This is a genomic window from Streptomyces sp. NPDC005962, assembly GCF_040629205.1.
GTDB lineage: Bacteria > Actinomycetota > Actinomycetes > Streptomycetales > Streptomycetaceae > Streptomyces.
On sequence record NZ_JBEXVE010000002.1, the window covers coordinates 689,078 to 732,417 of the forward strand.

A 43,340-nucleotide genomic window follows, 5' to 3' on the forward strand; every position below is an offset into this window, starting at 1 on the left:
GCCACCAGCCATCTCATCGACCAGGGCTGGTCACGCCCGGCCTGCGTCACCGGCCCGGCCTCCGCCGACACCGCCCGGGCCCGGCTGCGCGGCTACCGCGCGGCCATCCGGGAGCACAGCGGCCTGCCGGAGATCGTCGCGCACGCCGACTTCCGGCAGGAGGGCGCGACGCTCGCCGCCCGGGAGCTGCTGGACCAGCCCGATCCGCCCGACGCGTTCTTCGTCGCCAACGCCCCGATGGCCCTCGGCACTCTGGCCGCGCTCGCCGAACGGAACCTGCGCGTCGGCTCCGACGTCGGCTTCGTCTCGTTCGACGACGCCCCCTGGGCCCCGTACATGACCCCGCCCATCTCGGTGGTCGCCCAGCCCGCCCACCCCCTGGGCGAACGCGCGGCCCGGCTCCTGCTGGAGTCGCTCCAGGCCCCCGCCGAACGGCGCCCCCGCCGCATCACCTTGTCCCCCACCCTCATAGTCCGCGCCAGCTCCCTCCGGCCGCCGCAGGGCTGAGCCGGGCCCGTCAAGGTCCGAACGCCGCCGCCCCGGGTATGCCGTCCCCGCGAACGGACTAGGGGATTCCGCAGTTTGGTATGGACCAGGGCGAGCAGACGGGTCCGGGAGTACGGGCCATGAAGGGCCCATCACACCAAGGAGGTGTCCGTATGGCCATACGGACGACACCCAGCCGGTTCGCCGGGGCCACCGTTGCCGCCGTTACGGGGATGCTGTGCGGCCCGTGGGCGCAGACCGCCTCGGCCGCCGCGCCCGACGCGTTATCCGGCGGGCGGCACTGCGTGGTCGACGCGCGCAGTGGGCAGCAGAGCTGTTTCGGCACGTTCACCGAGGCGGTGGGGAGCGCCACCGGCGGCCGGATCGCCGACGCTCCCGCCACGCCGCAGGCGGCTGCCGCCTCGAAGGCATTCCGGGCCGAGGCGGCCGAGGCCGATGTCGGGGCGCAGGGGGACGTCATCCAGGGGACGTTCTTCGACGAGAAGGGGTTCACGGGGGCCTCGCTCACCGTCACCGGGCCCGGGCTGTGCGAGAAGGACGGCTGGGTCGACTGGCAATTCGACCTCGGTGACGACTGGAAGAACCGCATTTCCTCGGTGCAGCCGTGGGGCAACTGCGCCGTCTGGCTCTATCCGGAGCCGGGCCTCGGCGGCGACCGTGACGGGCCGTTCGACGAGAACACCGACGACGTGGGTCAGGCGATGAACGACCGCGCCCAGTCGATCGGCTTCAGCTGAGCCCCACTTCAGCCGCGGTCCGCACGGATCGCGGAACCCCCACAAGAAAGCACCCGACATGAGTCGTATCCGCACATCCCGGACCCGTAGCGCCGTCTTACTGGCGGCACTGGCCACCGTGGGCGGCATGGCCCTCGCCGCCCCCGCGCAGGCCGAGGAGACCCCCACCAGCCGCGAACTGCTCGACAAGTGCGACAACGGCACCGACTCCTGCGTCTTCCACCCCGAGGGCGCGCCCACGGACAGCGTGGGGGAGTCGCACCAGGTCGGCGACAGCGCCTACAACTGCACTCAGGACCTCCAGCGTTCCAGCATCGCCTGGGCCGACACGACCGGTGAGACCAACAGCCTCGGGGTCTCGCTCAGTGCCGAGTACGGCTTCTCGGAGGTCTTCAAGGTGAGCGTCGAGACGTCGTACGGACACACCTGGGAGAGCTCCCACACCGAGACCGACACCACCAACGTGGACGTCCGCCCCGGTGAGGTGGGCTGGGTCACCCGCGCGCCCCAGACGCAACGGGTGAAGGGCACGTATGAACTGCACTTCGAGGACAAGTTCTAAGGCCACTACATCTGGTACGTGCCGTTCGACGCGACCGGCCCCAAGCCGGACGCGCCCAGTACCAAGACCCAGCACACCCGTGCCATGACGGACCAGGAGAAGGCCGAGCACTGCGGCTAGGCGGTGCTCCCCGGGCTCGTGGCCACCCCCGGGCCCGGGGTCAGGTCCGGTTCGCCGGTGCGCTGGGCGGGCAGCGGCACCTGGCCCGGCTGGGGCTGGTGGAGGACGACGGTACGCATCGGCAGCGGGATCTCGATGCCCTCGGCCTGGTAGCGCCGGTGCAGCCGCTTCATGAACTCGTGCTTGATCAGATACTGGTCGCTGAACTCCAGCGCCCCCAGGAACACCGAGAAGTCGATGCCGGACTCGCCGAAAGTGTGGAAGCGGACACTCGGCTCGAAATCGACCACGCCGCCCAAGACATCGGCCATCACCTTCGCGCCGACCTCGGCCGTCACCTGCTCCACATGTTCGAGGTCGCTGCGGTAGGCGACCCGCACCTGCACCATCACCGACATCTCCTGCCCCGGCTGGTGGTAGTTGGTGGTGATGGTGCCGGCCAGCTTGGCATTGGGGATGATCACGAGGTTGTCAGACAGCTGACGGATCGTGGTGTTACGCCAGTTGATGTCCACGACGTACCCCTCCTCCCCGCTGCTGAGCCGGATGTAATGGCCGGGCTGCACCGTCTTGGACGCCAGGATGTGCACGCCCGCGAACAGGTTGGCCAGGGTGTCCTGCAGGGCCAGCGCGACCGCCAGACCGCCCACGCCGAGCGCGGTGAGCAGCGGCGCGATCGAGATGCCCAGCGTCTGCAGCAGGATCAGCACGCCCATCATCAGCACCGCGATGCGGGTGATGTTGACGAAGATGGTGGCCGTGCCCGCCACTCCGGACCGGGACAGCGCCAGCGTCTGCACCAGACCGGCGACCACCCGCGCCGCCGTGACCGTGGTGGCCAGGATCAGCGCCGCGATCACCACCTGGTTGACGGTGTGACCGAGGGTACGGGTCAGCGGCAGCGCAGCGGCCGCGGACGACACGCCGACGGACATGGCCGCCCAGGGGGCCAGGGTGCGCAGGGTGGCGACGATGACGTCGTCCCCGCTCCACCGCGTCCTGCGCGCCCGCTCGCCCAGCCAGCGCAGGGCCATCCGGGCCAGCAGACCGGCCGCCGCGGCGCCGACCAGCGCGGCGGCGACGACGATGACGTCGTGCAGCGTGAGTGCCCGGTTCACCGTTCGCCTCCCGGCGTACCGGCGGCCGCCGCCCTCGGGGCGGCGGGCCGCGTCGTCGCCAACCCGGAGTCCTGTCTGCTGCTCACCTGGTCACCTTGTTCGTGCGGAGGATGTGCTGATGATGTCGGGGTACGTACACACGACCTCGACGTGACCTGCCATCTTGCCGCATCCCGTCAACCCGCTGATGACCGCCCGGCCATGACCGTGGACCCGGAATTGGCCTGTCGTCACAGCATGGCCCACGTCGACAACATGGGCACCGTGAGGACTATGGATGACATGGATCTCATTCCGCACGGCCCCACCGACGACGACCCCAACCCGCTGAACCGGCTCTCCCTCGACCGGCTGCGGCTCCGGACCAGTATGAAGTGGCGCACCTACCCGGACGACGTGCTGCCGCTGTGGGTGGCCGAGATGGACGTCCCGCTCGCCGAGCCGGTGGTGCGGGCGGTCACGGACGCGATGGCCCTCGGCGACACCGGCTATCCGGCCGGTACGGCGTACGCCGAGGCGCTGGCGGGCTTCGCCCGGGAGCGCTGGGGCTGGGACGGACTCGCCGTGGAGCGCACGGCGATCGTGCCCGATGTGATGCTGGGCGTCGTCGAGGCGCTCAAGCTGATCAGCGGTCCGGGGGACGCGGTGGTGGTCAACTGTCCGGTCTATCCGCCCTTCTACCCCTTCGTGGAGCACCTGGACCGCCGGATCGTGGAGGCGCCGCTCGGCGCGGACCTGCGGCTCGACCTCGTCGCGCTGGAGGACGCCTTCCGGCGCGCCACCGCGGGCGGCCGACGCGCCGCCTACCTGCTGTGCAGCCCGCACAATCCGACCGGAACCGTGCACACCGCCGAGGAACTGGCCGCCGTCGCCGCCCTCGCCGGCCGCCATGGCGTACGGGTCGTGGCCGACGAGATCCACGCTCCCCTGGTGGCCCCGGGGACCGTCTTCACCCCGTATCTGAGCGTGCCCGGCGGGGAGAAGGGGCTGTCGCTGATGTCGGCCACCAAGGGGTGGAACCTCGCCGGGCTCAAGGCCGCGCTGCTCATCGCCGGAACCGCGGCCGCCGAGGACCTGGCGCGCCTCCCCGAAGAGGTCGGCCACGGCCCCAGCCACATCGGCGTCATCGCCCACACCGCCGCGCTGCGCGAGGGCGTGGACTGGCTGGACGCCCTCCTCAAGGGGCTCGACGACAACCGGCGGCTGCTCGCCGACCTGCTGGCCCGGCAGTTGCCCGGGGTGCGCTACCGGCCGGGCCCGGCGACCTTCCTCGCCTGGCTCGACTGCCGCGCCCTGGACCTGGGGGACGACCCCGCCGCCGTCTTCCTCGACCGCGGCCGGGTGGCCCTCAACTCCGGCCTGCCCTTCGGCACGGGCGGGGCGGGCCATGTCCGGCTGAACCTGGGCACCTCGCCGCAGCTGATCGCCGAGGCGGTACGGCGGATGTCGGTTGCCCTCACCTGACGCACGCTCTCACCTGAACGCACGCCCGGACCGCTCCACCCCGGCGGCGAGCAGCAGCCGGGGTGGAGCGGTCCGGTTCGGGCCGTCAGTACTGTCAGCCGGTCGGGTCGGTGATCCACCAGGCCGCGGCGCTCCCCGGCAGCGTCCCGGGCGGGCAGGAGGCGCTGGCCAGAATGGGCGCCCCGGTGACCGGAGCCGGGACCGGGTGGCCGCTGAAGTTGATCGCGCACACCAGTCCGTCGCCGCGCATGAACGCCAGCACCTCGGGCGGCGACTCCAGCCACACCAGCGGGCCCTCGCCCATCTGCGGAAGGCTGCGCCGCAGATACAGCCCCTCGCGGTACAGGTGCCAGAACGAATTGGTGTCGGCCAGGGCCCGGTCGGTGGCGTGTTCGGCGAACCACTCGGGCTGCGGCAGCCAGGGCTGGGCCACGGCCTCGCCGGTGGTGAAGCCGAACGGCGAGGCGTGGCCCGACCACGGCAGCGGCACCCGGCAGCCGTCGCGGATGTGCTGACGGCTGCCGGTGCGGCGGAAGATGGGGTCGGTCAGCACCTCGTCCGGCAGGTCGACCACCTCGGGCAGCCCCAGCTCCTCGCCCTGGTAGACGTACGCGGCGCCGGGCAGGGCGAGCATCAGCAGGGCGGCGGCCCGGGCCCGGGCCGGACCCAGGCACGACACCTCGCCGGTCGCCGGTTCGCCCGCGTACCGGGTGACGGTGCGGACCTGGTCGTGGTTGTTGAGGACCCAGGTGACGGTGGAGCCGGTGTCGACGATGTCCCGCATCGCCTCGCTGATCACCTTGCGGAAGACGTCCGGGTTCCAGGGGGCGGTGAGCAGATGGAAGAAGAAGGCCTGGTGGAGTTCGTCGGAACGGACGTACTTGGCCTGCTCCAGCGGCGTGGAGACGGAGACCTCGCCGACCAGCAGCCGGTCGTTGCCGTCGCGGGCCGCGTACTCGTCGCAGATGGCGCGCCAGCGGCGCCACTCCTCGTGGATCTCCGGCTGGTTCCAGGCGAGGGGGTTGACGGAGTCGCGGGTGCGTTCGTCGATGGTGGGGTCGTCGGAGTCGGGCAGGTCGGGGTGTTTGAACAGGCCCGCCGCCACATCGATGCGGAACCCGTCGACGCCCCGGTCGAGCCAGAAGCGCAGCACGTCGTGGAAGTGCTCGCCGACCGACGGCTCGCGCCAGTTGAGGTCGGGCTGTTCGGGGGTGAAGAGGTGGAGGTACCACTGACCGGGGGTGCCGTCCGGTTCGGTGACCCGGCTCCAGGCGGGGCCGCCGAACATGGCGTGCCAGTTGTTGGGCGGCAGTTCGCCGTCCGCTCCCCGGCCGTCGGCGAAGTGGAAGCGGGCCCGGGACGGTCCGCCGGGCCCCTCGGCCAGGGCGGCCCGGAACCAGGCGTGTTCGCTGGAGCAGTGGTTGGGGACGATGTCCATGAGGACCTTCAGCCCGAGCCGGTGGGCGTCGTGGACCAGCCGGTCGAACTCGTCCAGATCACCGAAGATCGGGTCGACGCCGAGGTAGTCGGCCACGTCGTACCCGTGGTCGTGCTGCGGCGACGGGTAGAACGGGCTGAGCCAGATCCCGTCCACGCCCAGCTTCTTGAGGTACGGCAGCCCCAGCCGGGCCCCGGCGAGGTCGCCGATGCCGTCCCCGGTGCTGTCGAGGAAGCTGCGGAGGTAGATCTGGTAGATCACCGCGTCACGCCACCAGGCGTTCGGTGAGCCCTCCGCGCGGTGCGTGGAGGGGCGGGGCGCCATGGTGGCGGTGGTGAGGCCCGATGCCTCGTCACTGGCCGGTATCGAGGTCGTCCGGCGCTCATCCGGGGCTGTCATGCGTCCATCCCATTACTGGTTCGTGCTGCTCTTGCTGGTGCGATTGCCGACCGGGGAAGCCGGTCGGGCAGGGGCGGTCCGGAGCCGTGCGGCAGACTGTCGCGGTCGGCAGCGGGGTGTTCGGCAGCGGGGTGTGCGCGCGATCGCCGGTGAAATGCGGCGCGGTTGGCGCTGGTAGGCCCCGGGCCGGGTCTCAGACGCCGCGTGCGGCGGGGGTTTTACCGGGGGCCTCACGGTGGGCGGCCGGGCGGCGCGGGGCCGCGGCCGGGTGCGGCGCGTCGGCGGCCGGGGCGGGGGCGGCGTACGGCTCCCCGGCGGGCATGCGGTGCCTCTGACTGCTCACGGACAGGCCCTCTCGTGCGGCACATCACCGTTGATGTATCGATAAAGCACAGTGGCATAAGATGGGGGTGAGCGGCAAGCGATCACGAGAAGCCGGAACAAACCGGGGAGAGCGGATGGCGACGCTGAAGGATGTGGCCCGCACGGCGGGGGTCTCGGTGATGAGCGTCTCCAACGTCCTCAACGACACCGGCCGTTTCTCCGCCACCATGCGCGAACGCGTGCTCCAGGCCGCCGAGGAGGTCGGTTACGCGGGCCCCGACCCGGCCGCCGCCTCGCTCCGGCGCGGACGTACCGGCACCGTCGGGGTGGTGCTGCCCCTCCCGCTGGAGACGGCCTTCGCCGATCCGGCCGCCACGGCCTTCCTGGAGGGCGTGGCCCGCGAGTTCCAGCGGCGCCGCACCACCATGACCCTGCTCGCCCTGCCGCCCGCCGTGGGACCGCTGGCCCGGCATGCCACCGCCCCCGTCCAGCAGGTGGCCGACGCGCCGCTCGCCGCGCTGGAGAAGGCCGTGATCGACGCCGCGCTCCTGTACAGCGTGGAGGAGGACCACCCCGGCCTGGACATCCTGGTCAAGCGCGAACTGCCGGTGCTGGCCGTGGACTCGCCCGGCCATGACACCGGCCGTGAGCGCTTCGGCGACGCCTGGGCGGGCTTCGTCACCGTCGACGACTTCGGCGGCGCCAGGTGTGCCGCCCGCCATCTGGTCGGCCTCGGTCACCGGCGGGCCGCGATCCTGGTCGACCGGCTCGCCGTTCAGCCCCGGCTCGGCCCGGCCACCTGGCCCCAGGCGCTCGCCACCACCAGCGCGATCCTGCGCCGCCGGCTGCTGGGCTACCGCGACGCCTGGGCCGAGGCGGGGCTGCCGTTCACGGACCTCACCGTCATCGAATGCGGCCGGAACGACATCGCGGCGATCCGCACGGCCGTTCACACCCTGCTCACCGCGCCGGGCCCGCGCCCCACCGCGCTGCTCGCCGTCTCCGACACCCTCGCGCTCGGCGCGTGCGCGGCCGCTCGGGACCACGGTCTCACCGTGCCCGGTGACCTGGCCGTCATCGGCTACGACGACATTCCGGCGGCCGCCACCGCCGCCGTCCCCCTCACCACGGTCCATCAGCCCACCGTGGAGAAGGGCGAATCGGCGGCCCGGCGGCTCCTCGATCACACCGACCATCACATCGAGCACCGCTCCGACGACCGCTCCGACCACGGTCGCCCCACCGTGCCGACAGCCGGTGCGGCGCCGCCGGAACTCCCCACCCGCCTCGTCATCCGCGCCAGCACACCGGCCTGACGCGCCGGACGTAGTCGCCGAGCGCCCACCGGGGGACCCACCCCCGCTCCCGGGCCCTGGTGGTGTCGAGGACGACGGTGTGCGCGAGCTGGTCCACCGCGTAGCGGGTCAGCACCGGCCGGGCGTCCGGCCGGTGGCGCGCGGCGGTCTCCAGCGCCCGGGCCGCCGCCATGGCGAGCGGGCGCGGCAGATGGCCGACGCGGACCCGCCTGCCGTGCGCGCGCAGCACCTCGCGGACCGCCCGGTCGCGGCGGTAGGGCGCGGCGTCGGCGATGTTGTACGCGCCCGGCGGCCAGCCCTCGGCGGCGGCCACACAGGCGTCGGCGAGGTTTTCGACGGCGGTGAGGCTGAGCGTCACATCCGGCCCCGGCAGCAGCAGAAGCCCGCCGCGGACCCGGCCCAGCAGCCGTGGCACCAGATACGGGTCGCCCGTCCCGTACACGGCCCGCGGCCGCAGCACGACCGCACCGGCCTCCAGCGCCAGCCGCTCACCCGCCGCCTTCGTCCGGCCGTACGCGTTGAGCTGGCCGGAGACGGGATGGTCCTCGGCCACCAGGCGGCGGCCGGGCCGCGGATCGTACACACTGGCGCTGCTCACCCACACCACCGGCCGCCCGCCCGCCGCCCGCAACAGCCGGGCCGCGCCCTCGACGTTGACGGCACGCATCTCGTCCTCGGCGGCCGACCCCGCCGCCGGGTCGCCGACGGCCGCCGCGCAGTGCACCACCAGGTCGGCGCCGGTGAGATCGGGCGTCTCGCGTGCGGCGTCCCACCGGATATGCCGCCCCACCGGCCCGCCGCGCCGCCCCACGCACAGCACCTCGGCACCTGACGCCGCGACCGCCCGGGCGACGTACGCACCGCAGAAGCCGCTCGCCCCGGTGACGGCCACCCGCCGCCCGGTCAGCCCGGCCTGGCCGGTCACGGGCGCTCCCGCGCGCGGACGGTCAGCGCCCGCCAGCCGGGGAGCGCGGCGTGGCGCTCCGCCCGGGCGCGGACCACGGCCGGACGGTACGGGGACAGCGCGGCGAGGGTGTCCCGGAGCTGGGCCCGGGCCAGCCGCGCGCCCGGGCAGGCGTGCGGGCCCGCGCCGAAGACGAGCTGGGAGACGGCCGGTTTGACCGGGCACCGGGCGTCGGGGCCCGTGCGGTGGGCCCGTACGGCGTGGCGCGCGACCAGGACGATCCGGTCGCCGCGCCGGATCGTCACCCCCGCCACGGTGGCATCGGCGGCGGCGACCCGCGGCAGAACGGGCGACGGGGCCACCACGCGCAGGAGTTCGGCCACCAGCGCCGGGCGCAGACGATCGTCCGCGGCCTCTTCCCACAGCCCGGCGTCGGCACACCAGGCCGCCGCACGGGGGAGGGCGGCGACCGTGGTGGTGACGGCTGCGGTGGCCAGCATCGCGCGCAGCGCACCGTCGTCCCGCCCGTCGGCGGCCAGCAGGGCCTGAAGACGGCGCGCCGCCGCCGTCGCGCCGCCCGCGCCCCCGGGGCGGCGCGGGCCCGGCAGATGGTCCCGTACGGCCGCCGCCGCGGCGTCGGACGCGGCCGACGCCACCGCCCGCGGATCGGCGTCGACGTCCAGCAGGGCGCACACCGTGGCCCCCGCCACTTCGCGCGCCACCGCCACCAGGTCCACCGTGCCGCCGGGCTCCGCGAGGGGGCCCAGCCGCCGGGTGAGGACGGCGCGCCACACCGGTCGCAGCCGCTCCACACCGGCCGCACCGAGGCCGTCGGCGAGCCCCCGCCGGGTCGCACGGTGGCCGCCGCCCTCCTGATCGAACAGCAGCCCGCTCGCCTGGGGCCCGGACAGTGCGCCCCACGCCTGGGGCCCGGACAGCGCGGCCCGCGCCGCGCCACCGGTCGAGCCCTCGGCGTCGCGGTCCAGCGGGACCCGGGTGAGCACCTGGCGGCAGGCGTCGGCGTCGTGCACCAAAACCGTGGACCCGAGGCGCACGGCCGGGCGGGCGCGGGTGGCGGCGAGCAGGGCGAGGAGCACCGGGTGCGCCGCCTGGTAGACGCGGCGGTCCCGGCGGCGGGCCCGCCGGTACGCCCGGTCCGGCGGTGTCATGACGGGGTGTCCGCCCCGCGGGCGCCCCGTGCGCCGTCCGCCCGGCGGTGGGGCCGGAGGCGGCGTACGGAAGCGGGCGCGGCCGGGCCGTCCAGCTGGGCCGCCGCCCGCCGGGCCGCCTCCGCGCGGTCCGGTTTGCGGGAGCGGCCGGTGAGCGGGATGTCGGTGAGCAGCACCGCGTCGGGGCGGGCGGAGCCCATCCGTTCCAGCGGCCCGGCCAGCAGGGCGCGCACCCGGCGCGGGTCGGCCCCGGGGCTCGGCTGGACGAGCGCGACGAGCCGTTCGTCCCCGTCGCCCTCGGGTACGCCGACGAGGAGGGCCAGTTCGACCCCGGAGACGTGCAGCGACGGCTCGTACAGCCCCGGGTAGATGTTCTCGGCGCCGCGCAGCACCATGGTCTTCAGCCGCCCCTCCAGCACGATCCGGCCGCCCTCCCACCGGGCCCGGTCGCCGGTCCGCACCCACGGGTCGGGCGCCTCGCCCAGATAGCGGTGGCGGGCGGCGGGCCCGGCCAGCAGCAGTTCGCCGTGGCCCGGCGCCATGCCGTCCAGCCGGGCCCGGACGCCCGGCAGCGGCGCCCCGGCCAGATCGCCGGTCCCGCCGAAGGCCGCCTTCTCGGCCGCCTCGACGGCGGCGGCCGGGAAGAGTTCGGTGAGCGCGTACACCCCCCACGCCTCGTCCGCCCCCGCCCGCTTGACCCGGGCCAGCAGCTCGGCGCCGGCCGGTGCCGAGCCGGTCCAGACCCGGCCGGTGAAGCGGGCCGAGGCGGCGAGCGCGGCCCGCAGCTGGGGTGGCGTCAGATAGGTGGCCTGCGGGGCGAGCCGCCCGAGCTGCCGGGCGAGGACGCGCGGCGCGCGGGCGGGCAGTGCGACGGGGGCGCCCCGCGCCAGCGACGGCAGCAGTACGAAGAACGTGCCACCGAGCACGGGCGCGTCCGGCCGGGGTTCGACCAAGTCCGCCACCGACCGCATCCCGGCGGCGAGTCCGGCCCGGGAGTGCACTACTGCGCGCGGCCGGGACGTCGTACCGGAGGTGAAGACGATGACGGCATCCGACGAGGCGTCGTCACCCGCGACGGGCAGCGCCACCCGCGACGCGGACAGGTCCAGCGACGGCGCGCAGCCCGGCAGCCGCCGCCCCAGCGTGGCCACCGGCCCGAGCGTGGCGAGGTCGGGCAGCGCGAGCCGGGCCCGCCGGGCCAGCGGACGGGCCCACCCGGCCACGGCCTGGGCGGCGGCATCGGCGAGGACGAGGGCGGGCCGGGCCAGCGCGAGCCGGGCGCTGAGCACATCGGGGCCGACGGACGGGTCCAGGACGGCGGCCCGCAGCCCCAGCCGGTGCGCGGCGAGCATCACGGCGAGCGCGCGCGGCCCGGGGCGTATCGCGACGCCGAGGGTGTCCCCGGCGGCCAGGCCACGGGCCCGCAGCCCGGCCGCGTACGCCTCGGCGAGGTCGGCCACCTCCCCGCGGGTCGCGTGCACCCGGGGCGCGCCCGCGCGGGTGCAGCCCAGGACGGCCGGGCGGTGCGGATGGGCCCGCAGGGTGTGTGCGAGACGGTCCAGCATCAGCGCGGGTCCTCCCCGTGGCGGCCGCTGCCCTTGTCGAGGTACCAGCGGGCGGTTCCGATGACGCCGTAGGCGCGCAGCCGTCGTGTGGAGTTCTCCACGATCATCCCTTCGCAGCGGGCGATGGCGGTGGTGTGGCGGCGCACCCGGTTGAGGAACGCCCGGTCGGTGGGGGAGGGGCGCCGTGGCATGCCACCGGCGTCGAGGTACAGCCCGGCGGTGATGGCCATGTTGTTGCCCGCGTGCATCCGGTACGGCGCGAGATAGCCGCGCCGCCTGCGGTGGGCGGGCCGCAGCCGCCCGAAGAGGGCCGCGAGGGACACCAGGAGGCGGAAGGCGGCGCGGCCGAGCGGCCCGTGCTCGTCGCGGCGCGCGGTGATCCGGCCGCAGGCCATGCCCCGTCCGGCGGTGCCCAGCGCGGCCCGCGCGGCGGCCGTCCAGCCGGGGCGGGGCAGACAGTCGGCATCGGTACGGGCGACGATCCCGGCCCCCTGCCCGATCGCGTACCGGAACCCGGTGTCCACGGCGCAGCCCACCCCCTTCTCCGGCTCCGTCAGCAGCAGGACGGGAAAGGCGGCGCGCCGCGCGAAGCGGCGGACGAGGTCCCCGGTGGCGTCGGTGGAGGCGTTGTCGACGACGAGCAGGGTGAAGTCGCGGTCGTGCTGTGCGGCGAGCGCGTCGAGCGTGGCGCCGATCCTGGCCGCCTCCTGATGGGCCGGAACCACGACCCACAGCCGGGTCATGACACCTCCCACACGAGCGTCATGATGCTGACGCCGCCCCCGAGGCCGACGAACAGCACCCGGTCGCCCGGCGTCAGCCGCCCGTGCACCCGGTCCAGCTGCACCCCGAGCGAAGCGCTGGCCACATTGCCCAACTCGCCCACCGTCACGACGAGTTTGTCCCGTGGCACACCGGTTGCCTCGATGAACCGCTCCAGATACGGCACCGTCACCTGATGGACGAGCACCCGCGCGAAGTCCCGCCACTCCAGGCCGGTCCGGTGCCGCACCCGGTCCAGCGCCGAGATCCCCACCTTCTCGAAGACGGTCCGCAGATGTGCGCCGTCACCGCGGAAGTACGTCTGCTCCTCGTCGCGCGGATGCCGGGAGCCGCCGCCGAAGATGCCACCTGCGGCCCAGTGTTCGGAGTGGGTCAGGGTGTCGACGTCGAGGATGCCACCGCGGTCCACCGGCTCGACCACCACCGCCGCACCCGCGTCGCCGAAGGTGTAGCCGGCGAAGGCGTCGCGGAACGCCGTGAGGCTCGCGGGGGCACGGCGCACGGCGCGGCTCGGGGTCTCGCCGGTGACCACCAGCGCCCGGGTGGCGCGCCCGGCGAGGATCATCGCGCGTGCCAGGTCGATGCCGTTGACGAAGCTGTTGCAGGCGTTGGTGACGTCCAGTGCGTGGGCCCGGGAGCCGAGTGCGGCCTGCACCACGTGGGCGGTGGCGGGTTCGGCCATGTCGCGGGTCGCGGAGGCGAAGAGCAGCAGGTCGATGTCGAGCGGATCGAGCCCGGCGGCGTCCAGGGCCCGCCGGGCGGCGCCGATCGCGAGCGTCGAGGCGTACTCCCCGTCCGCGGCGATCCGCCGCGAACCGATCCCCGTCGCCCGCTCGAACACCCCTCGCGGCAGCGGAAGTCCGCCGCGCGCCACCTCGTCGCGCAGCTCCTCCGAGGACAGCCGCCGCCGTGGCAGCCAGGAGCCGACGGAGGTGATCCCCACCCGAGGGGGAGGCGCGGGCATGGCCGGTGAACTGGGCATGCGGTCAGCATCATCGGCGTGATCGGGGTGCGACATGAGTACGCGTACTCAAAGTTGATTCGCGATGATCCCCACAGAATCCCGTACAACCATCCTGGGCCTCCACATGTCACCTAGACGACGCAAACAGCGCCCTAGGGTTACAAGGGGGAAATATGAAGATTTCGCGCTATGTTGCCGCGACCGCGGTCCTGGCTTCCGCCGTCGCGGGCTCCGTGGTCCTGGCCCCGTCCGCCTCGGCGGCGACCAAGGCCGCGTACAACGGGGCCTGCGGCAGCGGGTACAAGGTGGTGAACTCGGCGCCGATCGGCACCCAGGGCACCGTCTTCCTGACGTACAACTCCAGCAAGGGCAAGAACTGTGTGGTCACCGTCCGCAACTCGGCCGGGGCGGCGAAGAACATGTTCGCCTACCTCTACGTGAACGGCTCGGACGACGTGCAGCTCGACGAAGGCCTGTACAAGTCCTACGCGGGCCCGATCTACGACACCGGGCGCGGGAAGTGCGTCGACTGGGCCGGGGGCATCGACAACCAGTCGACCTACACCTACGGGTCGAACTGCGCGTCCCTCAAGGAGCACCGGGTGACCAAGGGCTGGTAATCCGCACAGCCCTGCTCACCGCGTCACCCGACGCATCACCGAACGGGTCGCCGCCGCTGCCGGTCAGCGGCGGCGGCGCCGTGTCACGAACACCCCGGCGGCCGTCAGTACCGCGGCGGCCGAGCCACCCGCGACCAGCGGCATCGCGGTGCTGCCGCTGCCGCCTGACTTATCGGCGCGCCCGGACTTATCGGCGCGGCCTGACTCATCGGCGCGGTCGGCGGTGCCGTCGGCGGGCACCGGCGTGCCGCTGTTCTTCGCCCCGGCGGAGAGTACGACATCCGAGCAGGAGTAATACGTGTCCGCGGTACTGGAGTTGCGCCAGATCGTATACAGGAGCTGACGGCCGCTGCGGTCCGACGGCAGCTTCGCCTTGAGATGGTACGCACCGTCCGTCAGCGCCGGGTCCTTGATCTTCGCGAACGGCTTGGCGTCGAGATCGGACCACTTCAGCGGCTGCTTCGGATCGTAGCCCCGCTTGGTGAGATACAACTCGAAGGTGCCGGTGTGCGGAATGGTGGAGCTGTAGTCGAGCGTGAGGTCCGCTCCCGGGGCGAGCCGCGTCGAGGGCCAGTCCGCACGCGGCAGATCCAGCCCCCGGTATCCGTCGAGGCCCGCGCTGCACAGCTTTCCGTCCGGAATCCGCTCCCGGTCCCTGCCATTGACATCGGCGATGCGCAGGTTGTCCCACTGCTCGAACGCCGCGCCCCCGGCCGCCTTCGCCGCCTCGCAGGCCGCCGACCGCGCCTCCCGCCCGCCCTCCGGCGAGCAGGCCACCGTCCGGCTGACCGGGTTCACCGGCGCCCCGTGGGCCAGTGCGGGCCCGGCGCCCACCGCGATGAGCAGCAGCGAGGCGGTTCCGGTGAGGGCGGCCGAGGCGGCGGTGCGATGCGCGGTCATGCCGGGGAGTACGAGGGGGAGGGGCGGTGTGTTCAACGGCTTCGTTCAACCGGTCCGTTCAACGAGTGGGTTCAACGCGTGCGTTCAACGGGCCGCCGACGGCGCGTTACGGCCGCAGCGTGCGCGCGAACAGCGCCAGCAGCTCCTGCCAGTGCCGGTCCTCCGCGGCGGCGTCGTACATGGCGGTGTCGATCTGGGTGAACCCGTGGTGGGCGCCCTCGTACACCTCGCTGCGGTAGCGCACCCCGGCCGCGTCCAGCGCCCGCTCCAGCACGGCGATCTGGTCCGCCGGGATCGACGGGTCCTGGTCGGCGTGGCCGAAGTACAGCTCCGCCGAGATCCGGTCGGCGAGCCGGTGCGGGCTGTCCGGGGCGTCCGTGACCAGGTGGCCGCCGTGGAAGCTGGCCGCGGCCGCGACCCGCTCGGGGTGGGCCGCCGCGGTGCGCACCGCCAGCACGCCGCCCATGCAGTAGCCGACGCTGCCCACGGGCCCGTCCGTGACCAGCGGAGAGTCGGCCAGCCAGGCGAGGTAGGCGCCCGCGTCGCGCATCGCCAGCTCGGGCGTGTGCGCCTTCATCAGCGGGCCGAGGTGGTCGAAGATGTCCGACCGCTGCGAGGGGTCGATGAACTCCGGCAGCTCCACCACCGGCGCCCGCCCCGCGCGGTACAGGACGTTGGGCACCAGCACCGTGTAGCCGCTCCCGGCGAGGCGCTTCGCCGCCTCCTCGACCGTGGCACGCGGCCCGAAGGCGTCCGGGTACAGCAGGACGCCGGGATGCGGATTCCCGTCCTCGGGATGGGCCAGGTAGGCGTCGGCAATCCCGTCGGGGGTGGGGATGTCCAGGGAGGCGCCGTGCGCGGAAGCCATTGCCGCACCTTTCTCTCGCGTCGTGGGGGCGGCCCCACCGTACCGCTGCGCCCCCGGCGGCCCGTGGACCGGCTCATGCGGCTCATGTGGCCGGAGAGTGACGACCCCGAAGGGAATTGACCGAAGAGTCCGACCAGGCGGTATGTCGATGATGCAATAGCGGTGGACGTCCGGCCCCGGAGCGGACCGGGCCTCACGATGCCGCGTCGAGCGGCACATCGCACGTCAGAGGTGGAGGAACGTCATGCACCCGGTCACCGGCTCCCGCACCGTCGGCCCCGCCGCCGGTCGGCCCGCCAGCCGACTGTCTGCCGACAGGGCCCGGGCGCTGCCCCGGATGCCCGCCGCCCGCCCGCCCGTACGCTCGCGGGCCGACCCCGAGGCCATCGCCCTGCTGCACCGGACCGCCCGGGTCCTCATCGACGAACTGCCCCGGCTGACCGATGAGGTCGTCGCCCTGATGCGGGAGCGGGAACCGGTCTACAGCTCCGCCGCCATCGATCCGCAGGAACTGTGGCGGGACGTCAACGACTCGCTGTCCAACAACGTCCGCTCCCTGCTGTACCCCAAGGAGACACGGGAGCCCGCCCGCTCCGTCTCCTGGCGGATCGGCGCCGACCGCGCGGCCCAGGGCCTTCCGCTGGACGCGCTGCTGCACGGCTTCCGCATCGGGTGCACCGTCGTCTGGGACGAGCTGGTGGAAACGGCCTCGCGCGAGGACCCGGTCGGCGCCCACGGGCTGGTGCATGTGGCGTCCGACATCTGGCACTTCGTCGACGAGCACTGCACGCTCGTCTCCGAGGCGTACCACGAGGTCGGACGGCAGCTCGCCTGGCACCGCGAGAACCGGTTCCGGATCATCGTCGAGGCGCTGCTGGACGGCACCGCCCGGGTGAGCGACTTCCCCGAGGCGGAGGAGGTGCTGGGCCTGCCCGAGCAGGGGCGTTACGCGGTCGTCGCGCTGGACCACACCGGCTCCGGCCCCGGCGCACCGCGCCCGCCGGAGATCCACGGCGGCGGCCGTACGGTGTGGCACACGGGGGAGTCCACCGCCCACGCGATCGTCCTCCTCGGGGACGTCCATCCCCGGCAGGTGGCGCGGGGCCTCACCGTCCCGCAGGGCGCCCGGGCCGGGGTCAGCCCCGCCGTCACCGGCCTGGCCTCCGTGAACGCGGCCCGCCTGCTCGCCGATACGGCGCTGCGCGCATGCCCCGCCACCGGCCGGGCGGTGCTGCTGGAGGAGCACTACCCGGAGGCCCTGGTGGTGTCCGCCCCGGACCTGGCCACCGCGCTCGCCGCCCGCATGCTCGGCCCCGTCCTGGCGCTCGAACCCGCCGACCGGGACGTCCTGCTGACGACCCTGACGGCGTGGCTGGACGCCGACGGATCGGCGCGCGAGGCGGGGCGGGCGCTGTTCTGCCACCGCAACACGGTGCTCAACCGGCTGCGCCGCTACGAGCAGCTGACCGGGCGTACGCTGCACCGCCCGCGCGACGTCGTCGAGTTGTCGCTCGCCCTCGCGGCGCACGGGCTGCTGTCGCTCTGATCCCGCCCCGGCCGGGTCCCGCTCCGGCCGGGGCCGTGCGGCTGCGGTATGGACCTTTGCGGTCCACGGACCGAGAGCGGCCCCGCACGGGCCGGGAAGGGTGTGGCCCTGCACAACACCCGTCAGTGGATCATGTGCTCCTGCCACGCGGTCCCCTGACGGGCTGTACGGCGGTCCCGGTGAGCTGCTGTCGTGGCGGTTCCGTCCCACCCGCGCCGGACGGATTCGCCACGAGGAGCACGACATGTCCGATCACGCATGGGTGCAGACCACACATCCGCACCCGGTGCGCACCGCCGAAGTCATGCCACCGCGGCCGCCGGAGGCGACGGGCCCGCGCCCCGACCCGGGCACCGTCCCGAGCCCCGGGTTCCGTCCGGACCACCGCGGGGAGCGCCGGGCGCGTCGCTCGCCATGGCGGCGGCCGTGGCCGTGGACGGCGCGGGCCGCCTGCGCCGCGCTGGCCTGCCATCTGGCCGCCGTGGTCGTCAACTGCACCGCCGGTGGAGGGATCGACATCGGAGCGGGCGGCGGTTTCACGGTGGGTTCCCTGCTGGTGGGCGCCGACGCGGTGGTCCTGGTGACCGTCCTCGTCCGAGCCGAGCGGCGGGCCCCCGCCGAGGACACCCGGGAGAGAGAGCGATGAGCGGCGACTTCGAGCCGAGAACCCTGTCGTTCGTGCTGTTCGCCTGCTTCATCGCCGTATCCTTCCTGCTCTGCATCCTGGCGGCCACCGACAGCGACGACCCATCCGAGTTCTACATCGGCACCGGTTCGCTCGGCCCGATGCAGAACGGCCTGGCCATCGCGGGCGACTACATCTCGGCCGCCACCGTCCTCAGCACCACCGGCACCATCGCCATCGCCGGATTCGACGGCGTCCTCATCACCATGTCCACCGTGGTCTCGATCCTGCTGTTCATGCTGGTGATGGCCGGACCCCTGTGCGGACGCGGCCGGTACACCCTGGGCGATGTGCTGGCCGAGCGGCTGAGCGAACGCCCGGCCCGTATCGGCACCGCCGTGCTGGTGCTGGCGGTCACCATGCCGCTGCTCACCGTCCAGCTCAACGGCGCGGGCGACATGATGTCCCTGCTGATCGGCATCCCCGGCAGCGCCTCGGTCACCGGCTGCACCCTCTTCATCGGCTCCCTCATGGTCTGCTACGCCGCCCTCGGCGGGATGAAGGGCACCGGTTTCATCCAGATCCTCAAGACCGTCATCCTGCTGGGCGCGTTCATCCTGCTCGCCGTGCTCGTCGTCAAGCGCTTCGACTGGAACCCGGCGAGCCTCTTCGGCGCGGCGGCCGACAAGAGCGGCTACGGCGACGCCTTCTGGGAGTCCGGCCGCCAGTTCGGCGATTCGGTCACCGGCAAGCTGGAGGTCATCAGCATCCAGCTCACCCTGGCCGTGGGCGCGGCCTGTCTGCCGCACATCACGATGCGGCTCCACCCGATCCGCGGCGCGCGGGCCGCCCGCTCCGCCACGACCTGGGCCGTCGGCGCGGTCGCCGTGCTGGGCGGGCTGATCGTGATCGTCGGCGCCGGTGCCACGGCCATCGTCGGCACCCCGGCGCTGCGCGCCGCCGACCCCACCGGCACCAACTCCCTGCTGCTGCTCACCCGCGCGCTCGACCCGGAGGCCGAGTCGGCCCACCGCAGCCTGCTGTTCACCCTCGTCGCCTGCGCGGTCGTCATCACCACGCTCGCGGCCGTGGCGGGGCTCACCCTCGCCGCCGCGGCCTCCCTCGCCCACGATGTGCTGGCCAAGGTCTTGCTGCCGGAGCGGCTCTCCCCGGTCCGTGAACTGGCCGCGGCCCGCGCGGCGATCGTGGGCGTCGGCGTGGTGGCCGTCGCCCTGGCCATGGTGACCCAGCACTGGAACCGGCAGATCCTGATCTCCTTCACCTTCACCGCCGCGGCCTCCGCGCTCCTGCCGGTCCTGCTGTACGGGACGCTGTGGCGCGGCTTCACGGTGACCGGAATGCGCTGGGCGATGTACGGCGGCCTCGGCCTCACCCTCCTCACGATCGTCTTCTCCCCGGCGGTCTCGGGCGGCGCCCTCGCGGTCTTCCCCGACCGCGACTTCCACTGGTTCCCGCTGCGCAACCCGGGCCTGATCACCATCCCGGCGGGCTTCCTGCTGGGCTGGGCCGGTTCCCGCCTCGGAGGGCGGCCGAGCCCCGAACCCCCCTCGCCACCTGAGGAGCAGGGCGAGGATGCGAAAATTTCGCGCCATGGACGAACTGATAGATCTGCTACCGGCCGGGTGCGTACGGCTCGACGCGAGGGCGGCGGACTGGCGTGAGGCGATCGCGGTCGCCGGCGGGCTCATGGTGGACGCGGGCTTCACCACCGCCGAGTACACCGCGGAGATGATCGCGGGCGTGGAGGAGAACGGGCCGTACATCGTCGTCGCCCCCGGTGTGGCGTTCGCCCACGCGCGGCCCTCTCCCGCCGTCCGCGCGACCGGCATGTCCTGGGTGCGGCTGGCCGAGCCCGTCGCGTTCGGACACGAGACCAACGATCCGGTCACCCTGGTCGTGGCCCTCGCCGCCACGGACTCCGGCGCGCACACCGCCGCCATGGCGAGCCTGGCCCGGCTGCTCGGCGACCCCGCCGCCGCGGCCGCCCTCGCCGCGGCGCCCACCCCCGAGGCGCTGCGCACCGTGCTGAGCGGCGACGAGCACAGCCCAGCCGCCGCGAAGCCCCGGGCGGACGCGTCCTCACAGCACAAGATCCTCACGGTGTGCGGCAACGGCGTGGGCACGAGCCTGTTCCTCAAGAACACCCTGGAGCAGGTCCTGGACCGCTGGGGGTGGTCGGCTTACGTCACCGTGGAGGCCACCGACACCATCTCCGCGAAGGGCAAGGCCTCCGAGGCCGTGGCCCTGCTCACCTCCCGGGAGATCGCCAGGACCCTGGGCGATGTGGGACGGCCGGTGAAGGTGGTTCAGGACTTCACGAGCACCGCGGAGATCGACGCGGTACTCCGGGACACGTACGACGTCTGACGACGGGAACAGTGGAATTATCATGGGCTGGCTCGTAACTCCCGCGAAGTTTCTCGTGAACGAGATCCTGAGCGAACCCGCGTATCTGATCGGCATCATCACCGCCATCGGACTCATCGCGATGAAGAAATCCGCCGGGCAGATCATCGGCGGCGCCATCAAGGCGACCCTCGGCTTCCTGCTCATCGGGGCGGGCGCGGGGCTGGTCACCAGCTCCCTCGCCCCGCTGGGCACGATGATCCAGGGCGTCACCGGCGCGCACGGCGTCATCCCGACGAACGAGGCCATCGTCGGCATCGCCCAGGCGCAGTTCGGCTCGCGTGTCGCCTGGCTGATGATCCTGGGCTTCGTGGTCAGCCTGCTGCTGGCCCGGTTCACCCCGCTGCGCTATGTGTTCCTCACCGGACACCACATGCTGTTCATGGCCACGCTGCTGACCGTGGTGCTGGCGGGCGCCGGTCAGTCCACCGTCGTCGTGGTGGCGGTCGGCGGTGTGCTGCTCGGCATCATGCTGGTGGCCATGCCCGCGTTCGCCCACCCCTGGACCAAGCGGGTCACGGGCAGCGACACCGTCGCCATCGGCCACTTCGGCACGGCCGGTTACGTGGTGGCGGGCGCGGCCGGAAGGGTGGTCGGCAAGCGCAGCCGCAGCACCGAGGAGATGAAGCTCCCCGAGGGCTTGCGCTTTCTGCGCGACTCGATGGTGGCCACGGCCCTGTCGATGCTGTTCATCTACGTCGTGATGGCCGTGCTCTTCCTGATCAAGGTGGGACAGCACACGGCCTTCAAGGCGTTCGCCACCGGCACCGGGGCTGGAGCTGGTTCCGCGGCCACCGACACCGGCAACTATGTGATGCAGTCGGTGATGCAGGGCCTGCAGTTCGGCATCGCGGTCGCGGTCATCCTCTTCGGTGTACGCACGATCCTCGGCGAACTCGTGCCCGCCTTCCAGGGCATCGCGAACAAGGTCGTGCCGGGCGCACTGCCCGCGCTGGACGCGCCGATCGTCTTCCCCTACGCGCAGAACGCCGTGCTCATCGGCTTCCTTTCCAGCTTCACCGGCGGCCTGGTCAGCCTGGCGCTGCTCACCTGGGTGTTCAACCCGGCGTTCGGTCTCGCGCTGGTCCTGCCGGGCCTGGTGCCGCACTTCTTCACCGGTGGCGCGGCGGGCGTCTACGGCAACGCCACCGGCGGGCGGCGCGGCGCCGCCGTCGGCGCGTTCCTCAACGGTGTGCTCATCACCTTCCTGCCCGCCCTGCTGCTCAAGGTGCTCGGCGCGTTCGGGAAGCAGAACACCACCTTCGGCGACGCCGACTTCGGCTGGTTCGGCGCGCTCATCGGCAACGCGGGCAAGGCCGGTGGCGGGGTGGGCATCGCCCTCATCCTGCTCATCGGCCTGGCGGTCCTGGGCGCCGCCGTCCTGGTGCAGAAGCGCGTCGTCGAAACGGGCTGGGACCCGGGCGCCGCCCGCGACGCCTTCCTGCCCAGGGATACGGCGGCCGCCACGGCCGGGGAGGCGGCGCCGCCCGGCGGGCCGGACGCCCCGGGCGGGACCGCGTCGTACCCGAAGATCGCCCCGCCCGCGGGTGCCCCCGCACCCCCGCCACCGCCCCGGTGACACACGGGGCTACCCGCCGACGTACTCCCGCAGATGCGTGGCCGTCAGCGACGTACCGGAGGCCACGAGGTCGGCGGGGGTCCCGGTGAACACCACCCGGCCACCGTCGTGGCCCGCCCCCGGGCCCAGGTCGACGATCCAGTCCGCGTGAGCCATCACCGCCTGGTGGTGCTCGATGACGACGACCGTATTGCCGTCGTCCACCAGCCGGTCGAGCAGCCCGAGCAACTGGTCCACATCGGCCAGATGCAGCCCGGTCGTCGGCTCGTCCAGCACATACGTCGTGCCGTGCTTCGCCATGTGGATGGCGAGCTTGAGCCGCTGCCGCTCACCGCCGGACAGGGTGGTGAGCGGCTGGCCGAGCCCGATATAGCCCAGGCCCACCGCCATCAGCCGGTCGAGGATCACCCGCGACTGCCCGGTGGTGAAGAACTCCCGGGCCTCGGCCACCGGCATGGCGAGCACCTCGCCGATGTCGCGGCCACGCAGCCGGTACGCCAGCACCTCGGCCTTGAACCGCCTGCCCTCGCACTCCTCGCACACCGACGCCACCTCGGCCATCATCGCCAGATCCGTGTAGATCAGGCCGATGCCCTTGCACCGGGGGCACGCGCCCTCCGAGTTGGCGCTGAACAGCCCCGGCTTGACCCGGTTGGCCTTCGCGAACGCCGACCGGATCGGGTCCAGCAGCCCCGTATAGGTGGCCGGGTTGCTGCGGCGTGAGCCACGGATCGCCGACTGATCGGCGACGATCACCCCGTCCCGTCCGCCGAGCGAGCCATGGATCAGGGAACTCTTGCCGGACCCGGCGACCCCGGTGACGACGGTGAGCACCCCGAGCGGGATGTCGACATCGACGTCCCGCAGATTGTGCAGCCGGGCGCCAGTGATCGGCAGACGGCCCCTGGGCTCCCGTACCTTGTCGCGCGGGCTCACCCGGTGGCCGAGGTAGTCGCCCGTCAGGGTTCCGGAGGTGCGCAGCCCGGCCAGATCGCCCGCGTAGGCGATCCGTCCGCCCGCCGCACCGGCACCGGGGCCCAGATCCACCACATGGTCGGCGATCCGGATCGTCTCCGGCTTGTGCTCCACCACCAGCACCGTGTTGCCCTTGTCGCGCAGCTGGAGCAGCAGGGTGTTCATGCGCCGGATGTCATGCGGATGCAAGCCCACGGTGGGCTCGTCGAAGACGTACGTCACATCCGTCAGACTCGAACCGAGGTGGCGCACCATCCGCACCCGCTGCGCCTCGCCACCGGAGAGCGTGCCCGACTCCCGGTCCAGGCTCAGATACCCCAGGCCGATCTCCACCAGCGAGTCCAGCGTGTCGCGGAGGGTTTCCAGGACCGGCCCGACCGCCTCGTGCCGGATGCCCCGGACGAACGCGGCCAGATCGCTGATCTGCATCGCCGAGCACTCCGCGAGGGTGCGGCCGTCGACAGTGCAGGACCGGGCGGCCTCGTTCAGCCGGGAGCCGTCACAGCCGGGGCAGCGGGCGAGCGCGACCGCCCGGTCCGCGAACGCGCGCACCTGGGGCTGCATCGCCTCCCGGTCCTTGGCCAGGTACAGCCGCCTGACCTTGGTGACCAGCCCCTCGTAGGTCAGGTTGTTCTTGCCCACCTTGACCTTGGTCACGGGCTTGTGCAGGAAGTCCTGCCACTGCTCGGGGCTGTAGTCCCGCAGCGGGGCATCGGGGTCGAAAAGGCCGGAGCGCGCAAAAAGCTGCCAGTACCACGTGTCCACCCCGAATCCGGGGACGGTGATCGCCCCCTGGTTCAACGACCGTTCCCGGTCGACCAGTTGGCCGACGTCGATGTCCGATACCCGGCCCAGCCCCTCGCACCGCGGACACATGCCCTCGGCCGTGTTGAAGCTGAACGCGAGAGGCGGGCCGACATACGGGGTGCTGACCCGGCTGAACAGAATCCGCAGCAGGGTGTGGGCGTCGGTGGCAGTACCCACGGTGGAACGGGAGTTGGCGCCCATCCGCTCCTGGTCGACGATGATGGCCGCGCTGAGGTTGCGCAGTGCGTCGACGTCCGGACGGCCGAGCGTCGGCATGAAGTTCTGGACGAATGCCGTGTAGGTCTCGTTGATCAGCCGCTGTGACTCCGCGGCGACGGTGTCGAAGACGAGCGAGGACTTGCCGGAGCCGGAGACTCCGGTGAAAACGGTGAGCCGCCGCTTGGGTATATCGAGGGAAACGTCCCGCAGATTGTTCTCCCTGGCCCCGCGGACCTGAATCACATCGTGGCCGTCCGCGGCATGGTGGTGTCGTACATGGTCCCTGTCACTGACATCCATGCCTTCAAGTGTTTCATTGAAGTGCCGCGTAGAGACTTTTCGTCATCGCACGCGAGGTTGTCAGGAAGCGAGGGCGGAAAACCCTCAACTCGCCGTGAGCGCCATCCGGATAGGGTCACCCCATGAGCCGTCCCCCGAGCAGTCCCGAGGCACCGCTGCGCCCCATCGATCTGGCACGCTCGGCCGGAGTCTCCACGCAGCAGATCCGCAACTACGTCGACGCGGGCGTCCTGCCCCCGGCGTCCCGCACCCCGGCCGGATACCGCAGGCTCGACACCCGCCACCGCCGCGCGCTGGTCACGTACGACGCGCTCGTCCCGGGGTACGGAGCGCACACCGCCCGGGCGGTCATGCGGGCGGTCCACACCGGGGACGTACCGCTGGCGCTCAGCCTCGTGGACGCCGCCCACGCGGCCCTGCACGAGCAGCGGCTGTCCCTGCGGGCCGCGGGCGAGGCGCTCGAAGCGGTCGCCCGGCAGACCCCCGAGACCCTGGACGTACCGCTGGGGGCCTTGCGCATCGGCGAAGTGGCCGCGTACCTGGGCGTGCGCACCTCCGCGCTCAGGGTGTGGGAGTCCGCCGGGCTGCTGGTCCCCAGGCGCGAGCGCGGCACCGGCTACCGCACCTACGGCCCGGCCGAGGTCCGGGACGCCCGGATGATCCATATGCTGCGGCAGGACCGCTACCCCCTGGACCGGATTCGGCCCGTCCTGGAGGAACTGCGCGGTACGGGCAGCAGCGCCGCCCTGCGCGAGGTCATCGCCGAACGCCGGGAGGGGCTGACCCGGCGCACCACGGCCATGCTCGAAGGCGCCGGTCGGCTGCACGGATATCTCACCGGCCATCGGTGTGCCGAGGAGCGATGAGTTTGCCGCGCGACGCCGGTCGGTACAGGTAAACATTCCCACCCGCAGGAGGCACTGATGGCCAGCGACGGATTCACCACATGCCTGTGGTTCGACGGCCGGGCCGAGGAGGCGGCGCAGCACTACGTCTCGATCTTCAAGGACGGCAAGCTCGGCCGGACCCTCCGCTACACCGAGTCCGGTCCCGGCACCCCCGGCTCGGTGCTGACCGTGGACTTCGAGGTCAACGGCCAGAAGTTCGTCGGGCTCAACGGCGGGCCGGAGTTCACCTTCAACGAGGCCATCTCCTTCCAGATCCACTGCGCGGACCAGGAGGAGGTCGACTACTACTGGAACCGGCTTCTGGAGGGCGGTGGCCAGGAGGTCCAGTGCGGCTGGCTGAAGGACAAGTTCGGGGTGTCCTGGCAGGTCGTCCCCGAGGTTCTCATGAAGATGATCGCCGACTCCGACCCGGCGAAGGCGAAGCGCGCCATGGACGCCATGATGACGATGGTCAAGCTTGACATCGCCGCACTTCGGAAGGCATACGCGGGGGAGTAGACGGCCGCCGGTCCCACCCGCCCCTTCCCGCGTCCGGGGGAGGGGCGGGCGCTCCCGCGGTGCCGCTACGGGTGTGCCAGGTCCCCCGGATCGGTGTTGGCCCCGCACAGCAGCACCGCCACCTTCTCGCCGCGCCCGGGCTCGTACGCCCCCGACCGCACCGCCGCCATCGCCGTCGCCGCGGCGTGCTCCACCGCGATCCGGCGGTCGTCCCACAGGGCCTGCCGTGCCGAGACGATCTCCTCGTCGGATACGAGCACCGACCGCACCCCGTCCTTGCGCACCCACTCCAGCGCCATCGGCGACGCACGCCGCGCCCCCAGCGAATCCGCCGCGACCGAGTCCACCGGGACGTCGACCACCGCCCCCGCCTCCAGCGCCGCGTTCAGCGCGCGCGCTCCGCGCGGTTCCACGGCCACCACCTTGACGCCGTGCGCCAGCGCGGACACCGCGACCCCGGTGAACAGCCCGCCGCCCCCGACCGACACCACGACGGTGTCCAGGTCAGGGCAGGACCGCAGAATCTCCTCCATCACGGTGCCCGCACCGGCCGCGATCAGCGGATGGTCATAGGCGTGCGACTCCAGCGCACCGGTCTCGGCGGCGTGCTTGCGGGAGGCGTCCAGCGCGTCGGCGTACTCCCGGCCGACCTGGCGCACCTCCGCCCCGAGCGCGCGCAACCTGCCGACCTTGACCGCGGGCGCCGTCTCGGGCACGAACACCGTGGCGGTCACGGAGTGCCGGGCCGCCGCCCAGGCGCAGGCCAGCCCGGCGTTGCCGCCGGAGGCGATGACGACACCCGCGTCCGGCACGGTGCCCGCCTCGATGTGGCTGCCGATGAAGTTGAACGCCCCGCGCGCCTTGAAGGAGCCGGTGTGCTGCAGGAATTCCAGGGCCAGCCAGCCCTCGGCCCCGCCGAAGGCCCCCTCGTCCACCGGGGCGAGCGCGACGGGCCGGATGTGCCCCGTGGCTCGCCGCGCCGCGGCCTGTACGTCGTGATGAGTCACCATGCGAAACACTGTAACAACCACTGTTACGCTCTGCCCGGTGAGAGATCTGCCCCGTGAGAGATCACGGGAGAGATCTGCCCCGTGAGAGAGGGACCTGTGAGACAGAAGAAGCGGACCGCGGCCGACCCGCCCGCCCTGGACACCATCGCGGTGGCGGCTCTGTCGGTCATCGATGAGGAGGGCCCCGAGGCGCTGAGCTTCCGCGCGGTGGCGCAGCGGCTCGACGTCTCGCACGCCACGGTCTTCCGCCGCTGCGGCGACTTCGACGGTCTGCTGAACGCCTGCGCCGACCACCTGGCCACCCTGCTGCCCCGGGTGCCGCAGGACACCGACTGGGCCGCCGCCACCGAGACCCGTTTCACCGCGCTGTACGAGGTGCTCGTCCGGCACCCGGGGCTGGCGGCGCTGCGCGCGGGCCGCTCCTGGTTCGGCCCGCAGCTGCTGAGCCGTCTGGTCGAGCCGCAGCTCGCCCAGAGCGTCGCCGCCGGGATGACACCGGCGGCGGCCATCCAGGTCTACCGCCGCCTGTATCTGCTCACCCTCGGCGCCGTCGCCTTCGTCGACCACCAGGACGAGAAGCGGGCCCTGGCCACGGCGCGTACAGCGCTCGCCGCGCTGGACCCCGAGGAGTTTCCGGTGCTGTCGGGGCAGCGGGACGTGGTGCTGCCCGCTCTGACCGATCACCGCGTCTACTACGACGGGCTGCGCCAGCTGATCCGCGCCGCGGCCGCCGAACACCTCGGCTGAAGCACCCTCGGCCGCACTGTCTCGGCCGCATTCGCTGAGCCGCGCTGCCTCAGCCGAGCCCCTGCAGCCAGGCGATCAGCAGTCGGCTGACCTCCTCGGCCCGCTCCTGCTGCACCCAGTGGCCACAGCCGTCGAGCAGGTGCGAGGACACCAGACCGGGGAGGGTGGTGGGGTACGCCGCGACGGCGTCGGCCAGCCAGCCGAGCGAGGCGTCGCGCTCCCCGGCCAGGAACAGCGAGGGCTGGGTGAGGGGTGCCCCGTCCCATGCCGCGAGGTCCTCCCAGTCGCGGTCGGCGTTGCGGTAGCGGTTCAGCGCCCCGGTCAGCCCGGTCCGTTCGAACTCCGCGGCGCACGCGTCGAGATCGGATTCGGTGAGCCAGGACGGCAGCGGACCGTCCGGGAAGCGGTCCCGCATCCGTGCGCCCCGGGGGACGAAGAAGGGGCTGCCGCTCTCGGGTGAGGGCGCCGTGTCGCCCGAGAGCGCGGTGTAGAGCCCCGCGAGCCAGCCGCGTACATCGGGCTCGATCTCCGCCTCGGCCCGGCCGGGCTGCTGGAAGTAGCCGACGTAGAACTCCTCGTCCCCGCCGATCCGTGCGAAGACCTCGCTGGGCCGCGGCCCGCCCCGGGGCGCGTACGGCACGCCGAGCAGCCCCACGGCGGTGAAGACATCGGGCCTGAGCAGCGCGGAGTTCGCGGCGATGGGGGAGCCCCAGTCGTGGCCCACGACCACCGCGGTCTCCTCGCCGAGGGCACGGACCACGCCGACGTTGTCGCCGACGTGGGCGAGCATGCGGTACGCCGCCACGTCGTGTGGCGCGGAGGAGCGGCCGTAGCCGCGTACGTCGATGGCCACCGCGCGGTATCCGGCCGCGGCGAGCGCGGGGAGCTGATGGCGCCAGGAGTGCCATGTCTCGGGGAAGCCGTGGATCATGAGGACCAGTGGGCCGGAGCCCTCCTCCACCACATGGATACGGGCATCCCCGACGTCGACCAGCCGATGGTGCATAAGTCCTCCCTGAACTGCCGTGGCCTCATGGCTCACCGCGCCACGATCATGAGGTGACGGCCGGGGAGAGGGGGAGAGGATTTGCCGGTTCGGCAAAAGACCCCCGGCGGGCCGTGGCGACGGCCCGCCGGGGGTGCGGATCACAGCGTCTTTTCCAGGCGACCGGCCATCAGCTTGATGAAGCGCGACGGGTCGCTCAGTTCGCCGCCCTCGGCGAGCAGGGCCATTCCGTAGAGGAGTTCGGCCGTATCCGCGAGGCCTTGGTCCTCCGCCCGCTCGCCATACGCCGTGCGCAGGCCGCTGACCAGCGGATGCGTGGGGTTCAGCTCCAGGATGCGCTTGATCTGGGGCACGTTCTGCCCCATCGCGCGGTAGATGTTCTCCAGCGCCGGAGTGACATCGTGGGTATCGCCGACGATGCAGGCCGGGGAGGTGGTGAGGCGGGAGGAGAGCCGCACCTCCTTGACCTGCTCGTTCAGCGTCGTCGTCATCCAGGACAGCAGATCGGCGAAGTCCTTCTTCTGCTGCTCGCGCTCGGGCCCGCCCTCGCTCGACTCGTCCTCGTCGTCGAGGTCGACCTGACCCTTGGCGACGGACCGCAGCTGCTTGCCCTCGAACTCGGGGACGGCGTCGACCCACAGCTCGTCGATGGGGTCGGTCAGGACCAGCACCTCGTACCCCTTGGCCTGGAAGGCCTCCATGTGGGGCGAGTTCTCCACGAGCGAGCGCGACTCGCCCGTCAGGTAGTAGATGTGCTCCTGCCCCTCCTTCATGCGCTCCACGTACTGCCGGAGGGTGGTCGGCTGCTCCGCGTCATGCGTCGAGCCGAACGAGGAGACCTCCAGGATCGCGTCCCGGTTCTCGAAATCGCCCAGCAGCCCTTCCTTGAGGACGCGGCCGAACTCCTTCCAGAACGTGGCGTACCGCTCGGCGCTTTGGGACATCATGTCCTTCACCGTCGACAGCACCTTCTTGACCAGCCGACGGCGCATCAGCTGGATCTGGCGGTCCTGCTGAAGGGCCTCGCGCGAGACATTCAGCGAAAGGTCCGCGGCGTCGACGACGCCCTTGACGAAGCGCAGATATTCCGGCATGAGCGCTTCGCAGTCGTCCATGATGAAGACGCGCTTGACGTAGAGCTGCACCCCCCGCTTGCGGTCCTGCATATACAGGTCCTGCGGTGCGCGGGACGGAATGAACAGCAGCGACTGGTATTCGAAGGTGCCCTCCGCCTGCATGCGGATGGTTTCGAGCGGGTCGGTCCAGTCGTGGCTGATGTGCTTGTAGAACTCGCTGTATTCCGCGTCGGTGACCTCGCCTCGCGGACGGGCCCACAGCGCCTTCATCGAGTTGATCGTCTCGAGTTCGGGGGCGCCGCCGTCGTCGGGCGTGCTGCCGTCCTCGGACGCGTCGCCGGACGAGGCGGGAGCGCCTTCGCCGGCCATCCGGATCGGCCAGGTGATGAAGTCCGAGTAGCGCTTGACGATCTCCCGGATCTTCCACGGCGAGGAGTAGTCGAAGAGATGGTCCTCGGCGTCCTCGGGCTTGAGCCGCAGGGAGACCGTGGTGCCCTGGGGCGCGTCCTCGACCGGCTCGATGGTGTACGTGCCTTCGCCGCTGGACACCCAGCGGGTGCCCTGGCCCTCACCCGCGCGGCGGGTCAGCAGCGTCACCTCGTCGGCGACCATGAAGCTGGAGTAGAAGCCGACCCCGAACTGCCCGATGAGGTCCTGGGAGGCCGCCGCGTCCTGCGACTCCTTCAGCTCCTTGAGGAATTTCGCGGTGCCCGAGTTCGCGATCGTGCCGATGAGCTGCACCACGTCCTCGTGGGACATGCCGATGCCGTTGTCGCGCACGGTCAGCGTGCGCTGTTCCTGGTCGACGTCCAGCGCGATATGGAGATCGTCGGTGTCCGCCTCCAGATCCCCGTCCCGGAGGGATTCCAGCCGCAGCTTGTCCAGGGCGTCGGAGGCGTTGGAGATGAGCTCCCGCAGAAAGACATCCTTGTTCGAGTAGATCGAATGAATCATCAGCTGCAAGAGCTGACGCGCCTCGACCTGAAACTCGAATGTCTCTACCCCTGTAGTCACCTGATTCCCCTCATGCGATAAGTGTGCGACGCCATCAAATCCGGTGCGTCGCCGGGATCTTATCGAAGAGGGAGGTCATCGCGCCTGGTGGTCAGGTGCCTTCGCGCGGTCGCGTGGCCCGACGGCTGGCGCCCCGGGCCGCGCCGGTTGTCGCTTCGTATTCCGGGAACCCGCTGGGGGCCGAGACGGTACGGACCCTCGTCACTCGCTCCGCTGGTGCGGGTGGGGCCCTTGAGCGGGGCGGATGCGGCTCCAGTCGAGGGCCTCGGCGGCCTCCCGCTGAATCACCTCGGCCGCTTCCCGTGCCTCGGCGAGAACATCGCCTTGTTCCGCTATGAGACTGTCGTAGATCGGGGACAGATCGCCCCTGTTCGCGGTGGTCATGCTGGGGTACATCCTTCGTGCCGTGGTACAGGTGTGCCACCCGAGCCTAACCTTCGGTTTCCCCTGCCGCGAGGACACATATCACTGCGGGCGAGCCGGGTCCGGTTGCGTAAAGGTTGTGTGACGGCCGGGTGGAGGCCGCCGGGCGGTGAGCGGGGCACGGCCGCCGGGCCGGGCCCCGCTCACCGCCCGGGGCGGCTCAGTGCGGTGTGGTCACGGGCTCCAGGACGAAGACGGGGATGTCACGCGTGGTCTTCTCCTGGTACTCGGCGTAGTTCGGGAACGCCTCGACCGCGCGCCGCCACCACAGCGCCTTCTCCTCGCCGGTGACCTCGCGGGCCTTCATGTCCGACAGCTCCGTCCCGTCGCGCAGCTCGACGCGGGGGTCGGCCAGCACGTTGTGATACCAGACGGGGTGCTTGGGGGCGCCGCCGAGGGAGGCTACCGCCGCGTACCTGCCCTCGTGCTCCACCCGCATCAGCGGAGTCTTGCGGATCTTCCCGCTCTTGGCCCCGCGCGTGGTCAGCACGATGACGGGCATGTCCCGCATCGTCGTGCCCTGGGTGCCCCCGGAGCTCTCGATCAGATCGACCTGATCACGCACCCACTGGGTCGGGCTCGGCTCGTATTCACCGTGAAGAGGCATGTCTTCCGTCCCCATCGTCATCGACAAAGATTGCCGCACCGCATAACGCCCCGGGCCCGCCCGATCATCCCCGGGGGCCACCGGGCGGTGCTCAGGAGACGGTGTGCAGCCGGTGAAGGGCGTGGTTCCGGGCCCGCGGCACGGCCACCGCCGACAGCGGCGGGGCGTCGAGCGCGGCCAGCCGGTCCAGCAGGACTCCCTCGCGCAGGGCCCAGGGGCAGAGGGTGACCTGTCGCACGTCCAGGATTTCCATGGCGGCCTCCGCCACGATCGCCCCGGCGAGCGACTGATGGGCCCGGGACGCGGAGATGCCCGGCAGCCGGGCGCGCTCGGCATCGGTCCTGGCGGCCAGCCGGGGAATCCATTTCCGCAGGTCGGCGCGGTCGAGGGTGCTACGGCCGGGCGCCCCGGCCGTCGGCTTGGGGGCTCCGGCGAGCCGTGCGAGCTGGACGAAGGTCTTCGACGTGGCGATCGCGGACTCGGGAACCGGCTGGGCGCGCAGGTCGACCGTGGCCTCGGTGAGGACGGAGCGCACATACTGGCGCAGCCGCGCCACGTCCCGCTTGTGCACCGGAGCGTCGTCGGGCAGGTGGTGGCGGGTGAGCAGGCCCGCCCCGAGCGGCAGCGACAGCGCCACCGCGGGCTCCGTACGGCTGCCGCAGGCCAGCTCCATCGAGCCGCCGCCGATGTCGAACAGCAGCATCCGCCCGGCCGACCAGCCGTGCCAGCCGCGCGCGGCCAGGAAGCTCAGGCGCGCCTCCTGCTCACCGGTGAAGAAGCGCACCCGGATTCCGGTGGCGTCCTCGATCGCGGCGAGAACGGCGTTCCGGTTGGCCGCGTCACGTACCGCGGAGGTCGCCAGGGGCACCAGGTCATCGGCCTGGTGGGCGGCTGCGACCGCTTCGCTCTCGGTCACGGCGCCGACCAGGCGCCGGATGGCGTCCTCGCTGATCACGCCTCGGTGATCGGTCGCCTCGGCCAGGTGGACCGACTGCTTGAGAGTGGTCACCGGCTCGGGCGGTCCGCCAGGAACGAGATCGGCGATTTTCAGGTGAACGGCACGTGAACCTATGTCGAGCACTGCAAGACGCATGCCTGCTCAGTGCCCGAGTTGCCGGACTTTACGCCGCGAGGGGGCGCTGCTGGGGGGCGGTGGAGGCTGCGGGGGATTCCTTTTCGCCGTTCCGCTCCGCCGGGCCCGGGGACTTCTCGGTGCGGCGTCCGCTGGGGAACGTCAGATCCGGTACGTCGACCACGGGCGGCAGATCGGGCGTGAGCAAGCTTTGCTCGTTTGTGTCCATGAAGCGATGGGTACCCTCGCGCATCGCACTCATCCGTGGCGGAGTGGATTCTTCCTTGCGATACCGGTCACACCTGGACTATATCGGGCGGGAAGTGATCGATGTCGTGCAGAAAAGTGTGCCAAGCGACTCCGGATACAACGGCTGGATCACGCCGGTGCCGCACCCGAAGCTGCTAGTGGAAGCCTGACGTGGCGGGCTGCCCGAACCGGGTGACGTAGCGGCGCTGCCAGGGCGTTTCGACGGCGCGTGCCGCGTAGTGCTCGCGTACGTACCGCACCGCGTCCCCGGGCGGTACACCGTCAAGCACCGCGACGCAGGCCAGTGCCGTGCCGGTGCGGCCCCGGCCACCGCCGCAGGCGACCTCGACACGCTCGCCCGTGGCCCGCTCCCACACCTCGCGCAGCGCGGCGGCGGCGTCCTCGCGGTCGGACGGCAGCCGGAAGTCGGGCCAGCGCAGCCAGCGGGCCTCCCAGTCCACCGCGGGCGGCTCATGGCCCAGCAGATACAGCGCGAAGGCGGGCGCGGGCCCCTCGGGAAGGGGGTGGCGCAGCCCCCGGCCGCGCACGAGTCGTCCCGAGGGCAGCCGCAACACCCCTGGCGCGGAAGGGTCCCAAGTGGCGTCCATGGAGCGAGATTAGCCGCCCGGGGGGCGGTGCGGCAGACGAACGAGCCGGTGTTCCCGGCATCATGATCACTGCCTAGGGTGACGGCATGGAAATAGGAGTCAACGTTCCGAACTTCGGCCCGGGCGCCCGGCCGGATGTGCTGCGCCAATGGGCCCGGACCGTGGAGGGGCTCGGGTTCGACCTGCTGATGGTCTCGGACCACGTCGCGGTCACCCCCGATGTGGCGGAGCAGTACCCCGCCCCGTTCTACGAGCCCTTCACCACCCTCTCCTGGCTGGCCGGGATCACCGACCGGGTGCGGCTTGGCACCACCGTGCTGGTCGTCCCGTACCGGCATCCGCTCCTTATCGCCCGCATGGCCGCCAACCTCAACCAGCTCAGCGGTGGCCGCCTGGTCCTCGGCGTCGGCGTCGGATGGGCGCGGCAGGAGTACGAGGCGCTCGGCGTGGAGCACGGGCGGCGCGGACAGCTGACCGACGAACACCTCCAGGCGATCCGCACCGCCTGGGAGGACGACGCGGACTACCGCAGCGGGGAGATACCGGTCTGGGTGGGCGGTATGAGCGACGCCGCGCTGCGCCGGGCGGTACGGCACGGCCAGGCGTGGCACCCCATCTGGTTCACCCTCGACTGGCTGCGGGAGGCGCTGGACCGGCTGAAGGGCATCGCGGAGGAGCTGGGCCGCCCGGTGCCCGGACTGGCCCCGCGGCTGGTGCTCAAGCTCACCGACGAGCCGGTCACCGGCCCCGAACGCCCGGCCGGTGAGGGCACGATCGACCAGGTCATGGACGACATCGAGGAGCTGCGCCGGCTGGGTGCCGAGTCGGTGCTGCTCGATCCGTACAACGGTGACCCGCAGGAGACCTGCTACCCGGAGCAGGCGTGGCAGGGGCTCGCGGCCGTGGCCGCCCGCCTGGGCAAGGTTACCGGCCAGGGGCGTTGATCGGCCGCCGGGGGCCGGTGGTTTCGTACCCCGGCCCCCGGTGCGTCGTCCGCTCAGCCCACGCGCTCGATGCGCGCGTTGCGGATCAGGTTCTTGCCGGGCTCGCGGACCTGCTCGAAGGCGGCGTTGTTGAGCAGGGCGCAGCTGCCCGAGGTCGAGGTGACGGAGACGGTCGTGGACTTGTCGTTGTCCAGGTTGGTCACCTTGAGCTTGGTTCCGGCCGGGAACTGATTGCTGGACGCGGCCGGTGTTCCGTCCTCGCCGGACAGGGTCACCGTCGAGCCCGCGCAGACCACGTCACCGCCGGTGGCGTTCCCGGAAGCCGCGGCGTCATCGGCCGCCCCGGTGTCATCTGCTGCCGCGTCATCGGCGGCCGCCGCCTCATCGGCCGCGTCCCCGCCGCCCGGTGTGGACGCGGCGGCGGGGGCGTCCACCGCACACCCGGACGCCTGCTGCTTCCGCTTGATCTCCTCGATGACCGCCTGCCGGTTCGCTATCCGGGCCTCCGACTGCGGGTCCGGGTTGGCCTGCTGGTCCGCGATGAACTTCTCGTTGTTGGCCAGCGCCTGCGTCAGCCCGTCGCATGCCGTGGAGTTGGAGCCGGCGGCAGACTTGACCGAACTCTGCTCGGTGGTGGCATTACTGGTGGCCGCCATCACTCCGGCTCCCGTACCGGCCAGTGCCACCGCGCCGACGAGGAGCACCAGCTGCTTCCGGCGGCCGAGGGTTCTTCTGCGCGTCATGTGTGACTCCTTCGCTGGGTTCACCGACCCATACGCGCGGGAGCCCCGGTTGTCTCATCGATCCTCGCACCGCGTCGCGCGCAGTTCGTGGCCGTCGGCCGTCAGACAGCGTCCGGTGTTCAGGTCGTAGTGCCAGCCGTGCAGGGTGCAGGTGAGCACGTCGCCCTCGATCTGCCCGAACCGGCTCAGGTCGGCGCGGAGATGGGGGCAGCGGCGCTGGATCTGCCAGCCGTCGAGTTCGATGTCCTGGCCGTCGTCCTCGCTGGAGGCGTAGTAGTTCTCGACGTACTCGACGCGCTCCATGGACAGGCACTTGAAGAACACGTACAGGAACTCGTTGTACGGTCCGATGCGGCTCGCGGTGAACCGCATCGACAGCAGCAGGCTGTTGGACCAGTCCACCTCGCGCTTGACGACGTTGGTGGCCACCAGGTCGCCCGTGGTGGAGAGTGTGTAGCGGCAGCGCTCGCCGTTCCACTCCCGTACCTCCCGGGCCGGGAAGTCGATCACGATCGGGATCTCGCCCACGTCCAGCCGGGCGGGGCCGCCGACACCCGCGCAGATGTGGTCCGCGCGTGCCAGCAGCGGTTCCCACCACCGCTTCAGCTCGGCCAGCAGCCGTTCGCGGGGCAGCGCGGGGGTGCGCGAGGCGCGTTCGGCGGCGAGGGCGGGGCGCTGTCGGCGGGCGAAGTCGCGCAGATAGGCGCGCTTGTCGCCGAAGATGTGGTCGATCTCCTTGTCGGTGTGGCGGTGGGTGAGTTTGCAGGCGGTGTCCTCGGGCTCCGCGACCGTGCCCGGCAGCAGCAGATGCGCCGCGACATCCGGCCGGGCCTGCGCGAGCTGGGCCAGGAACTCGCGCTGGTCGGTGAAGATGGACTCGCCGTCGCGGCCGGTGCTGTTGAACTCGAAGAGCGCGTCGTCGAGGAAGCACGGCGGACCCGCGTTGGGGAAGACGTGTGCCGCCTCGACCGCGTCGATGTAGCGCAGCGCGCGGTCGAACTGGCCCTGCCGCTTGCGGGCGGCGAACTCCCGCTTCGCGGAGTCCGGCAACTGGTAGACCATCGGGTACCAGATCGCCCCGGAGAACTGCACGAAATACGCGTCGACCTCGCCGAACGCCCGGATCGCCGGGATGTCCAGCGGATGCGCGTCGTTCTGGTTGAGCAGCACGGTCCGGCCGTCGTCCAGGGAGAGCGCGGAGTCGCCGATGGGGCCGTCGCCGGGGCCGGTGAGGGCGGTGATCATGATGCGCAGGCCGTTCCGCTCGACCGGCTCTCCGCTCTCGGTGCGCAGGAACCGGGTGAACCCCAGCGCGCGCAGCTCACGCTCCAGCTCATCGGTGGCGAAGGCGGGCAGCAGCACCGTGATGTCCTTGCGCACATGGCGGCGCAGATTCTGTGCGTCGAAGTGGTCCCGGTGCAGATGAGAGACGTAGAGATAGTCCGCGGAACGCCCGTAGTGCGCCCAGTCCAGGTCCGTGTTGTCCGGGAACGGAAACCACGAGCCGAAGAAGGCGGGGTTGACCCAGGGATCGCACAGGACCGATCCCGCCGCGGTCTCGATGAAGAGTCCCGCATGTCCAAGTCCGGTGATTCGCATACCTCAGCACCCCAACCAACTCGTCAGGTATGTCGGATATGTCGACTCTCTCGGTGATTCGGGCGGTATGCATCCGCAGGTGCGCCCGCCGGGTGATTCCGTGACCGCGTGCGCGGTCTCCGGTCACCTGGTGTCATCGGTGTCACCTGGTGTCATCTGGTGAGGAAGCGGATGTGCGGGCGTCCGCCGGGGCCGTCGGGTGTGACGGCCGTGCGCACCCCGTAGACCTCGGCGATGAGCCCCTCGGTGAGGACGTCCCCCGGGGTGCCCGCCGCCGCCACCCGCCCCTCCCGCAACACCAGCAGCGCGTCGCAGTACATCGCGGCCAGATTCAGATCGTGCAGCGCGATCACGGTGGTGACCGGCAGGTCCGCGACGAGGGCCAGCAGATCGAGCTGGTGCTGGATGTCGAGGTGGTTGGTCGGCTCGTCCAGCAGCAGTTCCCGGGGCGCTTGCGCGAGGGCGCGGGCGATCTGGGCGCGCTGGCGCTCACCGCCGGAGAGGGTGTGCCACGACTGCCCGGCCCGGTCGGTGAGGCCGGTCCGCTCCAGGGCGTGGCGTACCGCCTCCTCGTCCGCCGCCGACGGCCCCGACCAAGGACGGCGGTGCGGGATGCGGCCGAGGCCCACCACCTCGCGCACGGTCAGCTCGGACTGGGTGACGGCGTCCTGCTCGACCACCGCGATCCGGCGCGCGACCGCCCCGCGCCGCAGATCCGCCAGCGGGTGGCCGTCGAGCGTGACCACCCCCGAGGCGGGGGCCAGCACCCCGGCCAGCAGCCGCAGCAGCGTCGACTTGCCCGAGCCGTTCGGCCCGAGCACCCCGACGCACGACCCCGGTGCCGGGGCGAGGCTCACCCCGTCCACGATCAGCCGGCCGCCCGCGCCGCGCGCCACGCGCTCCGCGCGCAGCCCGGCCCCGGCGCCCGCCGCGTCCCTGGTCACGCCGTCCCCGCCTTCCGGGTGCGGTAGAGGACCGCGACGAAGGCCGGTACGCCGATCAGCGAGGTGACCACGCCCACCGGCACCTCCTGCGGGTCGAGGACTGTACGGGCCAGCGTGTCCACCCACACCAGGAACACCGCCCCGGTCAGCGCCGTCACCGGCAGCAGCCGGGCGTGCCCGGAGCCCACCAGGGCGCGGGCGGCGTGCGGGAGCACCAGCCCGACGAAGCCGATCGCTCCCGCCGAGCTGACCAGCGCCGCGGTCAGCAGCGCGGTGACGGTCAGCAGGACGATCCGGGTGCGGGCCACCCGTACGCCGAGGGTGGCCGCCGCGTCCTGCCCGAACGCGAACGCGTCCAGCGCGTGCGCGTGCCACCCGCACACCAGCAGCGCCAGGGCCAGCACCGCGAGCCCCGCCCACACCTCGGCCCAGCCGACGTTCGCGAGCGAGCCCAGCAGCCAGAACAGCACACCGCGGGTCTGCTCCGCGTCCGCGGCCGTCATCACGATGAACGAGGTCAGCGCCGAGAACAGCTGCATCGCGGCCACCCCGGACAGCACCACCCGGTCCGTCGTCCCGCCCAGCATCTGGCTGAGCACCAGCACCAGCGCGAACGAGACCACCGCCCCCGCGAAGGCACCGGCCGAGACGGACACCGCGCCGCCACCGGCCCCCAGCACCACCACCGCGACCGCGCCGGTGGACGCGCCCGAGGAGACCCCCAGCACGAAGGGGTCGGCGAGCGGGTTGCGCAGCAGCGACTGCATCACCGCCCCGCATACCGCGAGCCCGGCCCCGCACACCGCGGCGAGCAGAGTCCGCGGCAGCCGCAGATCCCACACGATGCCGTCCCGGATCGGGGTCAGCCCGCTGCTGCCCCAGCCCAGATGGGTCGCGACCACGGCCCACACATCGGCCACCCGGATGTCGGCCGGGCCGATCGTGATGGCGAAGGCGATCGACAGCGGCAGCGCCACGGCCCCGGCCGCCCACAGCGCCGGGTACCGCAGCCGTCGTGCACGTACCGCGGCCGTAACCGTCACCGGCCGGGGCCGGAGCGGCGCAGCGCGGCGGCCACCTTCTCGATGCCGTCGACCGTACGGATCGACGGATTCAGGGCCTGCCCGCTGAGCAGCACGTACCGCTTGTGGCGGACGGCGTCCATCGACCGGGTGACCGGGTTGGACTCCAGGAACGCGATCTTCTTCGCGGCGGTCTCGGCCGACTCCTGCTTCCGGGCGAGGTCGCCGATCACCAGGATGTCGGGGTCGCGTTCGGCCACCGTCTCCCAGTTGATCTGCGGCCACTCCTCATGGGCGTCGTCGAAGACGTTCTTCGCGCCGACCGCGTGGGTGATGGCGCCGGGGGCGCCGCAGCAGCCCGCCATGTACGGCGATTCGGAGTTGGCGAACCAGTAGAGCAGGGAGGCGCCGGAGGCGTCGATGCCCCGGGTGGCCTTGGTGACCCGGGCCCTGAGCTTGCCGATGAGCGCGTCGCCGCGCTTCTCCACGCCGAAGACCCTGGCCAGGTCGCGGATCTCGCCGTAGACGTGGTCCATGGTCAGCGGGGTGGCGCGGCTGCCGTCACCGTCCCCGCTGTTGTCCTTGGTGCAGTCGGCGGGGGAGACGTACGTCGGCACGCCGAGCTTCTCGAACTGCTCGCGGGTGGCCACCCCGCCCTTGCCCAGCGTCGATTCGAAGGACGCGGACACGAAGTCCGGCTCCTTGTCGAGCACCTTCTCGAAGGAAGGCGCGTTGTCCGCCAGCCGGGGCACGGTGGCGTTCGCCTCGCGCAGCCCGGGCAGGACCGGGTCGGTCCAGGTGGCGGTGGCGGACAGCCGGTCGGCGAGCCCCAGCGAGAGCAGGATCTCCGTCGATCCCTGGTTGAGCGACACCGCCTGCCGGGGCGGTGCGGTGATACGGACCTTCTTGCCGCAGTTGCTCACGGTGCGCGGATACCCGGGGGCGTCCTCCGGGGAGCCGGAGGACGCTTTCGGGCCGCCACCGCATCCGGTCAGCAGCAGGGCGCCGGTCAGCAACAGGGTGGCGTATCGGGCAGGACGTGCTATCGGCACGGGTGGTGGTTCCTCTGACGACGGGTGGCGGACCGGGCGTGGCGGGGGAGCGGGGCGATCAGCGGACGGCACCCGCGTTCGCCGTGGTGCCCGGCGCCACGGCGGCCGCCGGGCGCGGAACGATCAGCCGCTCGGCCAGATACCCGAAGAGCAGGCCGAAAGATCCCCACAGCGTCGCCTGGACGGCCAGCGCCGCCAGCCGGAACTGCCACAGCAAGGTGGCCGGGAAGCCGTGGGGCACCTCGTTGAAGGAGGGCAGGAACGCGTACGCGAGCCCGACCGCCGTGAGGAAGGCGACCGCGGCGGCCACGGTGGCGTTCCAGTTGCCCAGCCGTGGCGCCAGCCGCTTGCCGAGGATCACCGCGGCGACCGTCAGCAGCACGCTGAGCACCACCATCAGGAAGTACAGCGTGGTGCGCTGGTCGAGGGTGGCCGGATCGCCCACGGCCGGCGGATTGGCCGGGTACTTCAGGAACGGCACCACGTAGACGGACACCAGCGCGCCGAGTGACACCAGCGCGGCGGTGGCCCGTGGCCCGAACCGGCCGACGCGGCCGAGGGCGAAGCAGACCACGAGGGCCGCGATGCCGCCGATGGCGACACCGTAGATCAGCACGCCGGTGGCCAGGCCGGCGGTGGACTGCACGGCGCGGCTGACGAGTTCGACGCCGCCGTGTTCATGGCTGTGCGCTTCCTCGAACCCGATGGCCGCGTCCACGCGCGGCTCGCCCAGCAGATACGCCACGGCGAGCGCGAGCAGCCCGGCGGCGAGACCCGCGAGCATGCCCCGGACGAGCAGCGCCCGGACGGATATGGAGTTCATGACGGTGTCGATTCCCCTGGTGTGGTGCTGTAACTGAGGCGGTGAGTGCGGTCAGTGGCAGGGGAAACCGAGCAGATGGCGGCCGTCGTGCACCCACTCGTGCACGTTCTCACCGGAGACGACCGCGGTGGCGCCCTGCTCGGCGCCGACGAAGTACAGGAGGATGAGCATGAGGACACCGAAGAACAGCGCCCACGGGGCGATCGCCTTCAGCGAGATGGGGGTGATCTCCGGCACCGGCTGGGAGCCGGGGGCGGGAACGGCGGACTGAGCCATGACGACCTCCTGGGAACACGCGTCCCGTTTGTTGGTACTCGTACGACGGCGCTGGGTCTGACTCGCCCGCCGGACGGCCCGCGTTGTACGGGACGATTCCGCCGGACACACAGTGGCGCGACCGTGCCGGACTCTCACCGGACTTCCGTCGCGCCGTCGTTTTCCATGAGACCGTAGCGCGCGACACCCGGCCCCCGCTACGGCGCGGTCGCCGGAATCACCCCGCCGACGAGGGCGGATGATGCGGAAAAGGGGGATAAGGCGGTGCGTATCACCCTGTTGGCGCCCGCGGTCAACGCGGCCCTGCGGCAGGTACGTTTCGACGACGCCCCGCCGGACGCGGCCGCCGTGCGGCGGGCCCGGGCTGCCGCGGGCTCCCTGCCGCACCACGATGTGACGTTCACCGCACCCTCCGCGCGCTGCCGCGGCACCGCGCGGGCCCTCGCCCTGGACGCGGCGGTGGCGCCCGGGCTGCGCGACCTCGACGTGGGCCGCTGGCGCGGCCGGTCGCTGGACGAGGTGGGGCGGGAGACGCCCGGGGACGTCGCGGCCTGGCTGTCGGACCCGGCGGCGGCGCCCCACGGCGGTGAGTCGCTGCTGGAGCTGATCGAACGGACCGGCACCTGGCTGGAGTCGGGGGCCGAGCAGGACGCACGCGTGCTCGCCGTCGCCGAACCCGCCGTGATCCGCGCCGCCCTGGTCCACGCGCTGGACCTGCCCCCGCGGACCTTCTGGCGGCTGGACGTAGCCCCGCTCACCGCGACCGCGCTGAGCGGCCGCTCCGGCCGGTGGAACCTGCGCTGCGGACTGTCCCTGACCTGACCCGGGGTGAGCGGACCGTACGCCGATTCCCCGCCGCGTCTCCGTGCGGCGTCTCCGTGCTGCGTCGCAGCAGCCGCGTCTCCGTGCCGTGTCACAACAGTCACGTCACAACAGCCGCGCTCCGCGGTGAGCGCGACGCCGGTCCCGCCCGTATGAAGAGGGAGGGCCCCTGCCGGCCGAGCCCTGGCTCTGCCTGTCGGCGCTGGATCGACGTAAGGAGACGTGGTGGTGAAGCACACGCGGCGAGGCGTGCGCCATGGAGTACGGTACGTGGCCGTCGGCGCCATGGTCTGTGGCGGACTGCTGGTCGCACAGTCCTCACCGGGCGGATCGGCGCACGGCGCGGAGAGCGGCGGCTCCTCGCAGGTCCTGGACGGGGAGAACGCCCAGGGCGGCGCGAGAACCGACCTCGGAAGCCGTCTGGCGTCCGAGCTGGGCGCGTCCCGTACGGCCGGGAACTGGGTGGCCGCGGACGGGAAGCCGGTGGTCGCGGTGACCGACGCGGACGCGGCCGCCGAGGTCGGCCGGGCCGGGGCACGGGCCAAGCGGGTCCGGTTCAGCATGGATCAGCTGAAATCGGCCACCGAGACGCTGCGCGCGGCGCCCCGGGTGGCGGGCACCGCCTGGATGGTCGACCCGAAGTCCAACAAGGTGATGGTGCTGGGCGACAGCACCGTCTCCACCTCCGACTGGTCGAAGATGAAGGACATGGCCGAGCCGATGGGCGAGGAGGTGGGCATGGAGCGCACCACGGGCACGTTCACGACCAAGACCAACGGCGCCGCCCCCATCTTCACCAACGGCAGCCGCTGCTCGGCCGGTTTCAACGTCACCAACGGCCAGACCGGCTTCATCCTGACGGCCGGGCACTGCGGCCCGCCCGGAACGCCCTGGTTCCAGGACACCGGGGGCAAGACGAGCATCGGCACCACCGTGCAGACCAACTTCCCCGGCAACGACTTCTCCCTGGTGCGCTACGACAACACCAAGCTCAACCGGAACAGCGTCCTGGACGTGGGCAACAGCCAGCAGGTGAAGATCACGAACGCCGCCGACCCGACCGTGGGCCAGGAGGTCTTCCGCAGCGGCGCCACCTCCGGGCTGCGCTCCGGCAAGGTGACGGGGCTGAACGCGACGGTGAACTACCCCGAGGGCAGCGTCAGCGGGCTGATCCAGACCACCGTGTGCGCCGAGCCCGGAGACAGCGGCGGCCCCCTCTTCGTCGGGAACACGGCGCTCGGTGTGACCTCGGGCGGCAGCGGCGACTGCGTCAAGGGCGGGGTGACGTTCTTCCAGCCCGTGACCAAGGCGATGACGGCGCTCGGCGTGACCATCCCGGGCACCAGGATCGGTGACGCGGGCGGCTCGGCCGACAACTCCGCCATCGCCTCGGGCACCCAGGCCGCTCAGAACGACGCGACGGCGCTGGACGGCATCATGGAGCGGGTACGGGCGTTCGGTCCCGGCCTGTGGATCATCGCCGGGGGCATCGTCGGCTTCGCCATCAGCCTGCGTCCGCGCCGACGGCGGTACAACAGCTACACCCCGGGGTGGTGACCTCGGCGCCATCCCGAGCCCTGGCTCGCCCGTGCGGCACGGCACCGGTCACCGGTGCCGTGGCCCCCCCGCCCGGGGCCGCACGGACGCCGGCGCGGCCGGCG

43 protein-coding genes (1 of these 43 cut by a window edge) are annotated in these 43,340 nt (G+C 72.2%); 17 read left to right on the forward strand and 26 right to left on the reverse strand.

What is annotated here, in order from left to right; translation table 11 throughout:
* The 3 genes from ABZ370_RS06570 to ABZ370_RS06580 all read left to right on the forward strand — a co-directional run.
* A protein-coding gene (locus ABZ370_RS06570) for a LacI family DNA-binding transcriptional regulator (RefSeq protein ID WP_358617302.1) crosses the window boundary here: on the forward strand, positions 1 to 507 show its 3' portion. 501 nt of this gene lie to the left of the window's left edge; the window shows 507 of its 1,008 coding nt (coding positions 502–1,008); its start codon lies beyond the left edge, outside the window; it ends in the stop codon at positions 505 to 507.
* Positions 508 to 659: 152 nt separating this feature from the next.
* Positions 660 to 1,244 carry a hypothetical protein gene (locus ABZ370_RS06575; protein ID WP_358617304.1) on the forward strand — a complete coding sequence of 195 codons (585 nt, stop codon included), beginning with the start codon at positions 660 to 662 and terminating at the stop codon, positions 1,242 to 1,244.
* A gap of 58 nt (positions 1,245 to 1,302) precedes the next feature.
* The gene (locus ABZ370_RS06580; RefSeq protein ID WP_358617306.1) at positions 1,303 to 1,806 is read left to right on the forward strand and encodes a hypothetical protein; all 504 of its coding nucleotides are present in this window, start codon (positions 1,303 to 1,305) and stop codon (positions 1,804 to 1,806) included.
* Positions 1,807 to 1,922: 116 nt separating this feature from the next.
* On the opposite strand, the gene ABZ370_RS06585 is transcribed toward ABZ370_RS06580, so the two are convergent.
* Complete coding sequence (locus ABZ370_RS06585) at positions 1,923 to 3,044, reverse strand: mechanosensitive ion channel family protein (protein WP_358617308.1); 1,122 nt, start codon at positions 3,042 to 3,044, stop codon at positions 1,923 to 1,925.
* A gap of 282 nt (positions 3,045 to 3,326) precedes the next feature.
* Here ABZ370_RS06585 and ABZ370_RS06590 point away from each other — a divergent pair, with 282 nt between their 5' ends.
* Positions 3,327 to 4,508 (forward strand): aminotransferase class I/II-fold pyridoxal phosphate-dependent enzyme, encoded by a 1,182-nt coding sequence (locus ABZ370_RS06590; RefSeq protein ID WP_358617310.1) that lies wholly within the window; start codon positions 3,327 to 3,329, stop codon positions 4,506 to 4,508.
* Between the two features lie 94 nt (positions 4,509 to 4,602).
* Here the strand turns inward: ABZ370_RS06590 and ABZ370_RS06595 are convergent, their stop codons facing one another.
* The gene (locus ABZ370_RS06595; RefSeq protein WP_358617455.1) at positions 4,603 to 6,270 is read right to left on the reverse strand and encodes a glycoside hydrolase family 13 protein; all 1,668 of its coding nucleotides are present in this window, start codon (positions 6,268 to 6,270) and stop codon (positions 4,603 to 4,605) included.
* A gap of 268 nt (positions 6,271 to 6,538) precedes the next feature.
* The gene (locus ABZ370_RS06600; RefSeq protein WP_358617312.1) at positions 6,539 to 6,688 is read right to left on the reverse strand and encodes a hypothetical protein; all 150 of its coding nucleotides are present in this window, start codon (positions 6,686 to 6,688) and stop codon (positions 6,539 to 6,541) included.
* 115 nt (positions 6,689 to 6,803) lie between these two features.
* Here ABZ370_RS06600 and ABZ370_RS06605 point away from each other — a divergent pair, with 115 nt between their 5' ends.
* The gene (locus tag ABZ370_RS06605) at positions 6,804 to 7,985 is read left to right on the forward strand and encodes a LacI family DNA-binding transcriptional regulator (protein WP_358617314.1); all 1,182 of its coding nucleotides are present in this window, start codon (positions 6,804 to 6,806) and stop codon (positions 7,983 to 7,985) included.
* Here ABZ370_RS06605 and ABZ370_RS06610 read toward each other — a convergent pair.
* The 5 genes from ABZ370_RS06610 to ABZ370_RS06630 are packed head-to-tail and all read right to left on the reverse strand — an operon-like array spanning position 7,960 to position 13,388.
* The gene (locus ABZ370_RS06610; protein WP_358617316.1) at positions 7,960 to 8,910 is read right to left on the reverse strand and encodes an NAD(P)-dependent oxidoreductase; all 951 of its coding nucleotides are present in this window, start codon (positions 8,908 to 8,910) and stop codon (positions 7,960 to 7,962) included. The two genes, ABZ370_RS06605 and ABZ370_RS06610, sit on opposite strands and share 26 nt — an antisense overlap.
* Complete coding sequence (locus tag ABZ370_RS06615; protein ID WP_358617317.1) at positions 8,907 to 10,058, reverse strand: cytochrome P450; 1,152 nt, start codon at positions 10,056 to 10,058, stop codon at positions 8,907 to 8,909. Before ABZ370_RS06615 ends, ABZ370_RS06610 begins: the two co-directional genes overlap by 4 nt.
* Positions 10,055 to 11,623: a class I adenylate-forming enzyme family protein gene (locus tag ABZ370_RS06620; protein ID WP_358617320.1), complete on the reverse strand. Its 1,569-nt coding sequence runs from the start codon at positions 11,621 to 11,623 to the stop codon at positions 10,055 to 10,057. Before ABZ370_RS06620 ends, ABZ370_RS06615 begins: the two co-directional genes overlap by 4 nt.
* Positions 11,623 to 12,366: a glycosyltransferase gene (locus tag ABZ370_RS06625; RefSeq protein ID WP_358617322.1), complete on the reverse strand. Its 744-nt coding sequence runs from the start codon at positions 12,364 to 12,366 to the stop codon at positions 11,623 to 11,625. The genes ABZ370_RS06620 and ABZ370_RS06625 overlap by 1 nt, the downstream gene beginning before the upstream one ends.
* A complete protein-coding gene (locus ABZ370_RS06630; RefSeq protein WP_358617325.1) occupies positions 12,363 to 13,388 on the reverse strand; it encodes a ketoacyl-ACP synthase III in 1,026 nt (341 codons plus the stop codon). Before ABZ370_RS06630 ends, ABZ370_RS06625 begins: the two co-directional genes overlap by 4 nt.
* A 155-nt stretch (positions 13,389 to 13,543) precedes the next feature.
* Between ABZ370_RS06630 and ABZ370_RS06635 the strand changes: the two genes are divergently transcribed.
* Positions 13,544 to 13,990, forward strand: coding sequence for a spore-associated protein A (locus tag ABZ370_RS06635; protein ID WP_358617327.1), 447 nt, complete (start codon positions 13,544 to 13,546; stop codon positions 13,988 to 13,990).
* Positions 13,991 to 14,053: 63 nt separating this feature from the next.
* Here ABZ370_RS06635 and ABZ370_RS06640 read toward each other — a convergent pair whose 3' ends face one another.
* Entirely contained in the window at positions 14,054 to 14,890 is an 837-nt protein-coding gene (locus ABZ370_RS06640) for a lytic polysaccharide monooxygenase (RefSeq protein ID WP_358617329.1), read from the reverse strand.
* A gap of 106 nt (positions 14,891 to 14,996) precedes the next feature.
* Positions 14,997 to 15,758: a dienelactone hydrolase family protein gene (locus ABZ370_RS06645; protein ID WP_358617331.1), complete on the reverse strand. Its 762-nt coding sequence runs from the start codon at positions 15,756 to 15,758 to the stop codon at positions 14,997 to 14,999.
* A 244-nt stretch (positions 15,759 to 16,002) separates the two neighbouring features.
* On the opposite strand from ABZ370_RS06645, the gene ABZ370_RS06650 reads away from it, so the two are divergent.
* From ABZ370_RS06650 to ABZ370_RS06670, 5 genes are all read left to right on the forward strand, one after another.
* Positions 16,003 to 17,304, forward strand: coding sequence for a helix-turn-helix domain-containing protein (locus ABZ370_RS06650; protein WP_358617333.1), 1,302 nt, complete (start codon positions 16,003 to 16,005; stop codon positions 17,302 to 17,304).
* Between the two features lie 244 nt (positions 17,305 to 17,548).
* Positions 17,549 to 17,950, forward strand: coding sequence for a hypothetical protein (locus tag ABZ370_RS06655; RefSeq protein WP_358617335.1), 402 nt, complete (start codon positions 17,549 to 17,551; stop codon positions 17,948 to 17,950).
* On the forward strand, positions 17,947 to 19,611 hold the full coding sequence (locus ABZ370_RS06660; RefSeq protein ID WP_358617337.1) for a cation acetate symporter: 1,665 nt from the start codon (positions 17,947 to 17,949) through the stop codon (positions 19,609 to 19,611). Before ABZ370_RS06655 ends, ABZ370_RS06660 begins: the two co-directional genes overlap by 4 nt.
* Positions 19,541 to 20,317 carry a PTS sugar transporter subunit IIA gene (locus tag ABZ370_RS06665; protein ID WP_358617339.1) on the forward strand — a complete coding sequence of 259 codons (777 nt, stop codon included), beginning with the start codon at positions 19,541 to 19,543 and terminating at the stop codon, positions 20,315 to 20,317. Before ABZ370_RS06660 ends, ABZ370_RS06665 begins: the two co-directional genes overlap by 71 nt.
* Positions 20,318 to 20,339: 22 nt before the next feature.
* A complete protein-coding gene (locus tag ABZ370_RS06670; protein WP_358617341.1) occupies positions 20,340 to 21,935 on the forward strand; it encodes a PTS ascorbate transporter subunit IIC in 1,596 nt (531 codons plus the stop codon).
* 9 nt (positions 21,936 to 21,944) lie between these two features.
* Here ABZ370_RS06670 and ABZ370_RS06675 read toward each other — a convergent pair whose 3' ends face one another.
* On the reverse strand, positions 21,945 to 24,236 hold the full coding sequence (locus tag ABZ370_RS06675; protein WP_358617344.1) for an excinuclease ABC subunit UvrA: 2,292 nt from the start codon (positions 24,234 to 24,236) through the stop codon (positions 21,945 to 21,947).
* 122 nt (positions 24,237 to 24,358) lie between these two features.
* Here ABZ370_RS06675 and ABZ370_RS06680 point away from each other — a divergent pair, with 122 nt between their 5' ends.
* Together ABZ370_RS06680 and ABZ370_RS06685 are read left to right on the forward strand one after the other, a co-directional pair.
* Positions 24,359 to 25,102 carry a MerR family transcriptional regulator gene (locus ABZ370_RS06680; protein WP_358617347.1) on the forward strand — a complete coding sequence of 248 codons (744 nt, stop codon included), beginning with the start codon at positions 24,359 to 24,361 and terminating at the stop codon, positions 25,100 to 25,102.
* A gap of 57 nt (positions 25,103 to 25,159) precedes the next feature.
* Positions 25,160 to 25,642 carry a VOC family protein gene (locus ABZ370_RS06685; protein WP_358617349.1) on the forward strand — a complete coding sequence of 161 codons (483 nt, stop codon included), beginning with the start codon at positions 25,160 to 25,162 and terminating at the stop codon, positions 25,640 to 25,642.
* Positions 25,643 to 25,707: 65 nt separating this feature from the next.
* Here ABZ370_RS06685 and ABZ370_RS06690 read toward each other — a convergent pair whose 3' ends face one another.
* Complete coding sequence (locus tag ABZ370_RS06690) at positions 25,708 to 26,652, reverse strand: threonine/serine dehydratase (RefSeq protein ID WP_358617352.1); 945 nt, start codon at positions 26,650 to 26,652, stop codon at positions 25,708 to 25,710.
* Positions 26,653 to 26,748: 96 nt separating this feature from the next.
* On the opposite strand from ABZ370_RS06690, the gene ABZ370_RS06695 reads away from it, so the two are divergent.
* Positions 26,749 to 27,399 (forward strand): TetR/AcrR family transcriptional regulator C-terminal domain-containing protein, encoded by a 651-nt coding sequence (locus ABZ370_RS06695; protein WP_358617355.1) that lies wholly within the window; start codon positions 26,749 to 26,751, stop codon positions 27,397 to 27,399.
* A gap of 49 nt (positions 27,400 to 27,448) precedes the next feature.
* On the opposite strand, the gene ABZ370_RS06700 is transcribed toward ABZ370_RS06695, so the two are convergent.
* The 7 genes from ABZ370_RS06700 to ABZ370_RS06730 form a co-directional block, all read right to left on the reverse strand.
* On the reverse strand, positions 27,449 to 28,405 hold the full coding sequence (locus ABZ370_RS06700) for an alpha/beta hydrolase (protein WP_358617358.1): 957 nt from the start codon (positions 28,403 to 28,405) through the stop codon (positions 27,449 to 27,451).
* A 140-nt stretch (positions 28,406 to 28,545) separates the two neighbouring features.
* Positions 28,546 to 30,495 carry a molecular chaperone HtpG gene (gene htpG, locus ABZ370_RS06705; RefSeq protein WP_358617361.1) on the reverse strand — a complete coding sequence of 650 codons (1,950 nt, stop codon included), beginning with the start codon at positions 30,493 to 30,495 and terminating at the stop codon, positions 28,546 to 28,548.
* A 201-nt stretch (positions 30,496 to 30,696) separates the two neighbouring features.
* Complete coding sequence (locus ABZ370_RS06710) at positions 30,697 to 30,879, reverse strand: hypothetical protein (protein ID WP_358617363.1); 183 nt, start codon at positions 30,877 to 30,879, stop codon at positions 30,697 to 30,699.
* 199 nt (positions 30,880 to 31,078) lie between these two features.
* Positions 31,079 to 31,525, reverse strand: a complete 447-nt coding sequence (locus tag ABZ370_RS06715; protein ID WP_358617366.1) for a nitroreductase family deazaflavin-dependent oxidoreductase — start codon at positions 31,523 to 31,525, stop codon at positions 31,079 to 31,081.
* Positions 31,526 to 31,616: 91 nt separating this feature from the next.
* The gene (locus ABZ370_RS06720) at positions 31,617 to 32,618 is read right to left on the reverse strand and encodes a Ppx/GppA phosphatase family protein (protein ID WP_358617368.1); all 1,002 of its coding nucleotides are present in this window, start codon (positions 32,616 to 32,618) and stop codon (positions 31,617 to 31,619) included.
* 28 nt (positions 32,619 to 32,646) lie between these two features.
* Positions 32,647 to 32,826 (reverse strand): hypothetical protein, encoded by a 180-nt coding sequence (locus ABZ370_RS06725; protein ID WP_358617370.1) that lies wholly within the window; start codon positions 32,824 to 32,826, stop codon positions 32,647 to 32,649.
* Positions 32,827 to 33,001: 175 nt separating this feature from the next.
* Positions 33,002 to 33,454: a protein-tyrosine phosphatase family protein gene (locus ABZ370_RS06730; RefSeq protein WP_358617373.1), complete on the reverse strand. Its 453-nt coding sequence runs from the start codon at positions 33,452 to 33,454 to the stop codon at positions 33,002 to 33,004.
* An 86-nt stretch (positions 33,455 to 33,540) separates the two neighbouring features.
* On the opposite strand from ABZ370_RS06730, the gene ABZ370_RS06735 reads away from it, so the two are divergent.
* The gene (locus tag ABZ370_RS06735; protein ID WP_358617376.1) at positions 33,541 to 34,398 is read left to right on the forward strand and encodes an LLM class flavin-dependent oxidoreductase; all 858 of its coding nucleotides are present in this window, start codon (positions 33,541 to 33,543) and stop codon (positions 34,396 to 34,398) included.
* 53 nt (positions 34,399 to 34,451) lie between these two features.
* On the opposite strand, the gene ABZ370_RS06740 is transcribed toward ABZ370_RS06735, so the two are convergent.
* The 7 genes from ABZ370_RS06740 to ABZ370_RS06770 all read right to left on the reverse strand — a co-directional run bounded on the left by ABZ370_RS06740 (position 34,452) and on the right by ABZ370_RS06770 (position 40,857).
* Positions 34,452 to 35,141 carry a hypothetical protein gene (locus tag ABZ370_RS06740; protein WP_358617378.1) on the reverse strand — a complete coding sequence of 230 codons (690 nt, stop codon included), beginning with the start codon at positions 35,139 to 35,141 and terminating at the stop codon, positions 34,452 to 34,454.
* Between the two features lie 54 nt (positions 35,142 to 35,195).
* Positions 35,196 to 36,740 carry a Rieske 2Fe-2S domain-containing protein gene (locus ABZ370_RS06745; protein ID WP_358617380.1) on the reverse strand — a complete coding sequence of 515 codons (1,545 nt, stop codon included), beginning with the start codon at positions 36,738 to 36,740 and terminating at the stop codon, positions 35,196 to 35,198.
* 152 nt (positions 36,741 to 36,892) lie between these two features.
* Positions 36,893 to 37,684: an ABC transporter ATP-binding protein gene (locus ABZ370_RS06750; protein ID WP_358617382.1), complete on the reverse strand. Its 792-nt coding sequence runs from the start codon at positions 37,682 to 37,684 to the stop codon at positions 36,893 to 36,895.
* Positions 37,681 to 38,727 (reverse strand): iron chelate uptake ABC transporter family permease subunit, encoded by a 1,047-nt coding sequence (locus tag ABZ370_RS06755; RefSeq protein ID WP_358617385.1) that lies wholly within the window; start codon positions 38,725 to 38,727, stop codon positions 37,681 to 37,683. Before ABZ370_RS06755 ends, ABZ370_RS06750 begins: the two co-directional genes overlap by 4 nt.
* On the reverse strand, positions 38,724 to 39,758 hold the full coding sequence (locus ABZ370_RS06760; RefSeq protein ID WP_358617387.1) for an ABC transporter substrate-binding protein: 1,035 nt from the start codon (positions 39,756 to 39,758) through the stop codon (positions 38,724 to 38,726). Before ABZ370_RS06760 ends, ABZ370_RS06755 begins: the two co-directional genes overlap by 4 nt.
* Before the next feature lie 58 nt (positions 39,759 to 39,816).
* Positions 39,817 to 40,581: a CbtA family protein gene (locus ABZ370_RS06765; protein WP_358617390.1), complete on the reverse strand. Its 765-nt coding sequence runs from the start codon at positions 40,579 to 40,581 to the stop codon at positions 39,817 to 39,819.
* Positions 40,582 to 40,632: 51 nt separating this feature from the next.
* Positions 40,633 to 40,857 carry a CbtB-domain containing protein gene (locus ABZ370_RS06770; RefSeq protein WP_358617393.1) on the reverse strand — a complete coding sequence of 75 codons (225 nt, stop codon included), beginning with the start codon at positions 40,855 to 40,857 and terminating at the stop codon, positions 40,633 to 40,635.
* Between the two features lie 264 nt (positions 40,858 to 41,121).
* On the opposite strand from ABZ370_RS06770, the gene ABZ370_RS06775 reads away from it, so the two are divergent.
* Entirely contained in the window at positions 41,122 to 41,679 is a 558-nt protein-coding gene (locus tag ABZ370_RS06775; protein ID WP_358617395.1) for a histidine phosphatase family protein, read from the forward strand.
* 285 nt (positions 41,680 to 41,964) lie between these two features.
* Positions 41,965 to 43,236: a S1 family peptidase gene (locus ABZ370_RS06780; RefSeq protein WP_358617458.1), complete on the forward strand. Its 1,272-nt coding sequence runs from the start codon at positions 41,965 to 41,967 to the stop codon at positions 43,234 to 43,236.
* Positions 43,237 to 43,340: the final 104 nt, after the last annotated feature.

Excerpts from the sequence above, each read along its gene's own strand:
- ABZ370_RS06575 (WP_358617304.1), top strand. The coding sequence starts at position 660 with ATGGCCATACGGACGACACCCAGCCGGTTCGCCGGGGCCACCGTTGCC.
- ABZ370_RS06580 (WP_358617306.1), top strand. The coding sequence starts at position 1,303 with ATGAGTCGTATCCGCACATCCCGGACCCGTAGCGCCGTCTTACTGGCG.
- ABZ370_RS06590 (WP_358617310.1), top strand. The coding sequence starts at position 3,327 with ATGGATCTCATTCCGCACGGCCCCACCGACGACGACCCCAACCCGCTG.
- ABZ370_RS06595 (WP_358617455.1), bottom strand. The coding sequence starts at position 6,270 with ATGGCGCCCCGCCCCTCCACGCACCGCGCGGAGGGCTCACCGAACGCC.
- ABZ370_RS06605 (WP_358617314.1), top strand. The coding sequence starts at position 6,804 with ATGGCGACGCTGAAGGATGTGGCCCGCACGGCGGGGGTCTCGGTGATG.
- ABZ370_RS06615 (WP_358617317.1), bottom strand. The coding sequence starts at position 10,058 with ATGACACCGCCGGACCGGGCGTACCGGCGGGCCCGCCGCCGGGACCGC.
- ABZ370_RS06620 (WP_358617320.1), bottom strand. The coding sequence starts at position 11,623 with ATGCTGGACCGTCTCGCACACACCCTGCGGGCCCATCCGCACCGCCCG.
- ABZ370_RS06625 (WP_358617322.1), bottom strand. The coding sequence starts at position 12,366 with ATGACCCGGCTGTGGGTCGTGGTTCCGGCCCATCAGGAGGCGGCCAGG.
- ABZ370_RS06630 (WP_358617325.1), bottom strand. The coding sequence starts at position 13,388 with ATGCCCAGTTCACCGGCCATGCCCGCGCCTCCCCCTCGGGTGGGGATC.
- ABZ370_RS06635 (WP_358617327.1), top strand. The coding sequence starts at position 13,544 with ATGAAGATTTCGCGCTATGTTGCCGCGACCGCGGTCCTGGCTTCCGCC.
- ABZ370_RS06640 (WP_358617329.1), bottom strand. The coding sequence starts at position 14,890 with ATGACCGCGCATCGCACCGCCGCCTCGGCCGCCCTCACCGGAACCGCC.
- ABZ370_RS06645 (WP_358617331.1), bottom strand. The coding sequence starts at position 15,758 with ATGGCTTCCGCGCACGGCGCCTCCCTGGACATCCCCACCCCCGACGGG.
- ABZ370_RS06650 (WP_358617333.1), top strand. The coding sequence starts at position 16,003 with ATGCACCCGGTCACCGGCTCCCGCACCGTCGGCCCCGCCGCCGGTCGG.
- ABZ370_RS06655 (WP_358617335.1), top strand. The coding sequence starts at position 17,549 with ATGTCCGATCACGCATGGGTGCAGACCACACATCCGCACCCGGTGCGC.
- ABZ370_RS06660 (WP_358617337.1), top strand. The coding sequence starts at position 17,947 with ATGAGCGGCGACTTCGAGCCGAGAACCCTGTCGTTCGTGCTGTTCGCC.
- ABZ370_RS06665 (WP_358617339.1), top strand. The coding sequence starts at position 19,541 with ATGGACGAACTGATAGATCTGCTACCGGCCGGGTGCGTACGGCTCGAC.
- ABZ370_RS06670 (WP_358617341.1), top strand. The coding sequence starts at position 20,340 with ATGGGCTGGCTCGTAACTCCCGCGAAGTTTCTCGTGAACGAGATCCTG.
- ABZ370_RS06675 (WP_358617344.1), bottom strand. The coding sequence starts at position 24,236 with ATGGATGTCAGTGACAGGGACCATGTACGACACCACCATGCCGCGGAC.
- ABZ370_RS06680 (WP_358617347.1), top strand. The coding sequence starts at position 24,359 with ATGAGCCGTCCCCCGAGCAGTCCCGAGGCACCGCTGCGCCCCATCGAT.
- ABZ370_RS06685 (WP_358617349.1), top strand. The coding sequence starts at position 25,160 with ATGGCCAGCGACGGATTCACCACATGCCTGTGGTTCGACGGCCGGGCC.
- ABZ370_RS06690 (WP_358617352.1), bottom strand. The coding sequence starts at position 26,652 with ATGGTGACTCATCACGACGTACAGGCCGCGGCGCGGCGAGCCACGGGG.
- ABZ370_RS06700 (WP_358617358.1), bottom strand. The coding sequence starts at position 28,405 with ATGCACCATCGGCTGGTCGACGTCGGGGATGCCCGTATCCATGTGGTG.
- ABZ370_RS06710 (WP_358617363.1), bottom strand. The coding sequence starts at position 30,879 with ATGACCACCGCGAACAGGGGCGATCTGTCCCCGATCTACGACAGTCTC.
- ABZ370_RS06715 (WP_358617366.1), bottom strand. The coding sequence starts at position 31,525 with ATGCCTCTTCACGGTGAATACGAGCCGAGCCCGACCCAGTGGGTGCGT.
- ABZ370_RS06720 (WP_358617368.1), bottom strand. The coding sequence starts at position 32,618 with ATGCGTCTTGCAGTGCTCGACATAGGTTCACGTGCCGTTCACCTGAAA.
- ABZ370_RS06725 (WP_358617370.1), bottom strand. The coding sequence starts at position 32,826 with ATGGACACAAACGAGCAAAGCTTGCTCACGCCCGATCTGCCGCCCGTG.
- ABZ370_RS06730 (WP_358617373.1), bottom strand. The coding sequence starts at position 33,454 with ATGGACGCCACTTGGGACCCTTCCGCGCCAGGGGTGTTGCGGCTGCCC.
- ABZ370_RS06735 (WP_358617376.1), top strand. The coding sequence starts at position 33,541 with ATGGAAATAGGAGTCAACGTTCCGAACTTCGGCCCGGGCGCCCGGCCG.
- ABZ370_RS06740 (WP_358617378.1), bottom strand. The coding sequence starts at position 35,141 with ATGACGCGCAGAAGAACCCTCGGCCGCCGGAAGCAGCTGGTGCTCCTC.
- ABZ370_RS06745 (WP_358617380.1), bottom strand. The coding sequence starts at position 36,740 with ATGCGAATCACCGGACTTGGACATGCGGGACTCTTCATCGAGACCGCG.
- ABZ370_RS06765 (WP_358617390.1), bottom strand. The coding sequence starts at position 40,581 with ATGAACTCCATATCCGTCCGGGCGCTGCTCGTCCGGGGCATGCTCGCG.
- ABZ370_RS06770 (WP_358617393.1), bottom strand. The coding sequence starts at position 40,857 with ATGGCTCAGTCCGCCGTTCCCGCCCCCGGCTCCCAGCCGGTGCCGGAG.
- ABZ370_RS06780 (WP_358617458.1), top strand. The coding sequence starts at position 41,965 with ATGGTCTGTGGCGGACTGCTGGTCGCACAGTCCTCACCGGGCGGATCG.